This window comes from Microbacterium sp. 71-23 (assembly GCF_001897265.1).
GTDB classification, from domain to species: Bacteria; Actinomycetota; Actinomycetes; order Actinomycetales; family Microbacteriaceae; genus Microbacterium; species Microbacterium ginsengisoli.
The window spans coordinates 1-57,671 of sequence record NZ_MKSL01000016.1; the positions used below are offsets into that span (position 1 = coordinate 1).

52 protein-coding genes and 1 pseudogene (1 of these 53 running past the window's edge) are annotated in these 57,671 nt (G+C 69.3%); 33 read left to right on the plus strand and 20 right to left on the minus strand.

The window, feature by feature from the left end; genetic code table 11:
- From BGO15_RS06085 to BGO15_RS06110, 6 genes and pseudogenes are all read left to right on the plus strand, one after another.
- On the plus strand, positions 1-359 hold a 359-nt coding region (locus BGO15_RS06085; protein WP_502689157.1), incomplete at its 5' end, for an LGFP repeat-containing protein.
- Between the two features lie 207 nt (positions 360-566).
- The gene (locus tag BGO15_RS06090; RefSeq protein WP_056208463.1) at positions 567-833 is read left to right on the plus strand and encodes a hypothetical protein; all 267 of its coding nucleotides are present in this window, start codon (positions 567-569) and stop codon (positions 831-833) included.
- The gene (locus BGO15_RS06095; protein WP_056208459.1) at positions 830-1,954 is read left to right on the plus strand and encodes a glycosyltransferase family 2 protein; all 1,125 of its coding nucleotides are present in this window, start codon (positions 830-832) and stop codon (positions 1,952-1,954) included. The genes BGO15_RS06090 and BGO15_RS06095 overlap by 4 nt, the downstream gene beginning before the upstream one ends.
- 7 nt (positions 1,955-1,961) lie before the next feature.
- Complete coding sequence (locus BGO15_RS06100; protein ID WP_056208456.1) at positions 1,962-3,194, plus strand: acyltransferase family protein; 1,233 nt, start codon at positions 1,962-1,964, stop codon at positions 3,192-3,194.
- A complete protein-coding gene (locus BGO15_RS06105; RefSeq protein ID WP_056208451.1) occupies positions 3,191-4,072 on the plus strand; it encodes an NAD-dependent epimerase/dehydratase family protein in 882 nt (293 codons plus the stop codon). Before BGO15_RS06100 ends, BGO15_RS06105 begins: the two co-directional genes overlap by 4 nt.
- Positions 4,072-4,632, plus strand: a pseudogene (locus tag BGO15_RS06110) (dTDP-4-dehydrorhamnose 3,5-epimerase family protein); the annotation flags it as partial. The gene BGO15_RS06105 and the pseudogene BGO15_RS06110, both read left to right, overlap by 1 nt.
- A gap of 25 nt (positions 4,633-4,657) precedes the next feature.
- Here BGO15_RS06110 and BGO15_RS06115 read toward each other — a convergent pair.
- Positions 4,658-6,067 (minus strand): polysaccharide pyruvyl transferase family protein, encoded by a 1,410-nt coding sequence (locus BGO15_RS06115; RefSeq protein WP_273189677.1) that lies wholly within the window; start codon positions 6,065-6,067, stop codon positions 4,658-4,660.
- Positions 6,068-6,117: 50 nt separating this feature from the next.
- Positions 6,118-6,987 (minus strand): glucose-1-phosphate thymidylyltransferase RfbA, encoded by an 870-nt coding sequence (rfbA, locus tag BGO15_RS06120; protein WP_056518938.1) that lies wholly within the window; start codon positions 6,985-6,987, stop codon positions 6,118-6,120.
- A 69-nt stretch (positions 6,988-7,056) separates the two neighbouring features.
- Between rfbA and rfbB the strand changes: the two genes are divergently transcribed.
- Complete coding sequence (rfbB, locus tag BGO15_RS06125; protein ID WP_056206469.1) at positions 7,057-8,055, plus strand: dTDP-glucose 4,6-dehydratase; 999 nt, start codon at positions 7,057-7,059, stop codon at positions 8,053-8,055.
- 45 nt (positions 8,056-8,100) lie between these two features.
- On the opposite strand, the gene BGO15_RS06130 is transcribed toward rfbB, so the two are convergent.
- From BGO15_RS06130 to BGO15_RS06160, 7 genes are all read right to left on the minus strand, one after another.
- On the minus strand, positions 8,101-9,336 hold the full coding sequence (locus BGO15_RS06130) for an ABC transporter ATP-binding protein (protein ID WP_056206471.1): 1,236 nt from the start codon (positions 9,334-9,336) through the stop codon (positions 8,101-8,103).
- A 5-nt stretch (positions 9,337-9,341) separates the two neighbouring features.
- Positions 9,342-10,253 (minus strand): ABC transporter permease, encoded by a 912-nt coding sequence (locus BGO15_RS06135; RefSeq protein ID WP_056206474.1) that lies wholly within the window; start codon positions 10,251-10,253, stop codon positions 9,342-9,344.
- 75 nt (positions 10,254-10,328) lie between these two features.
- Positions 10,329-11,258: an NAD-dependent epimerase/dehydratase family protein gene (locus tag BGO15_RS06140; RefSeq protein ID WP_056206476.1), complete on the minus strand. Its 930-nt coding sequence runs from the start codon at positions 11,256-11,258 to the stop codon at positions 10,329-10,331.
- On the minus strand, positions 11,255-12,256 hold the full coding sequence (locus BGO15_RS06145; RefSeq protein ID WP_200930830.1) for a glycosyltransferase: 1,002 nt from the start codon (positions 12,254-12,256) through the stop codon (positions 11,255-11,257). The genes BGO15_RS06140 and BGO15_RS06145 overlap by 4 nt, the downstream gene beginning before the upstream one ends.
- On the minus strand, positions 12,253-13,089 hold the full coding sequence (locus BGO15_RS06150) for a glycosyltransferase family 2 protein (RefSeq protein ID WP_056206478.1): 837 nt from the start codon (positions 13,087-13,089) through the stop codon (positions 12,253-12,255). The genes BGO15_RS06145 and BGO15_RS06150 overlap by 4 nt, the downstream gene beginning before the upstream one ends.
- Entirely contained in the window at positions 13,086-13,544 is a 459-nt protein-coding gene (locus BGO15_RS06155; protein WP_235557391.1) for a GtrA family protein, read from the minus strand. The genes BGO15_RS06150 and BGO15_RS06155 overlap by 4 nt, the downstream gene beginning before the upstream one ends.
- Before the next feature lie 43 nt (positions 13,545-13,587).
- On the minus strand, positions 13,588-15,807 hold the full coding sequence (locus tag BGO15_RS06160) for a hypothetical protein (protein ID WP_056518936.1): 2,220 nt from the start codon (positions 15,805-15,807) through the stop codon (positions 13,588-13,590).
- A 117-nt stretch (positions 15,808-15,924) separates the two neighbouring features.
- On the opposite strand from BGO15_RS06160, the gene glf reads away from it, so the two are divergent.
- Positions 15,925-17,061 (plus strand): UDP-galactopyranose mutase, encoded by a 1,137-nt coding sequence (glf, locus tag BGO15_RS06165; protein ID WP_056518942.1) that lies wholly within the window; start codon positions 15,925-15,927, stop codon positions 17,059-17,061.
- Between the two features lie 16 nt (positions 17,062-17,077).
- Here the strand turns inward: glf and BGO15_RS06170 are convergent, their stop codons facing one another.
- The gene (locus BGO15_RS06170; protein ID WP_056518934.1) at positions 17,078-18,994 is read right to left on the minus strand and encodes a glycosyltransferase; all 1,917 of its coding nucleotides are present in this window, start codon (positions 18,992-18,994) and stop codon (positions 17,078-17,080) included.
- Between the two features lie 183 nt (positions 18,995-19,177).
- On the opposite strand from BGO15_RS06170, the gene BGO15_RS06175 reads away from it, so the two are divergent.
- Positions 19,178-21,253, plus strand: a complete 2,076-nt coding sequence (locus BGO15_RS06175) for a DUF6541 family protein (protein ID WP_056518932.1) — start codon at positions 19,178-19,180, stop codon at positions 21,251-21,253.
- A gap of 3 nt (positions 21,254-21,256) precedes the next feature.
- On the opposite strand, the gene BGO15_RS06180 is transcribed toward BGO15_RS06175, so the two are convergent.
- The 3 genes from BGO15_RS06180 to BGO15_RS06190 are packed head-to-tail and all read right to left on the minus strand — an operon-like array spanning position 21,257 to position 24,731.
- A complete protein-coding gene (locus BGO15_RS06180) occupies positions 21,257-22,243 on the minus strand; it encodes a glycosyltransferase (RefSeq protein WP_056206485.1) in 987 nt (328 codons plus the stop codon).
- A 5-nt stretch (positions 22,244-22,248) separates the two neighbouring features.
- Complete coding sequence (locus BGO15_RS06185) at positions 22,249-23,541, minus strand: O-antigen ligase family protein (RefSeq protein WP_056206571.1); 1,293 nt, start codon at positions 23,539-23,541, stop codon at positions 22,249-22,251.
- Positions 23,538-24,731, minus strand: coding sequence for a hypothetical protein (locus tag BGO15_RS06190; RefSeq protein WP_273189661.1), 1,194 nt, complete (start codon positions 24,729-24,731; stop codon positions 23,538-23,540). Before BGO15_RS06190 ends, BGO15_RS06185 begins: the two co-directional genes overlap by 4 nt.
- A 39-nt stretch (positions 24,732-24,770) precedes the next feature.
- Between BGO15_RS06190 and manA the strand changes: the two genes are divergently transcribed.
- From manA to BGO15_RS06210, 4 genes are all read left to right on the plus strand, one after another.
- Positions 24,771-25,937, plus strand: coding sequence for a mannose-6-phosphate isomerase, class I (gene manA, locus BGO15_RS06195; protein WP_056518930.1), 1,167 nt, complete (start codon positions 24,771-24,773; stop codon positions 25,935-25,937).
- Between the two features lie 133 nt (positions 25,938-26,070).
- A complete protein-coding gene (locus BGO15_RS06200) occupies positions 26,071-26,391 on the plus strand; it encodes a WhiB family transcriptional regulator (protein WP_048808915.1) in 321 nt (106 codons plus the stop codon).
- A 72-nt stretch (positions 26,392-26,463) separates the two neighbouring features.
- The gene (locus tag BGO15_RS06205; RefSeq protein ID WP_056206493.1) at positions 26,464-29,331 is read left to right on the plus strand and encodes a glycosyltransferase; all 2,868 of its coding nucleotides are present in this window, start codon (positions 26,464-26,466) and stop codon (positions 29,329-29,331) included.
- The gene (locus tag BGO15_RS06210; protein ID WP_056518928.1) at positions 29,328-30,734 is read left to right on the plus strand and encodes a DUF5719 family protein; all 1,407 of its coding nucleotides are present in this window, start codon (positions 29,328-29,330) and stop codon (positions 30,732-30,734) included. The genes BGO15_RS06205 and BGO15_RS06210 overlap by 4 nt, the downstream gene beginning before the upstream one ends.
- A 6-nt stretch (positions 30,735-30,740) precedes the next feature.
- Here the strand turns inward: BGO15_RS06210 and BGO15_RS06215 are convergent, their stop codons facing one another.
- Positions 30,741-31,175, minus strand: a complete 435-nt coding sequence (locus tag BGO15_RS06215) for a metallopeptidase family protein (RefSeq protein WP_416361461.1) — start codon at positions 31,173-31,175, stop codon at positions 30,741-30,743.
- A gap of 126 nt (positions 31,176-31,301) precedes the next feature.
- Between BGO15_RS06215 and BGO15_RS06220 the strand changes: the two genes are divergently transcribed.
- From BGO15_RS06220 to BGO15_RS06260, 9 genes are all read left to right on the plus strand, one after another.
- On the plus strand, positions 31,302-32,150 hold the full coding sequence (locus BGO15_RS06220) for a cutinase family protein (protein WP_048808917.1): 849 nt from the start codon (positions 31,302-31,304) through the stop codon (positions 32,148-32,150).
- A gap of 34 nt (positions 32,151-32,184) precedes the next feature.
- A complete protein-coding gene (locus BGO15_RS06225) occupies positions 32,185-32,493 on the plus strand; it encodes a hypothetical protein (RefSeq protein ID WP_137877478.1) in 309 nt (102 codons plus the stop codon).
- Between the two features lie 50 nt (positions 32,494-32,543).
- Positions 32,544-32,750: a DUF3499 family protein gene (locus BGO15_RS06230; RefSeq protein WP_048808919.1), complete on the plus strand. Its 207-nt coding sequence runs from the start codon at positions 32,544-32,546 to the stop codon at positions 32,748-32,750.
- 62 nt (positions 32,751-32,812) lie between these two features.
- Positions 32,813-33,277, plus strand: coding sequence for a Fur family transcriptional regulator (locus BGO15_RS06235; RefSeq protein ID WP_200930831.1), 465 nt, complete (start codon positions 32,813-32,815; stop codon positions 33,275-33,277).
- Entirely contained in the window at positions 33,274-35,526 is a 2,253-nt protein-coding gene (gene katG / locus BGO15_RS06240) for a catalase/peroxidase HPI (RefSeq protein ID WP_045248278.1), read from the plus strand. The genes BGO15_RS06235 and katG overlap by 4 nt, the downstream gene beginning before the upstream one ends.
- 120 nt (positions 35,527-35,646) lie before the next feature.
- The gene (mtrA, locus tag BGO15_RS06245) at positions 35,647-36,327 is read left to right on the plus strand and encodes an MtrAB system response regulator MtrA (RefSeq protein WP_056518926.1); all 681 of its coding nucleotides are present in this window, start codon (positions 35,647-35,649) and stop codon (positions 36,325-36,327) included.
- Between the two features lie 4 nt (positions 36,328-36,331).
- Positions 36,332-38,023: an MtrAB system histidine kinase MtrB gene (gene mtrB, locus BGO15_RS06250; protein WP_056518924.1), complete on the plus strand. Its 1,692-nt coding sequence runs from the start codon at positions 36,332-36,334 to the stop codon at positions 38,021-38,023.
- Positions 38,020-39,717 (plus strand): LpqB family beta-propeller domain-containing protein, encoded by a 1,698-nt coding sequence (locus tag BGO15_RS06255; RefSeq protein ID WP_273189641.1) that lies wholly within the window; start codon positions 38,020-38,022, stop codon positions 39,715-39,717. The genes mtrB and BGO15_RS06255 overlap by 4 nt, the downstream gene beginning before the upstream one ends.
- A gap of 88 nt (positions 39,718-39,805) precedes the next feature.
- Positions 39,806-40,468, plus strand: coding sequence for a phosphoribosyltransferase family protein (locus tag BGO15_RS06260; RefSeq protein WP_235557390.1), 663 nt, complete (start codon positions 39,806-39,808; stop codon positions 40,466-40,468).
- Here BGO15_RS06260 and BGO15_RS06265 read toward each other — a convergent pair whose 3' ends face one another.
- Complete coding sequence (locus tag BGO15_RS06265) at positions 40,469-40,927, minus strand: Lrp/AsnC family transcriptional regulator (protein WP_045248283.1); 459 nt, start codon at positions 40,925-40,927, stop codon at positions 40,469-40,471. It lies immediately after the preceding gene.
- Between the two features lie 184 nt (positions 40,928-41,111).
- On the opposite strand from BGO15_RS06265, the gene BGO15_RS06270 reads away from it, so the two are divergent.
- From BGO15_RS06270 to hpf, 5 genes are all read left to right on the plus strand, one after another.
- Positions 41,112-42,350, plus strand: coding sequence for an ABC transporter substrate-binding protein (locus tag BGO15_RS06270; protein ID WP_045248284.1), 1,239 nt, complete (start codon positions 41,112-41,114; stop codon positions 42,348-42,350).
- Between the two features lie 3 nt (positions 42,351-42,353).
- On the plus strand, positions 42,354-43,529 hold the full coding sequence (locus BGO15_RS06275; RefSeq protein WP_056518923.1) for an ABC transporter ATP-binding protein: 1,176 nt from the start codon (positions 42,354-42,356) through the stop codon (positions 43,527-43,529).
- Between the two features lies 1 nt (position 43,530).
- Entirely contained in the window at positions 43,531-44,451 is a 921-nt protein-coding gene (locus BGO15_RS06280) for an ABC transporter permease (RefSeq protein ID WP_045248286.1), read from the plus strand.
- A complete protein-coding gene (locus BGO15_RS06285; protein ID WP_056206502.1) occupies positions 44,448-45,263 on the plus strand; it encodes an ABC transporter permease in 816 nt (271 codons plus the stop codon). Before BGO15_RS06280 ends, BGO15_RS06285 begins: the two co-directional genes overlap by 4 nt.
- Before the next feature lie 184 nt (positions 45,264-45,447).
- On the plus strand, positions 45,448-46,113 hold the full coding sequence (hpf, locus tag BGO15_RS06290; RefSeq protein ID WP_056206505.1) for a ribosome hibernation-promoting factor, HPF/YfiA family: 666 nt from the start codon (positions 45,448-45,450) through the stop codon (positions 46,111-46,113).
- A gap of 96 nt (positions 46,114-46,209) precedes the next feature.
- On the opposite strand, the gene BGO15_RS06295 is transcribed toward hpf, so the two are convergent.
- Positions 46,210-47,526 (minus strand): hypothetical protein, encoded by a 1,317-nt coding sequence (locus BGO15_RS06295; protein ID WP_056206507.1) that lies wholly within the window; start codon positions 47,524-47,526, stop codon positions 46,210-46,212.
- A 55-nt stretch (positions 47,527-47,581) separates the two neighbouring features.
- Positions 47,582-48,190, minus strand: coding sequence for a PadR family transcriptional regulator (locus BGO15_RS06300; RefSeq protein WP_056206509.1), 609 nt, complete (start codon positions 48,188-48,190; stop codon positions 47,582-47,584).
- Between the two features lie 200 nt (positions 48,191-48,390).
- Between BGO15_RS06300 and secA the strand changes: the two genes are divergently transcribed.
- Both secA and BGO15_RS06310 read left to right on the plus strand, forming a co-directional pair.
- Positions 48,391-51,195 carry a preprotein translocase subunit SecA gene (gene secA, locus BGO15_RS06305; protein WP_056518921.1) on the plus strand — a complete coding sequence of 935 codons (2,805 nt, stop codon included), beginning with the start codon at positions 48,391-48,393 and terminating at the stop codon, positions 51,193-51,195.
- 83 nt (positions 51,196-51,278) lie between these two features.
- On the plus strand, positions 51,279-52,505 hold the full coding sequence (locus BGO15_RS06310; protein WP_056206511.1) for a pyridoxal phosphate-dependent aminotransferase: 1,227 nt from the start codon (positions 51,279-51,281) through the stop codon (positions 52,503-52,505).
- A gap of 72 nt (positions 52,506-52,577) precedes the next feature.
- Here the strand turns inward: BGO15_RS06310 and BGO15_RS06315 are convergent, their stop codons facing one another.
- Positions 52,578-53,015 (minus strand): Rv3235 family protein, encoded by a 438-nt coding sequence (locus BGO15_RS06315; RefSeq protein ID WP_045248346.1) that lies wholly within the window; start codon positions 53,013-53,015, stop codon positions 52,578-52,580.
- 223 nt (positions 53,016-53,238) lie between these two features.
- Here BGO15_RS06315 and BGO15_RS06320 point away from each other — a divergent pair, with 223 nt between their 5' ends.
- The gene (locus BGO15_RS06320; protein WP_056518918.1) at positions 53,239-53,817 is read left to right on the plus strand and encodes a hypothetical protein; all 579 of its coding nucleotides are present in this window, start codon (positions 53,239-53,241) and stop codon (positions 53,815-53,817) included.
- Between the two features lie 15 nt (positions 53,818-53,832).
- On the opposite strand, the gene BGO15_RS06325 is transcribed toward BGO15_RS06320, so the two are convergent.
- Entirely contained in the window at positions 53,833-54,114 is a 282-nt protein-coding gene (locus tag BGO15_RS06325; RefSeq protein WP_045248348.1) for a hypothetical protein, read from the minus strand.
- A 102-nt stretch (positions 54,115-54,216) separates the two neighbouring features.
- On the opposite strand from BGO15_RS06325, the gene BGO15_RS06330 reads away from it, so the two are divergent.
- Genes BGO15_RS06330 through BGO15_RS06340 form a run of 3 tightly spaced genes read left to right on the plus strand, consistent with a single transcriptional unit; the run spans position 54,217 to position 57,594 of the window.
- A complete protein-coding gene (locus BGO15_RS06330) occupies positions 54,217-54,846 on the plus strand; it encodes an SAF domain-containing protein (protein WP_156454723.1) in 630 nt (209 codons plus the stop codon).
- Positions 54,843-56,099, plus strand: a complete 1,257-nt coding sequence (locus BGO15_RS06335) for a CpaE/TadZ family protein (RefSeq protein ID WP_056206515.1) — start codon at positions 54,843-54,845, stop codon at positions 56,097-56,099. Before BGO15_RS06330 ends, BGO15_RS06335 begins: the two co-directional genes overlap by 4 nt.
- Position 56,100: 1 nt before the next feature.
- A complete protein-coding gene (locus BGO15_RS06340; protein ID WP_056206517.1) occupies positions 56,101-57,594 on the plus strand; it encodes a sensor histidine kinase in 1,494 nt (497 codons plus the stop codon).
- Between the two features lie 43 nt (positions 57,595-57,637).
- Here BGO15_RS06340 and BGO15_RS06345 read toward each other — a convergent pair whose 3' ends face one another.
- Positions 57,638-57,671, minus strand: partial view of a WhiB family transcriptional regulator gene (locus tag BGO15_RS06345; protein ID WP_019182239.1) — the 3' end only. Its footprint extends 215 nt past the window's final position; 34 of the gene's 249 nt are visible here — the last part of the coding sequence; its start codon lies beyond the right edge, outside the window; the stop codon is at positions 57,638-57,640.

Genomic DNA, 57,671 nt, shown 5'->3' on the forward strand with positions numbered 1-57,671 from the left:
CGTGCATGCAGTCGTTCGTGGGTGGCGCGCTGGTCGGAACGACCTCGGCGGGAATCGTGCCGGTGCTGGGGGCGTACCGCGACATCTGGGTCGCATCAGGTGGCGTGACCGGCGCACTGGGGCTGCCGACCGGCGTGACCCAGTGCAACGGGCGTTGGTGCGCTGCGCCCTTCGCCGGGGGGAGCATCCTGTGGTCTCCGGCGACGGGCGCCTACGCGGTTTCGGGGGCGGTCAACATCGCGTGGGTCGGCGCGGGCGGCGCGGCGGGTACGTACGGTCTGCCGATCGCGGCGGCGACGACGTCTAACGGGAAAGTCTCGCAACGGTTCCAGTTCGGCGTGATCTCGGTGAACGGGTGAGCGTCAGTCGTCTCAAAGGGACACGCAGTGCCGAGGTGATAGCGTGGCGGGGCGCCGCGGTCGGTCGGGAACATCGATCTTCGAGCGTGCTCGCGAGGCGGGTGCGAGATCACGGCGGCGATGGTGCCACGACGGAGTCTCGTTGCTGCGCGCCCGTCGCTACAGAGCCGGCTGATCGGGTCGGCGGAAAGAAGGAGGTGCAGCGCGATGTCCGGTGAGGATGAACTCTCGCCCGCGCTCGTCGGCGCGGTGTCCCTGGAGCGGGCGCTCGAAGACGCGGCGATCGCCAATCAACGCGCGATCGAGCTGGCGCAGAAGCTCCTGACCAGTGAAGAGCGCGTGGCCGCGCTGAGTGCGGAGGTCGCGGACCTGAAGCGACTCCTCGATCCGCGCCGCAAGCTGGAACACCTCATCCGTCAGAACCACTCCCTGCACGTAACGGCGCAGCGAGCGAAGCGGATTCTGGGGCGGTGACGGCCGCGCACACGCCGAGGGTCCTCCTCGCCGTCACGTTCTACAACGGGCGCTCATTCGCTGAGCGCACGTTGTCGTCGATCGCCTCCCTGGCACACGACGGATTCGACCTCGATGTCCTCGTCCTCGACGATGCGAGCCCGGAACCGGGATTCAGTGACTATCTCGCGTCTCTGAGCGCCGACGTCGGAGCGACGTACTATCGGTCGCCGCGAAACCTCGGTATCCCGCGCAATGTCAATCTCGGTCTCGCGACCGCCCTCCGTCTCGAATACGACTACGTCGTGATCTCCAACTCGGACGTCATCTACGCGGCGAACTCTCTCGAGGTGATGATGAAGGTGGCCGTCGCGGGCGACGACCTCGCGTCAGTGACGGCGTGGTCGACGAATGTCGACCCGTACTCGCTCCCGAACGCGACAGAGCTCTTCGCCGAGACGCAGGAGGTCTCGGATCGGATCGGGCGTGTCCTCGAGCAGACATTCGGCACGGAGACGCTTGATATCCCGGCGGGAATCTCGTTCGCCATGATCATCCCCACCCGAGTGCTGTCGGCGGTCGGGCTGATGGACCCCATCTTCGGTCGCGGCTACGGCGAGGAGTCGGACTGGTCGGCGCGGGCGACAAGCGCGGGCTTCCGTCATGTCCTTGCGACCGGCGCGTTCGTCTATCACGCCGGTCGAGGCTCCACTCTCGCTGCCGGGGTAGTGAGTGGCGACGAAATCGCCAACTGGGCGAATCAGCGCATCGTCAACCATCGGTCGCCGATGTTCCGATGGAATGTGGACGGGTTCCTTGCGTCCGGAGCGGTGGAAGTCGCCCAGTCCCGCGCGGTGACTGCCCTCGTCCGATCCGCCGCGGACGAGTCCGGGTATTCCCTGATCACCGCTGCGCGCGACTGGGTCGATCAGAGCCCCGAGATCGTGTCGGTTGCCATCCGTTCTGAGGTGAGCGAGATCTGCACCGCGCACTGGTACGGATTCGTGGCAGAGATCGACACCGTCTCCGCCGACGTCGAAGGCGACATCCGACGCTACTTCGGTGGACGGAATCCGGTGTACAGCAATATCAGACCGCCAGTCTGGGACGTGGCCGGCGCCGCGTACCCCCGCTCGATCTGAGGTTCGGATGACGACGCTTCACGCAGCTTTCAACCCGCGAAAGAACTCCATCGGATTCCTCCGGTGGCTCATGGCATTCATGGTGATCTTCTCGCACGCCGGCCCGGTCGCGGGGCTGTTCGGTGGAGTGGACATCGGCGAGCAGTGGCACGCGGAGACCTCCCTGGGTGGTGTGGCCGTCACAGGGTTCTTCTTTCTGTCGGGCATGCTCATCACGCGGAGCATGACCAATTCGAGCTCTCCCGTGAGGTTCCTGTGGCATCGCGTCGTCAGGATCTTCCCCGCCTGGTTTCTGATCCTCATCGTCACGGCGTTCGCGCTTGCGCCGCTGGCATGGATCGGTGAGAGGGGGACGATCCGGGGGTTCTTCTCGGTCGCGGTCGACTCGCCCTGGGACTACGTCGCGAAGAACTTCACCCTCATGCTCAACCAGTGGGCGATCTCGGGCACCGGCGCCAGCACGCCCGCCGTCGCGCACGGGTACAACACCTGGAACGGATCCGCCTGGACCCTCATGTACGAGTTCGCCTGCTATCTCGCAGTGCTCGTGCTCGGTCTCATCGGGGCTCTCGCAGGGAGGATCGTGGGCGGCGCGATCGCGGCCGGCGTGCTCATGCTGTCGACGTTCCAAGCGCTGCACGTGGGAGATCTGGCGTCGGTCAGCGGCATCCTTGCGAACCATCAGGTTCTTCAGCTCGCCGCACCGTTCGCGTTCGGCACGCTGGTTCAGCTATTCATCGAGAAAGTGCCGTTCAGCGATGCGCTCGGCATGGGGATGCTCATCATCGCCGCAGTGAGCTGGTGGAAGGGCGGGTGGTTCCTCTTCGGACAGTACGCGTTCGCCTATGGCCTCATCTGGTTCGGCACCCGTGTGACCGCGTTGTCCGGATGGGATCGTCGTGCGGACCTCTCGTACGGGATCTACATCGCCGGGTGGCCCGTGATGTTCCTCGCCGCGAGTCTCAATCTCCAGGGGATCAGCAGCGCTGTCTACCTCGCGGTCGTGATCGTCGCGGTGCATGTCTACGCCTACGTGAGCTGGACGCTCATCGAGAAGCCGGCACTCGATCTGAAGAACTGGCGGCCGCGCATCGTGGCGCGCATCGGCGGCCGGCAATCGGTGCCGCCGAAGGCAGGGGGCGTCGCCGGCCTGCGCCGGGTGAGGTTCGTCCCGCTGACTCTTCTGATCGTGGCCACCGCTGCACTGGTCGTGGTCGGCGTGGCTCGGAACGGCGTATGACGTCCGGCGAATCCCCGCGGCGTACCGTGGTCGTCACGGGCGCCGGCGGATACGTGGGCCGCCACGTCGTCGCTGCGGCGATCGACCTCGGCTACGACGTGCGGGCGGTCGTCCGAACCGCCCGTGCGGATGACGTCGACCCCCGCGCGACCATCCTGCAGGCGGACGTGCTGTCGCCCGAGTTCGACATCACCGCGATCGCATCACCCTCAGAGGTCGCCGCTGTCATCCACCTCGCGTGGCAGGACGGCTTCGTCCACAATGCGCGATCGCACATCGAGTCCGTCTCGGCACATTTCCGGTTCCTCGCCGGGCTCGTGGACGCCGGCATCGTGAGGATCGCCGCGCTGGGAACGATGCACGAGGTGGGCTACTGGGAGGGAGCGATCACCTCCACCACTCCGACCAATCCCGTGACGCTCTACGGGATCGCGAAGGATGCTCTGCGACGCTCGCTCTTCGCCGCACTCGAGGATCGCGCGGAGCTGCTCTGGATGAGGGCCTTCTACATCGTCGGTGATGACCGGCGAAGCAGGTCGATCTTCGGGAAGATCCTCGATGCGTCTGATCGGGGCGATCGGAGCTTCCCATTCACCACCGGACGGACGCTGTACGACTTCATCGACGTCGACGAGCTCGGTCGGCAGATCGCGCTGGCCTCGACGGCGGACGGGTTGGTCGGAGTGATCAACACGTCGAGCGGTGTTCCGGAGTCTCTCGCCGATCGTGTCGAGCGATTCATCGTCGAGAACGGCGTGGACATCTCGCTGCAGTACGGCGCGTTTCCGGATCGGCCGTATGATTCCCCCGGTGTCTGGGGCGATGCGTCCCGGATAAAGGCTCTGATCGCCGCGTCGCCGTTCGCGAAGGAGACATGATGGCGCTCGAATACGGGAAAGAACTCGCCGTTCGCACGACCCCGATCCCCGGTCTGTTGGTGGTCGATCTCCCCGTGCATGGGGACAATCGCGGGTGGTTCAAGGAGAACTGGCAACGCGAGAAGATGACGGCGCTGGGGCTTCCCGACTTTCAGCCCGTGCAGAACAACATCTCGTTCAACGACGCGATCGGAACGACGCGGGGGATCCACGCCGAACCGTGGGACAAGTTCATCTCGACCGCGACCGGCTCTGTGTTCGGCGCGTGGGTGGACCTGAGAGCCGGCGCGTCGTTCGGGACGGTCTTCACCACCGAGTTGGACCCGTCCACGGCGATCTTCGTTCCGAGCGGGGTGGGCAACTCCTACCAGACGCTCGAAACCAACACGGCTTACACATACCTCGTGAACGCGCACTGGAGTGCGGACCGCATGGACGAGTACGCATTCGTCAACCTCGCGGACCGCGCACTAGCGATCTCCTGGCCCATCTCGCTCGACCAGGCCGAGCTCTCCGACAAGGACCGCGGGCACCCGCCGCTCGCCGACATCACCCCTCTCACGACCGACTGACGAGGCGGTGGCGTCAGCTTCCGCCCAGACGGCTGCGGATCCGCTGCCCCCAGGACCGGCGAGCGGCGCGTGTCGCCTCCATGCTCGAGACCGCTTGTCGGGCGGCGTCGAGCTCGACAGCCATCTCCGCCTTCGAGGCCTCGACCTCGTCGAGCACGCGTCGGAGCTCGTCATTCGACGAACGTGCGGCGGTCAACTCGGCAGCGAAGGACGCAGCGTCGTGGATGAGTGACGAGACCACCTGCGGCGACACGACCTCGGGCGGAGCTCCCTCGCGGAATACGACGCGTCCGCCCTCGCCGTAGTCCACGGCTGTCAGGCCGTCGGGCACGCGGGTCCGCAGCAGATCCAGGTAGGCCTCGAACGTGGCGGCGCGATGCGCGATCAACTCGGTGTTCCTCGACGACGCAGCGCCCGCGAGTTCGCTGAATGCATCGGAGAGCGACGCGCCGCCAGCGAGGTCGACGCTCACACTGAGGAAGCCGTCGGTCGTGTCTGATCGGAAGTCGTGGCCGAGACTGATGGTCGGAATTCCCTGCGACGCAGAGATGCCGCATCCATGGACACGCGTGGAGATGACGAGATCGTAGGCGCCGAACAGATCGGCGTAGTCCGCGGAGTCGAACGAATAGCGCACGACGTGGTCCGGGAAGCGCTCACGGAGCACCGGGATCTCATCGATGTAATGGGCGACGAACTCGATGGCGACCTCGGAGCCGTAGGCGGCGATCAGATCGTCGATCGCGGCGCACACCTGCTCGTAGAACGCCGTATCGAGTCCGTTCGCCCACACGGCGTCCTCGTAGGGCACGCCGATCGCGATGCCGACGCGTGTCACCGAGGTGACCTCGCGCGTCGTCGGCGCCGACAGCAGCGCGGGGCAGGGCAGGTACTCGATGTCGAACCGACGCGCAAGCGGGGTCCGGGCGAGGCTCCGGCTGCGTGTGGTGAGCGCCACAGCCTTGCCGAGGGCGACATCCACGAACTCGGGCCGCTCCTCCGGCATGGAACCGAGCCCGAGGCCGATCACGGGGATGCGGTGGCGGAAGACATGGTCGTAGAAGCTCCAGCACCGATCCGACGCCCATTCCGGGCTGCCCGCCATGAGGGCGAGACTCACGGAGGAGAGGTCGGAATCGAACTTGACGGAGTTGCTCGAGAAGCCCAGCCGCAGGTGCGCGGAGAGCCGCTCGTAGAGCGCCCCCGCGGTCTCATCGAGCGGACGCCGGAGGTTTCGGGCGCCGATCGTCGTTCCATCCGCCGGTCGCACGTCCGGGTTGCGGTCGTAGAGCACCGGATCCAGCGGGCCGAATGCCGCGTCGATGATGCGTCGCGTCCCGGCGAGGATGAACTCGTCGCCGGGGTTCCACTGCCGGGTCGCCGAGTACATCGCGAATCGACCTGAGTGGAGCTGAACCGTCACGACAAACGACCGACTTTCGGGGGTGATGAACTACTTTTCCGGGGGGGGAGTCAGCGACCTCGCTCGAGCGCCTTCAACAGGTAGGTGCCGTACCCGCTCTTGACGAGCGGCTCCGCGCGCTCGCGCAGCTCCTCGTCGCTGAGGAAGCCGAGCCGCCACGCCACCTCTTCGGGGCATCCGATCGACAGTCCCTGACGCTTCTCGACAGTGCGGATGAACTCGGTCGCCTCGCTCAGCGAGTCGAACGTGCCGGTGTCGAGCCACGCCGTGCCGCGGGGGAGCACCTCGACGTGCAGGGTTCCGCGGCGCAGGTACTCGAGGTTCACGTCCGTGATCTCGAGTTCCCCGCGAGGTGACGGCGCGAGGTTCCGCGCGATCTCGACCACGTCGTTGTCGTAGAAGTAGAGACCCGGTACCGCATAGTTGCTCTTCGGGATCGTCGGCTTCTCTTCCAGCGACACCACGTGTCCGTCAGGGTCGAACTCGACGACGCCATAGGCGGTGGGATCGTCGACCCAGTAGCCGAACACCACGCCGCCGGTGAGTTCCGTGTAGTTGCGGAACCTCGTGCCCATACCCTGGCCGTAGAAGATGTTGTCCCCGAGAACGAGTGCGACCGAGTCGGATCCGATGTGGTCGGCACCGAGCACGAACGCCTGCGCGAGACCATCGGGAGATGGCTGCTGCGCGTAGGTGATCGACACGCCGAAACGCGAGCCGTCGCCCAGCAGTCGCTCGAACTGGTCGGCGTCGTGGGGAGTGGTGATGATCAGGATGTCGCGGATGCCGGCGAGGATCAGCGTCGACAGCGGGTAGTAGATCATCGGCTTGTCGTAGACCGGAACGAGCTGCTTCGACACGCCGAGAGTGATCGGATGAAGCCGCGATCCGGTTCCGCCGGCCAGGATGATTCCGCGCATTCGTCCATTCTCGCGTAGGTCGCCGCCGCACACCAATCACGCAGACCTGCTGGACTACTGTGGATGCCTATGAGCAGACTCCTCGTCACCGGCGGAGCCGGCTTCATCGGGTCGAATTTCGTTCGCTATGCCGTCGAGAACACCGACCACCACATCACCGTGCTGGACAAGCTCACCTACGCGGGGAATCGGGCCTCTCTCGACGGGCTTCCCGACGAACGTGTGACGTTCGTGCACGGCGACATCGCGGAAGCATCCACTGTGGATCCTCTCGTGCGCGACGCGGATGCCGTCGTGCACTACGCCGCGGAGTCCCACAACGACAATTCGCTCGCCAATCCGAGGCCCTTCCTCGACACGAACATCATCGGCACTTACGTGCTGCTGGAGGCGTCACGACGCTACGACACCCGCTTTCACCACATCTCCACGGATGAGGTCTACGGGGATCTCGAGCTCGACGATCCGGCGCGGTTCACCGAGTCGACCCCGTACAACCCGTCCTCGCCTTACTCCTCGACCAAGGCCGGAAGCGACCTGCTGGTGCGCGCGTGGGTGCGATCGTTCGGGGTCCGTGCGACCATCTCGAACTGCTCGAACAACTACGGCCCGTACCAGCACATCGAGAAGTTCATCCCGCGGCAGATCACGAACGTGCTGCGCGGCATCCGGCCCAAGCTCTATGGCGCGGGCGAGAATGTCCGGGACTGGATCCACGCCGACGACCATTCGTCGGCCGTTCTCGCCATTCTCGAGCAGGGGCGGCTCGGCGAAACCTATCTGATCGGCGCCGACGGCGAGAAGAACAACCGCGAGGTCGTCGAGCTCATCCTCGAGATCATGGGCCAGCCTCGCGATGCCTACGATCACGTGACGGACCGCGCCGGGCACGATCTGCGTTACGCGATCGATTCCACGAAACTGCGCACCGAGCTCGGCTGGCTCCCGACGTACGGGTCGTTCGATCACGGGATCGCGAAGACCATCGACTGGTACCGGGCGAACGAGTCGTGGTGGGCGCCGGCGAAAGAATCGACCGAGGCCTTCTACGCCGCACAGGGCCAGTAGTCGCACCCTACCCGCGCCAGGGTTCAGAGCTCGCGGCCGGAGGGGTCACACTCCTGAGGAGAAGTCGGCGTCGACGTCGATCCGCACGAAGCCGATGGCCCGCGGGTCGGGAACGACGTTGAAGGACGTCGCCTGCATCACGTTGTGGAGACTTTGGCCCGACTCGTCCAACAGTGTGGCGTTGACGAAGTACTTTCCGCCCCCGAGAGCCGGGCGCCTCAGGAGCAACGTGAGATCGCATGCCCCGGCGAATGCCGGCGGAGTGATTCCGAGCCAGTCGGTGCCCGTGACGAAGACCTTCTGCCCCATCGCATCGTCGATCTGGATGCGGCATGTCCACGAGGACAGAGCCTCCGCTGCAACGCGCACGGTGATGGAGAGGTCCTGGCCGGGTTCGAGGGAGTCGCCGACCGAGGATCCCGCAGGCACCGCGGTGACATCTTCGATCGCTCCCTGCGGGCGCGCGCGGGTGCCCTTGGCTGCGTCGCGTTCGGCGATGCGGCGCTCCTCCAGCAGGTCGCGGAACTTCGCCACCGCGAGCGACGGCTTGCCGTCGAAGACGACGTGACCCTTGTCGAGCAGAACGCACCGGCTGCACAGCTCGGAGACCTGGTCGAGCGAGTGGCTCACGAGGATGATGGTCCGACCCTGGCGCTGGAACTCGCGGATGCGATCCATGCACTTGCGCTGGAATGCCTCGTCACCGACCGCCAGTACTTCGTCGACGAGAAGCACATCGGGATCGGTGTGCACCGCGACCGCGAACGCGAGCCGGACGTACATGCCGGAGGAGTAGAACTTCACCTGGGTGTCGATGAAGTCGCCGATCGCTGCAAAGGCGACGATGTCGTCGAACTGCTCCTCGGTCTGCTCGCGGCTGAGCCCGAGCACGGCGGCGTTGAGGAAGATGTTCTCGCGCCCGGTCAGGTCGGGGTGGAAACCCGCACCGAGCTCCAGCAGCGCCGCGAGCCGACCGCGCTCCTCGACGGTACCCGTCGTCGGCTCGATGATCCCGCCGATCACCTTCAGAAGCGTGCTCTTGCCAGATCCGTTGTGCCCGATGAGACCGATCGTCTCGCCGGCGAAGATGTCGAGGGACACGTCGTTCAAGGCCCAGAAGTCCTGGCGGTGGCGGCGGCCGGCGCGACCGAAGGTGACGATGCGCTCCTTGATGGAGGAGTCCTTGCGGATCGTGAAGCGCTTCGAGACGTGCGCGATCTTGGCGACTTCGACCGAAGGCAGGTCGTCGGAGGGTGTCGCGATCGCGGGTGGGGGAGTCATCGGGCTCAGAGCTCCTGGGCGAAGTTGCCCTGCAGGCGCACGAACACGCGGTGGCAGAGGATGAGAAGCACGAGGCCGACCACGACCGAGATCCCGAGACGGAGGGCCAGCCCGCCCGGCGACTCGATATCGCCGCCGGCGACCCAGAAGGCTCGATGGAAGCCGAGCACGGCGAGAGTGAGCGGGTTGTTCGTGTAGGCCTCGAGAAGGATCGGGGACGCGATCAGGGTCTTCACCATCGCCCACGAATACACGATGGGACTCGCCCAGAAGAGGAGCATGGTAATCACCTCGACCAGGTACTGGGTGTCCCGCAGGTACACGTTCACCGCCGAGAACAGCAGTGCGAATGCGGTGCCGTAGATCACGATCACCAGCACCGACGGGACTGCGTAGACGAGCTCCCAGTGCAGAGGGGGCTTCCCGACCATGAGTGTCGCGAGGAGGAGCACGATCAGCTGGATGCTGAAGTTGAACAGCGCAGAGCCCACGCTCGACAACGGGAACACCTCGCGGGGGAGGTAGACCTTCTTCACGAGGCCTGCGTTGGAGAGGACCGAACTGGTGCCGCCGACGACGATCTCCGTGAAGAGGCCGACCGCGGACAGACCGGCGAAGATGTAGACCGCGAAGTCGGGGATGTTCTTGGCGGCGCCGAGGAACTGGCCCATCACGATGAAGTAGATGAGCAGCTGGATGAGCGGTCGGATGAGAGACCAGAGGAAACCCAGAGCGGAGTCCTTGTAGCGCGCTTTCAGATCGCGGCGGACGAGGAGTCCGAGCATCTCGCGGTGCGACAGGATGCTGCGCACCGCCGCCCACGAGGCGCCCCGCCCGGTCACGGCTCCGACCGGGCGAAGCGGGATGGCCTCCAGCCGGCGGGCGCGCGAAGCGGCCTCTCCATCTGAGGTCAACATTCCACCGATCCTATAGCGAAAGCATGGCGTTTTCCGTGGTTCTCGCGCAGCCCGAGAGCGCGGTGGGCGATCTCATCAGGGGCCGGTTGGAGTGCGCGCGGTGCCGCATGCGAAGTCACGGAGCATCCTGTCATACGTGCGCTGAATTCCCGCCGGAAGTGTGGTGGTCGCGAGCGCGTCGAGATCCGTCCAGATCGTGGAGCGAACCCTCAGATCGGGGGCCTGTCCTCCCTGCCCCCCGCCGGCGAGCACGATCGGAGCGCGGGTTCGACGCAGCCGGGCGATCTCACCCAGTACCGCCCCCACGGACACTGCGGTCCCGTACCCGAGGATCTTCAGTGTCGCGCAGCCGGCCTCGCCCGCCTCGGCGCGCCGCGTGGCGGCCACGGCGATCGCCGCACCGTCGTCGACGAACAGGTAATCGCGGAGGGTGTCCAGCGACACGAAGATCGTGGCGGGGGCGCCCGTGAGATAGCTCCGCAGGGCCACGGAGATCAGGCCCTGGGCCTTCGAGACATCCTGACCCGGACCGTAGAGGTTCGTGATGCGTCCGATGACCGCCCGCCCGCCGGTCGACTCCGTCCACGCCGACAGCGAGCGTTCCATATCGAGTTTCGCCTCGCCATAGGCGGAGGCGGCCCGCGCGGACGTTCGTTCCGTGAACGGGGGCGCGGTCGCTGCCGCGTAGGCGCCGCCGACCGAAGAAGCCAGGAACACCGTCGTGCGGGCGGCATCCTGGCCGCGGAGCGCATCGAGGAAAGCGTGGAATGTGGTGATCTCCCGCGCGAGTTCGGCCGCGGGCGTCGCCGTCACGCCCTTCCCTGCGCACCAGTAGATACGCAACGGTCCCGGCTGGGCGACGAACGTGTCGACCGCGTGTCGGAGATCTGCCTCCGCCGTGTCCGCGTCATCCCACCGGACGCGAGTCGCCCACGTGTGGGTGACCGCGCGCCGGATCGCGGAACCGAGCAGTCCGCCGCCGCCGATCACCCAGTCGGGATTCATCGCTGGTCGTCTGACCTCGGTGCACCGAGAGGCCCCGTCGCCGGGTCGCGGACGATCAGATACGACGGCCGTCCGAGAGCCATGTTCACGGCGACGCCCAGGTACTCGGCGATGATCCCGAGCGCGACGAGTACCGCGCCGGTGCCGATCGCGGTCAGCACCATCTGAGAGGTCCACCCATCCGGAACGTTGCCCCAGACGAAACGGGCGACGGTCAGATAGATCGCGAACAGCACGCCGCCTGCCGCGAAGATCACTCCCAGCCACGTGACCAGACGCAGGCCGCGAGTACCCGACGTGAGGATCATTCGCCAGAAGTGCGCGAGCAGCCGCCTGTAGGAGTACCCGGAGGAGCGGTCGCCCTCCTCGCGCAGGCGGACCGGCGCGGTCACGGTACGACGGGAGACCCACGACAGGGCAACATCGAGGTAGACCCCGGTGCCTGAGTACGCCGCGACGCTGCGTGCGATCTCGCCGAGTATCAGGCGGAAGCTGCTGTAATCGCTCGCGCCCGAGCCTCCGAACACCGACTCGAGGATGCGCTTTGCCGCCTTCGAGGCGGCATTGCGCACGGCGCCGTGGGGCGCCGGGTTGTCGCCGACCCCGTACACGACCGTCGCCCGTTCGCTCAGTGCAGCGTCGAGCAGCACGCTGATCTGGGCCGGGTCGTGCTGGCCGTCTTCATCGAGGGTGACGACCCACTCACCGCCCGAGGAGGCGATGCCGGCCAGCGTCGCAGCGTGCTGACCGAAATTGCGGCTCAACCAGACCGCTTTCGCGAACGGATACTCGGTGATGAGCTCGCGGATGACGTCGTCGGAACGATCCGGTCCGTTGTCCCATGCCAACACGACTTCCTCGACGCGCGCCGTCGCCCCGGCGGGTGTCGTGAAGTCTTCGGTGAGCGGGAGGATCTCGGCGAACAGGTCGCGCAGTGTGCGTTCCCCCTGGTAGACGGGAACGACGATGGAGACCCGGTGCACGTAGCGCGACGTCACGCCATCCTCCGTTTGAGAACCTCGAAGGTCACCCGTCGTAGCCGCGAGTTCATCCCGGCCCGGAAGTCACCGACCCGAACGTCGCCTGCGCTGATGACCTGAGGGTGCTCCGTGCGCATCCAGGCGTGGAAGCGACGAGCCTGCTCGGCCTGCGACGCCGACTGGGCCACGGAGCCCTGATCGGCGTTGAGGCGGAACGTCGCGCCCGTCACGAGATCCGGAACGAAATCGCCCTCCAGGAGCACTCGGGTATAGGTTGCCATGTCGATCAGGTAGGGGGAGAGATCTCCGAACCAGCCGCCGGCGCGTTCGAACGCGTCCCGGCGCATCGTCACGCAGCCCGGTTCGCCCAGGATGTTCCTCCCGGCGCGCACGAGTGCGCGTGCGGTGTCCGTGCCGGCCATTTTCGACTTGACGCCCTGCAGCCCCATCGAGCGGATGAGGACGTTACCCGAGGCATCGGTCACGTCGCGCGGGCACGCCGTGAGGACGGCACCCGGATTGGCCTCGAGCAGTGCGACCTGGCGGGCGAGGATGCCCGGGTAGACGACGTCGTCGGCGCAGACGAGCTTCACGTAGGTTCCGCGAGCCTCGGCCGATACGGCGTTCCAGGCCCGCTGCACGTAGCCCCCGGCAGGGATCTGCACGACCCGCACCCGCGGATCCGCCGCGTATCGTGCGATGACGTCGGCCGTGCGGTCGCTCGACGAATGATCGCCGACGATCACTTCCATGTCGGTGTCGGTATCGACCAGCACGGAGTCGAGAGCCTCGGCGATGTACTTCTCGCCGTTGTAGACGGGGAGGACGACCGAGAGGGTGGGGGAGGTCATGACGAGGTTTCCTTCCTCCGGAAGCTGAAGTAGCGGTGTCCGAAGTAGCTCAGGGTGACCGTGACGACCACGATGATCGCCTGGCTGACGATGGGAGTGAGCCCGACGGCCTCGACCAGAAGCGGCAGGGCGACGAGGTTGATGCCGAAGGCGACGAGCTGCACGACCTCGAAGCGGGCGAGGTCCCGCCATACGTGACCCCGCACTCGGAAGACGAACCGGCGGTGCATCCAGAACGCGCACAGGACACTCGCGATGTGTGAGAACACGAGGGTCGCCATGTAGCCCCACAGGCGTCCCACCGTCAGCTCGAACACCACGAACCAGAGGAACCCCACGACCGTGTTGATCCCACCGACGATCAGGAACGCGACGCGCCGATCCTTGATGAGCTTGAGGAGGAGACCGTCTGGCCCGGATCCCCCCGCGTCGTCGACCTTCGTGATGTCTGCCACCGGATTCGCTTCCTCCGACGCCGGGTCGGTTCGGTGGTCGAGTCTAATGGAGCGATTCCGCGTGCTCCCGTGGTGCTCGTGCACTACGACGGCGCGCGATGAAGACGCGCGAGATCGGCCACCAGATGCCGAGCACGACGGCGATCGCGAGCGAGGTGAGCTCGAGCGTCCACCCCGGCGGGCGGAAGCTGATGGTGACGATCTGCCCGACCGAGGCGTGCGACAGATCCACCGTCAGAAGGTAGCCGCGCACCGGCGCTGCCAGGGCTGCACCGCTGACGGAGTAGCCGGGATAGGCGAGCCGGCTCAGCGTGGCGCTCGGATCGGAGCCGAGCGCGTCGATGCGCAGCGTGACGTCTGTGTCCGACTCGCTCGTCACCGTGACCTGCGTGCCCGCGCTCGTCGCCACCACCCCGCCCGCCGTCGGGCCAGGAGTATCGCGTTCGTACACCCACACCGTCGAACCGCTGCGCATCAGATGCCACCCCGGTGCCGCGGGAGGTGCCGTGGGGTATGTCGCGCGCGTCGCGATGATCGTGTTCACGCCGAGCAGATCGGCGACGACTCTGCCGGTCGTCGGGTCAGTCGACAGGAGAGTGGCGTAGGCGGTCTCGCACGTCGAGCCGCGCAGGTCGATGCACAGATCGTTGGTGAAGGCCGTGTAGGGCAGCACCGTGTAGACGTTGCTCACCTCGGTCGGCGAAAAATACCAGAGGTTCCCGACGAGGAGCTCGTCGAAGGACGCGGGATCCCCAACACCCGAATAGACGTCACCGACGACGAACCCGTCGTTGACACCGTCGGTGAGCACCTTCTCCATGGGGTCTGCCGTTGTCGGCGTGGCGAAGGTCGGCAGCGGCGTAGTCCGGTACTCGTAAAGCTGCGGCACGGTGACCGAGATCGTTCCGGCCACCACGACGATCGCTGCGATCGCAGATCTGGTCCCGGGAGGCCAGTTCCATCGCCGTTGAGTGCCGATCAGATAGATCGCGACCAAGGCGATCGTCGTCGCGAGGAAGGTGCCGGCGAGGACCTTCGCGGTCGGGGTCTGCGTCCACGCGAGGTATCCCAGCGCGAGCGTCACGATCAGCATCGCCGTGAGTCCGCGGCGGCCGAGCTTCTGAGGGAATCCGCGCGTGAGCATGACAGCCCAGACGATGACGATCGCGACTGTCAGGTAGGGCAGGAAACGCACCGGCCAGCGAATGGGCCCGATCTGGTCGGGGCCGATGATGATCGCGACCGCGACCGCGGCGAGGACGAGGGGCACGACGAGGTCGCGCCAGCCCCGGCGGAGTACACCCCAGAAGGCGATGGCGAGAGGGAGGGCCCACGAGATCGACATCATCGGCGCGTGCGTCGCGGGGCCCCACCATGCGCCGATGGACATGGTGGCCGTTGGTGAGGCTATCCCGCCGAAATCGGACAGGTCGGCGTTGAGGAACCAGGTCTGGAGGATGCGCGTCGTGCCGCGCGCGGTCACGCCGGCCGTGAGCACACCGGGCAGGAAGACCGCGACGGACACCAGCGCGCCGAATACGGAGGCGTACGCCAGTCTGCGCACCGCCCGCCATTCGCGTCGGACGGCTGCGTCGGCGATGCTGATGACGAGCAGCAGCACCAGCATGATGACACCGAAGACGTAGCCGAACGTGATCAGGAGATAGGCGCTGATCAGATAAGGAAGCGGTCCACCGCCGACCCGGATGCGGCGCACCCCCCACCAGGTGAACGCGAACGCTGCCGCGTTGAACAGACCGGACACCCAGCTTGGCGCGTCCATGTAGACGGTGAAACCCGCGGTCGGGATGATGACGGCGGCAGCGGCCGACCACCAGGCGGATGCCCCGTACGACCGGGCGACCAGGAACGATCCTGCGGAAAAGCAGCCCAATGCCGCGATCTTCACGACGGTCACATACCCGAGGATGTTCGTCGTCGCGACGCTCCCGATGCCGATGACCCAGGCGAGCGGGTTGAACAGCCCCCACTGCCCCTCGGCGAAGTAGTTGCCACCCTGCCAGGCATGCGGATTGAGGATCGGGAACGTTCCCGACTGCGCCAAGACCCCGAGCTCGTGCCAGATGCCGACTGAACCGAGCTGAGTGTCGTCCGCGAAGTAGAACGACGGGGACACGAGGAGTCGTGCGGTCGCGATCGCGATCGTCACGATCACCGCTGCCGCAGCGAGGCCGACCTCGGCCAGCCGGGGGTGTGCGAGCCCGCGCCGGTGGGCTGGGCGTGTCGGGGTGGCGTCGGTCACGAGATGATCCTAGGTCGCGCGCGTCGTGCACCCCGCGGCGGGGAGCGGGGTGGTTTTCGGGCGACGGTACACTTCAGTGTTCGTGCGCGGACCCGGCGCACAATGAAGGGAGCCCTCGTGGATCTGCTCGTCGTCGGTTCCGGATTCTTCGGACTAACGATCGCCGAACGGGCCGCCGCGTCCGGTCGCAAGGTGACCGTGATCGACCGGCGGCATCACATCGGAGGGAACGCCTTCAGCGAGGACGAGGCGAGCACCGGCATCGAGGTCCATCGCTACGGCGCTCATCTCTTCCATACCTCCAACGCGACCGTGTGGGAGTACGTCAATCGGTTCACGACGTTCACGGACTACGTGCATCGGGTCTACACGACGCACCGAGGCACGGTGTTCCCTCTCCCGATCAACCTCGGAACAATCAACCAGTTCTTCCATGCGGCGTTCTCGCCGGACGAGGCCCGCCGCAAGGTGACGGAGCTCGCGGGCGAATTCGACGCCGCCTCCGCCGGCAATCTGGAGGAGCGTGCCATCGGCCTCATCGGGCGCCCGCTGTACGAGGCGTTCATTCGCGATTACACGGCGAAGCAGTGGCAGACCGATCCGAAGGACCTCCCCGCCGAGATCATCAGCCGTCTCCCCGTTCGCTACACATACGACAATCGCTACTTCAACGACACGTGGGAGGGGCTCCCCACCGACGGGTACACCGCCTGGCTCGAGCGCATGGCAGATCACCGCAACATCGAGGTGAAGCTCCACACCGACTTCTTCGACGAATCGCAAGGGCTGAACAAGGCGGCGACCGTGGGGCAGGTCCCGATCGTCTACACCGGTCCGGTCGACCGGTACTTCGACTTCAGCGAGGGGGAACTCTCCTGGCGCACGCTCGACTTCGATGAGGAGGTGCTGGAGGTCGGCGACTTCCAGGGAACCCCCGTGATGAACTACGCGGACGCTGACGTCCCCTACACGCGCATCCACGAGTTCAAGCATTTCCACCCCGAGCGTGCCGACCGCTACCCGCGCGAGCGCACCGTGATCATGCGGGAGTTCTCCCGCTTCGCGACGCGCGACGACGAGCCGTACTACCCCGTCAACACCCCGACCGACCGAGCGGGTCTGCTCGCGTATCGCGAGCTCGCGAAGGGCGAGGTCGACGTGCACTTCGGCGGCCGACTGGGCACGTATCAGTACCTCGACATGCACATGGCCATCGGCGCGGCACTCTCGATGTGGAACAACACACTGGCGTGAGCGTCCGCGCTGCCCGCTAGTCGGACTCGCTCGGCCGAAGACCCAGGTGCACGCGCCACGCGGTCGGACTCGTGAGATCGGGGAGGGCGGCCCGATATGCCGCCGCGAGGGGCGCCCATTCCGCCTCGAGTCGACGATGCAGCGTCATGCTCTCGCGCAGGAGCGTTCGGAATGCACGGCGGTCGTGACGGTAGACGTTCGTCGCCGCGCCGTCGGCGGTGCCGACCCTCGCATGGGGGATTCCGGGCAGACGCCACCAGGTGGCATCCGATTTCGCGAAATCCGTCGCGGGGGCGTCGGCAGGCGCGCTGGGTTCGAACCAGCGCCGCAGCACCCCCGCCGCGGTCGCGCCGACGCGGGCCAGACCGGAGGGGCCGGAGCGCTCGACGCCGATCTCATCGACGGGGAGGTGAAGCTGTCGTGCCGGCCGGCTCACCGCCGGCGACGAGGAGAGGTGGCGCTCGGTCTCGGGGAACGACGTCGCCGCGGCACGTGCCTCGGGCATCGCCTCCGAGAGCGTTCGCCACATGTGGTCCGGCCCGGTGAGGATGTCCCGGATCGCCTGGTGGCGCAGCGTGACCGGGTAGTACTGCATCATCATCAGGTGCTTGAGGTCTGCCCGACGGCTGTGACGCGTGAGCCGGCCGCCCCGAGGGTGCGGCGAGTGCAGCAGCGCGGTCACGATTCGGTTGCGCGCGTGGAAGTAGGCCTGCCAGTCGATCGAGTCGTCCTTGCCGACCCAGGACACGTGCCACAAGGCTGCACCGGGGAGCGATACCGTCCGGATGCCGGCGGTCGCCGCGCGCAGGCAGAACTCCGCGTCATCCCACTTGATGAATGCGGGCAGCGCTGCGCCGACCTCTCGGATGGCTTCCACGGGAAGCAGGCACATCCACCAGCCGTTGTAATCGGCGTCCAGGCGCCGGTGAAGGAGCGGGGTCTGCCGCAGATTCGCGCGACTGAAGTCGTGCGGGAACTGTTCCTGATACAGATTGCGCCACATGAACGGGGCTGACTCGACGACCTCGGCCCAGGCGTGAAGGACGGGGCGGTTCAGAAGGTCGAACATGTGCCCGCCGACGATCGTCGGTCGTGAGGCGAACCGCGCGAACATGATCGATCGGCGCACGGACTCCGGCTCGATGAGGACGTCGTCGTCGAGCAGCTGGACGAAAGCGGTTTCCGGGCGCGACAGCGACTCGATCATCGTGCGGGCAAAGCCGCCAGACCCACCGAGATTGGGCTGCGTGATGACCACCAGCTGATCAGACAGCGCGGTGGCCACCTCGTCGAACCCGGTGGCATCAGTCACCGCGTCGGTGCCCTGGTCGACGAGGAAGATTCTGTCGACCAGGTCACGCAGATCCGGCGCATCGGCGATCTGGCGCAGGGTCTTCACACAGTAGGCCGGCTTGTTGTACGTGGTCACGCCGATCGATGCGCGTCCGTCGCGCGGCGGCTCGATGTCGCTCGTCCATTCAGCGCCGTCGATCTCCATCTCGGACTGGGCGATGACGTCGAACCAGATCCAGCCGCCGTCGCGGTAGGCGTCGAGGGGGATGTCGAAGGAGGTCTCGGTCGTGTCGGCCACCCCCGCGGAGTCGACCTCGCGCCGCACTCCGACGTCGGTCGACCGATAGACGACCAGGGTGCCTTCACCTTTCGTGCGCACCGTCAGGCGCACCTCGTCGACGCTGGTCCACTCCTGCCAGTACGACGCCGGGAACGCATTGAAGTACGTGCCCAGCGACGTGCGCTGACGCGCCGGTATCCGCAGCCGCGTGCGGGAGAGCACGTCGGCGACGTGTGTGTGCTCCTTGAGCTTGCGCACCTGGCCGTCCGTCCGGGCCCATTCGTCCGCGTCGACGTACAGCGGGAGCACGTCAGGGTCGTGGTCGGTCGGCAGGACAAACTTCTGCAGAACGTGCCTCATTGGCGGGATGGTCCCTCGTGTCGATCTGTTCGGGTGCCCGGGCGTAGCCCGTCGCGGGCGCGGTAACGGCGGATCGCTTCCCGGGAGTCGGCCCGGCGCCGGCGCGGTGGTACGCGAGCGCGCCGCCCCGTCGAGCCACGAGTCTATGCGACCCCCCGCTTCAGGAGATGTGAGGAGCCCGCGGTGGTCGGCCGCTCCGGGACGGGTGTCGAGCGTCAGAACTTCGGCAAGGATGGTCGGGTGTTCATCGCGTGGCTCCCGGTCGTGCCCGTCGTCGTCGGCGCGCTCGCCGTCGTGCTGATCCCGGGGATCGCGGCCACCCTGCCGGTGCGCATGGGGCTGCTCTCGCGCGTCGCGCTCGCCGGGCCTATCGGGGTGACGGCGATCGGCGTCGCGGGCATCGTGTCGCAGCCGCTGCACCTGCCGTTCAGCGCCGTGTCGCCGATCATCGTCGCGCTCGTCGTCGCCATCGTGCTGTTCGTGACGACCCGCCTCCTTCCAGGGATCCGGGTGCGCCCCGACGGTGTGCGGGTCGTGTGGCTGCTCCCCGTCTGGATCGTCACGGCGCTCGCCGTCGCGGTGATCGCGTTCTGGCAGGTTCCGTCGCCCGATCTGTTCAGTCAGACCTACGACAACAACTTCCACCTGGCCGCGATCGCGCACATCCTCTCCACGGGCGACGCCTCCTCGCTGACGCTGCGCTCGATCATCGAGACCGGCAAGACGTTCGCGTTCTACCCGTCGGGGTGGCACTCGATCGTCGCCGCGACCGTGCAGGTCACCGGAGCGACCGTGCCCGTCGCGGTGAACGCGGCGTGGATCGCCGTCGTCGCCGGCATCTGGCTGCCCGGGGCGGCCTGGCTCGCGCAGGCGCTCGTGCCGCGGCATCCGCGCGGTATCGTCGCGCTCGTCGCGTTTCCCCTCGGCGCCGCCTTCGGCGCGATGCCTTACGCCCTGCTGAGCTGGGGCACGCTCTACCCGACCTTCCTCGGCACGGCGCTACTGCCCGCGGGCGTCGCGGTCGTGGTGCTCGCGGTGCGAGCGGTCGTCGCGGAGCGCGGCCCTCGCCGTGTCGCCGCGCTGCTCTGGGGCGGGGGGATGTCGCTGACCGCCGCCGCCGCGATCGGCTTCGGCCAGCCACGGGTGCTGGTGAGCTGGGCGGTGCTGCTGCTGCCGTTCGTGCTCGCGACCGCGGGTTCGCTCGTGCGCGCCGGATGGCGTCGCGGCGGGCGCTCCCGTCGCGCGGTGACGTGGAGCCTCATCGGAGTGGTGATCGCCCTCGTCGTGGTCGCGGCGGTCGGCTTCTGGTACCTCGTCGCGCGCCTCGGCCTGTTCACCCGCCCCCTCGACGACCGTCTCGGCGGTCCGCAGGCGAAGGCCACTCAGAGCGTGCTGGACGGCCTCGGGCAGGTTCTGCTGCAAGCGTGGCCGACGGGCTCCACCGTCACCTTCCCGGCGGTGCTGCTCGCCGCGGCGGTGGCCGGCGGTATCCTCGTCGCGCTCCGATCCCGCGGGCTGCGGTGGATCGTGGTGTCCTACGCCGTGCTCGCGCTGCTGTTCGCGGCCGCCGCCGGCTCCGACGACGTCGTCACGAAGCTCGCGACCGCGCTCTGGTACAAGGACCGCTACCGCATCGACTCGGTGCTGCCCGTCATCGGTGTGACCCTCGCGACCCTCGGCGTGCTCGCCGCGACCGCGTGGCTGCGCCGCGCCGGTGCGCGCAGCGGCGGCGCGCTCGCCCTCGCCGGGGTCGTCACCGCGACCTCCGCCGTGTCCCTGGTCGCCGGCGGCGCGTCCGCCTCGATCGGGCGCGTGTTCGCGATGCCGGCCTCGCACGCCACCGAGGCGATCGTCTCCGCCGCGCAGATCGAGTTCATGAGCTCGCGTCTGCCGATGATCGTTCCCGTCGGCCAGCGCGTCATCGGCGACCCGTGGGACGGGTCGGGGCTGTCGCTGCTGTTCGGCGACCGCGAGCCGGGCTTCCCTCACGTCAACGGACAGTGGGATCCGCAGCGGCTGCTGCTCGCCTTCCACCTGCAGGACATCCGCACCGACCCGGCCGTGTGCCAGGCCCTCGACGACCTGCGCGTGCGGTACGTGCTCTACAACCCCCACGCCTTCGGCGGCGGCGACCCCTCGGGGAACCACTTCTCCGGCGTGCACGCCGCCGTCGAGGCGGGCCTGTTCACCCCGGTCGCGACCGACGGCGACACGTCACTGCTCGAGATCACGCAGTGCGGGCCTCTGCCCGCCGGGTAGGGCTCAGTCCCCGAGCGGCGGCATGACCGCCCACGAGCGGTCGCGGGCGATGCGCAGGCCGTCGCGCATGCCGCGGAACAGATTGCTGGTGCCGCGCACCTTCCGCTCGACGATGAGCAGTCGGATGATCTCCTTGACGAACGTGAGCGCCGTGCCGAGCGCGAAACGCACCGGACGGTAGGCGCCGTGCTCGGCGAAGTAGTGCCGCATGATCCCGCGGTTGCGCATGATGTAGTAGCGGTACGCGTCGCTCGACGCGTTCAGGTGCCGGATGCCCATGTCCCACTGGCGGATCTCGCGCGTGCGGGTGAGGACGAACTCGTTGACGATGACCGCGGTCGTGCGCAGCGAGGCGAGCCAGCCGTAGACCGAGTCATCCCAGTAGATGAAGAAGCGCGGGTCGGGAAGGCCGATCTCGGCCACGATCGAGCGGTGGATGAACATGCCCTCGAAGCACCCCGAGTTCATCTCCCGGTAGCCGGCGCCATCGAACCCCGCGGGCGCGAACGGGATCGGGATGCCGAGGGGGATCGACAGGCGGTACTGCCAGTAGAACTCGCTGCCGTCGTAGTCGTAGCGGCGCCCCTGGATGCTCTTGAACCGCGGTGCCCACGCGCCCATGCGCGCGAGTCCGTCGGAGATGACCTCCACGTCGTCGTCCATGAGCCAGATCCACTCGCTGCCCAGCTCGTACGCCACCTGCATGCCGGCGCTGAATCCGCCGGATCCGCCGGTGTTCTCCTCGAGGCGCCGGTAGACGAGATCGGTGCCGAGTCTCGAGCGGTAGCCCTCGACGACCTCGGTGGTGTCGTCGCCCGACGCGTTGTCGACGATCACGACGTGGCCCGGTTTCGGATCCATCGCGATGATGCTGTCGAGGAGCTTCGACAGCAGCGCCGACCGGTTGTAGGTGACGATCGCGATCGTCGCCGACGCGGGGTCGAACGAGGTGGTGGCGGGCACGTCGAAGGCAGGGGATGCGGCGGCCATAGCCCTCACATCCTACCGAGCCTTCCTCGCCACTCCCACAGCGACTGGTGCTCGTAGGCGCGCGTCGCGCAGACGACGAGCAGCAGCCATCCGAATCCCGAGAGGGCGAAGCTCTCGAAGCAGGAGTAGACGATGAGGGCGACGAGCACGAGCGGCGTCCACGCGTAGACGACCGAGCGCCGGTTGGATGCGTCGAGCCATGAACGCACGAAGGCCGTCGCGCAGAGCGCGAAGAAGAGGACGAACCCGATCCAGCCGAGTTGCAGCAGCGCGTCGAAGAAGGCGTTCAGCGCCGACAGGTTGGTCGTGCCCAGGCTGGCGTTGATGGCCGAGAACGGCATGTCGCCGGGGATCCACGGTCCGAACCAGCCCCATCCTCGGAAGGGGTGGCTGCGCACGAATCGCAGCACCGTGAGCCACAGGTCGTAGCGTGCGTTGATGTCGTTGTCGGCGCCGATCAGGGTGATGAGGCGCTGGCGCAGCAGGTAGGCCAGCACGATGCTGGCGAGCACGGCGGCGCCGAGGGTCCACTGCACGGCGGACCGATACGGCGCCCGTGTGTGCCGAACCATCAGCAGAACGGATGTCGCCACCGCGCCGGCGATCGCGACGACCAGCACGATCGGCGATCCCGTGAGGAGGGCGAGCGCTCCGGCGAGCAGCACGGAGCCGAGCGAGAGCCACGGGGAGACCGTGTTCGCTCGCCACTCGATCACGAAGGTCACGATCGCCATCACCGCCGTGAACCCGAGGGCGTTGCGGGTGCCGAAGATGCCCTGGATGGGTCCGAGCGAGGCGATGTTGCCCTGGATGCCGAGGACGTCGATGGGATGGTCGAGGAAGACACCCGCGAGCAGTTCGAGGGCGAGCGAGAGCACGAGCACGATGCGCGCGACGTTGGCGAGCGCGTGCACGACCTCGAGCGTGTCGCGGGTGTTCGCGATCGCGACCCCGACGAGCGCGATCGCGACGATCGAGACCGCTGAGACGAGGCCGGCCTGAGGGTCGGTGTTCCACAGCAGGCTGAGGGCGGCCCACCCGACGAATCCGACGGCGAGCGGCGTGGTCAGCCGGGGGAGGGAGATGACGCGTCGGTGGGCGAGGAGGACGGCCACCGCGAGCACCGACAGCACCGCCACCATGGTGACGTAGGTCGCGATGCCCGCTGTCCGTTCGATGACCGTGCGGCAGCAGACCACCAGGAAAGCGGTCATCGTGAAGGCGTGCGCGAATCTGTCGGAGCCGAGGAGCGTGGTCAGGGGGTGTTCGGGCGGGCGGGCGGAGGCGGCATCCGTCATCGAGACCGCCATTGCTCAGAGACGGCGCCGCGCGCGGGCGCATCGCCGGTCACGCGCGGCGCGCGCTTGATCGCGAACGTCACGGCGACGACGAGTGCCCACGCCGAGGGCGGCAGCCCGGCCGGCGAGGTCGCCGAGTGGATGAGGGTCACCGTCAGAGCGAGGGTCGGCACGAGTGTGAGCGCCGAGTAGGGACGGTCGTCGCGGATGTCCCATCTCGGTCGGTCCACGCCGAAGAACCACGATCGCCACACGGCGCCGGCCAGTGCCGCGGCGCCGAGCACCGTCGCGACGGGGCCGGCGGTGAGCCAGAGGCCGCTCCACGCCGGAGCGATGGTCACCTCCCGCGGCCACAGCACGACCACGATGAGCGAGAGCACCACGGCGGCGGCCGTGTACGCGGCGTACAGCGGCGTGCGTCCGCCGAAACGCCGCACGGTCCGCATGAGGAGCTGGGTGGTGAGCACGAGCCCGACCGCGAGTGCGGCCGCCGCGCCCGCGGGCGACCAGGCGTGCACGAACATCACAAGCTGCAGCGCCAGGACGATCCCGCGCACCCCGCGCCGTGATGCCCGAGCACGCAGCAGGGCGCCGGTCGCGATGAGGCCGGTGAGGGCCGTCGCCGCGAGGACGTCGGGGGATCCGAGGCCACCGGTGATCGAGCCGAGACGCCAGAGCGATCCGTCGCTCACGAGGAGCCCGGTCGCGCCCTCGAGAGGTCCGCGCAGCACGGTCGCCGCCCACGCCTCCAGCGCGAGTCCGGCCCCGAGCACCCATGACGCCGCCGACGAAAGCGCGATCACGAGCTCGACCCACGTCAGCACACTCGCCAGGAAGAGGCCGTGCACCGCGGCGGACGCGAGAGCGAGTGCCGCGGGCCAGAGCGTCGCCCGATCGGGGGAGAGGGCGATGGTCGTCGCCGCGACGACGACGAACGCGAGCGCCGCCCACGGCAGCCGGCGCCAGGCGAGGCGCCCGCGGCCGAAGAGCCAGATCGCGAGCGTGGCCACGAGCGAGGCGGCGAGCAGCAGCTCGGCGACGTCGGGGCCGAGCAGCGATGCCCAGAGAGGGAGACCCACCAGGATGACGAGCGCGACGAGGCACCACGCGCGCAGCAGCAGGTGCGGGGTCGTCTCGCGGAGCGGGGCGGCGGGCGGCGCGGCGATCGGGTGTCTCGAGTGCACGGCCATCGTGATCTCAGCGTAGTCGCGCCCGCCTAGGCTGACAGGGTGATCGTGACGCTGACCAATGCTCCGCGCGACTACGCCTGGGGTTCGAGTACTCTCATCGCCGACCTCGAGGGCCGTGCGCCGTCGGGCCGGCCCGAGGCCGAGACCTGGTTCGGCGACCATCCGGCGTCTCCGGCGCTCGTCGGCGCACCGGGGTCCCCGACGCTCGACGCGTGGCTGACGGCGCGCGGCGAACGCCCCCTCCCGTATCTGCTGAAGCTCCTCGCCGCCGCGGCGCCCCTCTCGATCCAGGTGCACCCGTCGAAGGCCGAGGCCGAGGCCGGGTTCGCCGCGGAGGAGGCGTCGGGGCTCGCGCGCGATGACGCGGCGCGCAACTACCGCGACGACAATCACAAGCCCGAGATCCTGGTGGCGCTGAGCGCCCGATTCGACGCGCTGGCAGGGCTGCGGCCGGTCGCGGCATCCCGGGCTCTCGTCGAGGCGCTCGGTGTCTCCGCTCTCGCCGACCGGCTCGCCGGGAAGGACGATGCCGACGTGCTCGCCGCCGTGCTCGCGTGGGTGCTGGGCGAGGGTGACGAGGTCGCCGCCGCGGTCGGTGCGGCGCTGCAGTCCCCGGATGCCGCGGCCCGCGCGGCGTTCGCCGCCGAGCCCACCGCGAGCCTCGAGGCCCTCACCCGCGTCGCGGCGATGAATCCGGGCGACCCCGGCGTCGTGGTCGCGCTGCTCATGAACCACGTGTCTCTCGGCACCGGCGAGGCCGTCTACCTGCCGGCCGGCATCCTGCACGCCTACCTGTCGGGCCTCGGGGTGGAACTGATGGCCGCGAGCGACAATGTGCTGCGGGGCGGGTTGACGCCGAAGCACATCGACGTCGCCGAACTGCTGCGCATCGTCGACACCCGTCCGTCGGCGCCACCGTTGCTGGCGCCTGTCGTGTCCGGCGCGGTGCGACGCTACGCGCCGGCGATCCCCGACTTCGCGCTCACCCGGGTGAGCCTCGAGGGCGGTGCGGTCGAGGTGCCGATCTCGGGGCCGGCGATCGTGCTGGCGACGGCCGGGACCCCGTCGGTCGCGGGCGGTGAGGCCGCGACCTCCATCGCTCTCGTCCCCGGGGGCGCGGTGTTCCTGACAGCCGATGAGTCCGTCGTCCGGCTGTCGGGCGTGGGTGAGGCGTTTGTGGCTGAGCCGGGTGGGAACGCGGGCTGAAACCTCTGCCAGACCGGCGCGTCGCAAACCTTCGACTCATGGTTGAGTGTTTATGATCCGCGACTTGACCAATCCGAATGACACCGCTGTAATTTACATACGCGCTTCGGGTGGACGCGGAGGGGAGAACGAGATGTCGGCATCGCAGTACCGATCGAGTGTTCCCGGCAACTGGTTCGTCGATCCGGTGTTCCTGGGCGTCCCGGGCGTACGCCGCCCCGAGGTCGACGACGACAATCCGCTCTCGTGGCAGACGGACGCTCTCTGCTCGCAGACGGACCCCGAGGCGTTCTTCCCCGAGAAGGGCGGATCGACCCGCGACGCCAAGCGCATCTGCTCCACCTGCGACGTCCGCGGCGAATGCCTCGACTACGCGCTCGAGAACGACGAACGCTTCGGCATCTGGGGCGGGCTGAGCGAGCGGGAGCGCCGCAAGCTCAAGCGTCGCGCCTGACCTCCACCCAATGCGGCGCCGCTCGGCGCGGCGCGGGGGAGTGCGTCGACGCTCACCTAGGCTGACCACGTCATGCCCGACCGTGTCCACGCTCTCCTCGTCGTCCGCCCCGACGGGCGCGTCCCGGCCGCGGCGCATCTTCGCGCCACGCTCGACGCGCTCTCCCGGCAGACCCGTCAGATCGACGCGCTGACCATCGTCGTGTGCGGTGGAACCGGCGAAGTGCTCGACATCGCCGGGACCTCCGGTGCCGAAGGCGTCATCACGGCGGGGTCGGCCGTCTCGTTCGCGGAGGCCCTGCGGCTCGCGACTGCGCGCCTCTCGGGCGACGCGGTGTGGCTTCTCGCGCAGGACACCGCCCCCGCCCCCGATGCTCTCGCGCGCCTGGTCGGCGCGTTGGAGATCTCCCAGACGGTCGCGGCCGTCGCCCCGAAGGTCGTGAGCGCCGACGACACCGCGCTCATCGTCTCGCTCGGAGAGACCCTCACCCACGGTGGGCGCCGTATCGGCCTGGCGGACGACGAACTCGACCAGGGCCAGCATGACCACGTGGAAGACGTGCTCGGCGCCGACGTGCGCGGCATCCTCGTGCGCACCTCGGTGTGGCGGGCGCTCGACGGTCTCGACGACGCGCTCGCCGGTGCCGACGAGGGGCTGGACCTCGGCATCCGGGCCCGACTCGCCGGGCATCGCGTGACCGTGCAGCCCCGCGCCGTGGTCGCGGTGGCGGGTGATGGTGTCGCCGGTCTGCCGAGCCCCGACACCCGTCGTCGCCGTCGGCTTCGGGCGTTCGCGACCCGCACGGCCCAACTGCATCGGCGCCTCGCGTACGCCCCCGCGGGGGCCGTCCCGCTCCACTGGCTGACCCTGCTCCCGATCACTCTGTGGCGCACGGTGATGCACCTGGTGGCCAAGAGCCCGGCGCTCGTGCTCCCCGAATGGGGTGCGGGTCTCGTCGCCGCCTGGCGGCCCGCCGCGCTCGCCCGGTCGCGTTCACGCATCCGCCGCGCGCGGGTGGCTGCGTGGTCGTCTCTGTCGTTGCTGCGCATCTCCCGCTCGGACCTGCGAACGCGGGTCGAGGCCGACGGTGATCCGGATGCCGCGGCCCGCCCGACGCGCGAGGAGCTGCGCTTCTTCGCGGGTGGCGGAGCCTGGGTCGTGCTGGCCGCGCTCGTGGTCTCCATCGCGGCATTCCCGGCTCTGCTGGCCTGGCCCACGCTCGGCGGAGGAGCACTGGCTCCGCTGTCATCGACGCTCTCGCAGCTCTGGGCGAACGCGTTGTACGGCGCCCATTCGGTCGGATTGGACGCCGCGATCCCCTCCGATCCGTTCTCCGCCCTGCTCGCGCTGATCGGAACCCTCTCTCCCGGGGCACCGTCGCGCGCGCTGGTCGTGCTCTGGATCGCCGCGCTGCCGCTCGCTGCTCTCGGCGGCTGGTTCGCCGCCACCCGGATCACCTCCCGCGACTCGCTGCGCATCCTCGGTGCGGTGCTGTGGGCGCTCGCACCCACCTTCCTGGTGGCGCTCGTCGATGGTCGGCCGGCGGCATTGATCGCGCACCTCGCCCTCCCGTGGCTGCTCTACGCCGGCGCGGTGGCGCATCGGTCGTGGGCCTCCGCCGGCACGGCCTCCCTCGTGATGGTGGTGGTCTGGGCGGCGTCGCCGTCCCTCGCTCCTGCGCTCGTGGCGCTGTGGGTGCTGGCCGTCATCTCCACAGTGGTCGCGCGCGGGGGGCGGGGTGTCGCGCAGGTCGTGTGGACGATCATCCCGGCCGTCGTCGTCTTCCTGCCCCTCGCCTGGGCACAGATCAACGCCGGCACTCCGTGGGGCCTCCTGGCCGACCCGGGCATCACCGTCTCCGGTGGGGCGAGCGCGGATGCCGCGGGTCGCCTGGCGCTCGTGGCCGGATTCCCCGTGGATGGACTCGGGGGGTGGGAGCAGCTCGTCTCCGCTCACCTGCCCGGGCTCCCCACGTGGGCGCCGGCGCTGCTCCTGGCCCCGCTCGCGATCGTGGCGCTGGCCTCGCTGCTCACGCCGCGCTGGTTCGTGGGGGCCGCGGCCCTCATCCTCGTGGTCCTCGGTCTCGGCACGGCGTTCCTCGCCGTCGGGGTGAGCGTCGCGTTCGCCGCCGACGGCACGCCCGTCGCGCTGTGGCCGGGCGCGGCTCTCAGTCTGGCGTGGGCGGGGGTCGTCGGCGCTGCGCTCGTCACGCTCGATGCCGGGCTGCCGGTCCGGGCCGCGGCGGCACGCGGCGTCACGATCGCCGTCCTGGTCGTGCTCGGCGCGGCAGCCGTCCTGCCGCTGCTCGCGTCCGAGCGGCGTGGCGCGCTCGAGATCACCAACGGCCCCGACTCGACGGTGCCCGCCTTCGTCGACGCGCAGACCCGTACCACGCCGAACGTCGCGACCGCCGTCGTCACTCCGCTCTCCTCGGGAGCGATCTCTCTCGACGTCGTCTGGAACGGCGGCGCCACCCTCGACGGCCAGTCGACCCTGCTCGCCACGCGTACGTCGGCGTCCGGGGCGTCCGTCCAGTTCGCCGGTCTGGTCGTCGACACACTCTCCTCCGGCGCCGACGCTCCGCTCGCGGCGCTCGCCTCCGCCGGTGTGGGATACATCCTCATCCCGACGCTGCCGGGCTCTGAGACCGACGCGGCTCGCGCGACCCGTCTCGCCGCAGCCGCCGCCCTGAACCAGAACGCGCAGCTCGCGGATGTCGGCCTCACTCCCAAGGGGGAGCTCTGGGCCGTGCGCGCCGGGGTCGTGCCCCGAGCGGATGCCGCGGCATCCGTCACCGCCACTGCCACGCTGGTCGGGGTGGGGCAGCTCGCCATCGTCGTCATCGCGCTGCTGCTCTCGCTGCCGACCGCCGCGTCTCGGCGACTCGCCCGCCAGACCCCGCGTGTCGTGGGTCCGCGCGCTCGGGAGGACGACCGATGACCCGCGAACGCGTCGTGTTCTGGGCGGCCACGTCCACGCGTCTGATCGTGGGCGCCGCCGTCGCCGTGGCGCTCGTCCTCGCCGTGGGTGTCGCCGCGGCTGCGCCCTGGCCGATCGTCGCCGCGGACAAGTCGGCCGTCACGGCGGCCCCGGCCGCATCCTCGACGACGCTCGCGTGCACCGGCCCGCTCATCGGGGTGGGGCGCAGCTCCACCGACATCGCGGCCTTCGACAACGCGGGTCCGGTCGCGGTGACGACGGCGTCGGCCTCGGGCGGCGACCCGGTCCTCGGACGGGTCTCCAGTCCGGCGGTGCCCGGCTCCGCGCCGGCCACGATCACTCAGGCGCCGGCCAACGGCGCTCGCGTCGGCGTGGCCGCCGCACAGTCCGGCTCGGTGAGCGCCGACGATCTGCGCGGATTCGCCGCCAGCGCCTGCACCTCGTCTCGCTCCCAGCAGTGGCTCGTGGGCGGTGCCGCGACGACCGGATACGCCGATGTCGTGGTGCTCACCAACCCCGAGGACGTACCGGCCACGGTCGACATCACGGCCTACGGCTCGCAGGGCGCGCTGAGCCCGACCGGCGGTCAGAACCTCGTCGTCCCGGCGCGATCCCAGCGCGTGCTGCCGCTTGCCGGCCTCGTGCCCGGCGAAGAGGCTCCGGTGCTGCGCGTGAGCGCCACGGGCGCCGCCATCGTCGCCGCCCTGCAGTCGAGTCTCACCCGCACCCTGCTCCCTGGTGGGATCGACCAGATCACCGCGACAGCGGAGGCAGCGACACGGGTCGTGATCCCCGGAGTGACGATGCCGTCATCGGCCGTCGGCGCCCAGGGCTCGTCGCCGGTGACGGTGCTGCGCGCCCTCTCAGCCGACGTCGCGACGACGGCGACCGTGACGGTCGCGGCGGTCGGCGGCGGCCAGCTCTCGACACGGCAGATCCCGCTCGCGGCCGGGATCCCCACCGAGCTGGAGCTTCCGGGCCTCGCGGCCGGAAGCGTCACTGTGACCGTCACCGCGTCCGCCCCGGTCGTCGCCGCCGTGTGGCAGGCCACCGGACTCGGTGAGGGTTCGGATTTCGCGTGGTACTCCGCGGCGCCGAGCCTCACCGACGATGCGATCGTCGCCGTCGCGGCAGGCCCGTCACCGGTGCTCACCATCGCAGCGGGCGAGGCCGCGGCATCCGTCACGCTCACTCCGACATCGGGCGGCTCGGCGACCACCGTGTCCGTTCCCGCGTCCGGGTCCGTCGCCGTCCCGGTGGTCAGCGGCGCCGGTTACGTGCTGTCGGCGAGCGCGCCCGTGAGCGCGAGCGTAGGCTACAGCGCCACCGGGCAGCTGGCGTCCTACCCGGTGGCGGCGTCGGCCAGCCAGACCGCGCAGGTCACGGTCATCGTCGATCGCTGAGACAGCTCAGAGGAAACGGAACCGCTCGGGCCCGAGATCCCACGGATCGCGATCGAGGTACTCTGCGGCCGCACGGAACACGCAGCTCTCGACGATCATGCGCCGGTGGTGCTCGTCGTTTCGATGGAGCCTGCTCATCCGCTCGATGGGAAGCCGATAGAGCACGATGCGCTTCTGCGTCGCATCGACGCTCCACCGCGGCACTCCGGTCGGCGTCTCGGCGGACGGCAGGTCCGCGATCTCGAACCGCACCTCCCGCAGCTCCTCCCATGCGCCGCGCAGGAATTCCGCGGTGCTCCCGACAGCGAGGTCGAAGCGGTCGACACGCGTCTCGAGCGGGGGAAGCGGCGGGCGGACGACGGCGCTGCGGCCCTCGCGGCCGTGTCGTCCGTGCCGGCTGGGCAGCGCACGGGCACTGCGGCGGGAACGTCGACGCATCATTCGGCTAGCCTAACGAGCCGTCGGCCGCACCGATTTGTCCCCCGATCTACCTACAGACAGGTCACAGGGTCGCCCGTAACCTACGGTCGGGGCGTACTTTGACCATGCTCGGGGATAAGGGGTGGCGTGGGCTCGCTCAGGCAACGAGTCGTTGCCGCCGTCCTCGCGGTGTCGGTGATCGGAATGGGACTGGTGGCGCTGATAAGCGCGCCCGCCACCGCCTCCTCACGCGCCGCAACGACGGTTTCCGCGAAGTGTGACGCCGACGTCGTCTTCATCGGCGTGCGCGGCACGGGAGCGCCGGCCGGCACCGATTCGGGCGACGGTGGGCGCACGTGGAACGACGGCGGATTCGGCCAGGTCGCGGGGCTCGCGGCGCGGTTCACGATGGATGCCTCGGCCTCCGGGACGACCGCCTGGGTCGAGAGCCTCGACTACCCGGCGTCGCTGGACGGCTTCTACCTCGGCAGCATGAACGAAGGCGCGCGGGCGCTGAAGGCCGAGCTGGACGAACTCGCCGGCTGCGCCACTCCGCCCAAGGTCGTGCTCGCCGGTCACTCCCAGGGTGCGCACGTCATCCTGCAGACCCTTGCGCCGCAGAACGAGTTCGGCGCGGCCAGCGGATTCAGTCTCACCGCGCAGGAGCGCGCGATGATCACGGGTGTCGTGCTGTTCGGCGATCCGAGCTACGTGCCCGGCGAGCCGTGGAATGCTCCCGGTTCCGGCACCGGATGGGGTATCTTCCCTCGCAGGGCCGAAAGCCTCGCGATGCTCGCTCAATACACCTGGGAAGACACCCCTGCGGGAGCGAGCCAGCCGCAGACGACCTCCAAGATCCGCTCGTACTGCGTCGCGGGAGATGCATTCTGCCAGAGCGGTCTTGCCCCCAACGCGATCGAGCTCCACAACGAGTACATGGTGGATTTCACGAATGACGCTTATGCCTTCCTCCAACGCACGCTCCGCGCGCACTGACGGCTCGGTACCGTCCCTCGCGACGCACCTGCGTGTGGCGCGGGCCACCGGCATCCTTCTCGTCGTGCAGCTGCTGGTCGCCGCGGCGGGCTCGTTCTTCGCCTGGTCGACCTGGTGGCTGTCGCCGTCGTGCGCCCCGGGCTGCAGCACGGCGCCGGTCTACTGGAACACCGTGGTCTACACGATCGTCGCGGTCGTGCTGTGGCTCGTCGCCGCGGCGGGAGCGGTGGCGTTCAAGGCGCACGGTGCGCGCACCGTGTGGTTTCCGATCGCAGGCTCTGCGATCACGGCGGTGCTCGCGCTCGCCGTGTATCTCTGGAACGTCGCGGCCTTCGGCGGCTGAGCCCGGCGCGGCAGCGTCGGGCGATGCGCGACCGCGCGTAGGGTCGAGCCGTGCGAGGGCGACTGTGTTCGAAGATCGGGTGCGCCCGGGAAGCCGTCGCGACGCTGACCTACGACTACGGCGACCGGATGGCCGCTCTCGGCCCGCTGGGACGCGCGGGTGATCCGCACGCGCACGACCTGTGCGCGGCGCACACCGAACGCCTGTCGGTGCCGCAGGGGTGGGTCGTGCTGACCCACGACGCGCTGGCCCGCTGACACCGACTCGTCACGTCGCGTTCTTTTTTGATTCACTCAAAAACAGCGCTAGCGTTGGGGGTGTGCCCCACATACACGACAGCGACGCGGATGCCGCCATCCGGCGAGCGGGGCTGCGGGTCACCGAGACACGGCGCGCGGTGCTCGCCGCCGTGCGCCCGGACGAGCACCTCGGCGCCGACGACGTGTTCGCGCGCGTGCGCGACGCACTGCCCGGCACGAGTCTGCAGTCGGTCTACAACGCGCTCGGCGACCTCAGCGGCGCGGGACTCCTGCGACGCATCGAGCCCGCCGGCCACCCCGGGCGCTACGAACGGCGGGTGGCCGACAACCACCACCATCTCGTCTGCCGCTCGTGCGGGCGCATCGAGGACGTCGACTGTGTGATCGGCGAGGCGCCCTGCCTCCAGCCCGACGACACGCGCGGCTTCGTGCTCGACACCGCCGACGTGACCTTCTGGGGCTTGTGCGCCGCGTGCGCCGCCCCCGCAGACATCCCCCAGACCCCCACGAAAGGAACGAGATGACCGACATCACGACCGGCTGCCCGGTGCCCCACGACGGCGCCGATGAGACGCGCCTTCCCGTCGGATCCGCCCCCGGCGACAGCGCACCCGAGGGGCGCCTTCCCTCGCCGACCGCGGGCGACGCGAACCGCGTGTGGTGGCCCGAGCGCCTGAACCTGCGCATCCTCGCGAAGAACCCCGCGGTCGCGAACCCGGTGGGCGAGGAGTTCGACTACAAGGCGGCGTTCGAGGCGCTCGACCTCGCCGCTGTGAAGGCCGACATCGCGAAGGTGCTCACCACCTCCCAGGACTGGTGGCCGGCCGACTTCGGCAACTACGGTCCGCTCATCATCCGCATGGCATGGCACAGCGCCGGCACCTACCGCATCTTCGACGGCCGCGGCGGCGCCGGGGCCGGGCAGCAGCGCTTCGCGCCCCTGAACAGCTGGCCCGACAACGTCAATCTCGACAAGGCGCGGCGCCTGCTGTGGCCGGTCAAGAAGACCTACGGCCAGTCGATCTCCTGGGCCGACCTCCTGATCCTCGCCGGCAACGTCGCGCTCGAGGAGATGGGCTTCCGCACGTTCGGCTACGCCGGCGGGCGCGTCGACGTCTGGGAGCCCGACGACGACGTCTACTGGGGGCCCGAGACCACCTGGCTCGGTGACGAGCGCTATTCGGGCGACCGCGACCTGGAGAAGCCCCTCGCCGCCGTGCAGATGGGTCTCATCTACGTCAACCCCGAAGGTCCCAACGGCGAGCCCGACCCGCTGAAGTCGGCCCGCGACATCCGCGAGACGTTCCGCCGCATGGCGATGAACGACGAGGAGACGGTGGCCCTCATCGCCGGCGGCCACACCTTCGGCAAGACGCACGGGGCAGCCCCCGACACGACCGTCGGGGAGAACCCCGAGGGTGCGCCGCTCGAGCAGCAGGGCCTCGGTTGGAAGAACACGCACGGCACCGGCACGGGCGACGATACGATCTCCAGCGGGCTCGAGGTCACTTGGACCTATCACCCGACGCGCTGGGACAACGAGTTCTTCCACATCCTCTACGGCTACGAGTGGGAGCTCTTCAAGAGCCCCGCGGGTGCGTGGCAGTGGCGTCCGAAGGACGGCGCCGGAAGCGACCTCGTACCGCTCGCGCACTCCGACGGCCGTCGCGAGCCCCGCATGCTCACCAGCGACCTGGCGCTGCGCTTCGATCCTGAGTACGACAAGATCTCGCGTCGCTTCGCCGCCGACCAGGACGCCTTCTCCGACGCCTTCGCGCGCGCCTGGTTCAAGCTCACCCACCGCGACATGGGTCCCAAGGTGCGCTACCTCGGCCCCGAGGTGCCCGCCGAGGAGCTCATCTGGCAGGACCCGGTGCCCGCCGTCGATCACGAACTGATCGACGGGGCGGACGCGGCATCCCTCAAGGAGAAGATCCTCGCCTCCGGGCTCACCGTGTCCGAGCTCGTCTCCACCACGTGGGCGGCGGCGTCGACCTTCCGTGGCGGCGACAAGCGCGGCGGCGTGAACGGTGCGCGCATCCGCCTCGCGCCTCAGAAGGACTGGGAGATCAACAACCCCGCCCAGCTGCAGAAGGTGCTCGCCGTTCTCGAGGGCATCAAGGCGGCGTTCGACGCCGATGCGCCCGCGGGCAAGCGCGTCTCGCTCGCCGATCTGATCGTGCTCGCCGGCAATGCCGGTGTCGAGAAGGCCGCGCGCGAGGGCGGCGTCGAGGTCGAGGTGCCGTTCCACCCGGGACGCACGGACGCGAGCGTCGAGCAGACCGACGCCGAGTCGTTCGAGTACCTCGAGCCCGCGGCCGACGGTTTCCGCAACTACCAGCGCCGCGGACTGACGCTGCGCGGCGAGTATCTGCTGATCGACAAGGCGAACCTGCTCACCCTCAGCGCGCCGGAGACCACCGTGCTGGTGGGCGGTCTGCGTGTGCTCGGTGCCAACTGGGACGGCTCGGCGCACGGCGTGCTGACCGACCGGGTCGGCGTGCTCACGAACGACTACTTCGTGAACCTGCTCGACCTCGGCACCACGTGGGCTCCGATCGATCCCGGCTCGCACGCCTTCCAGGCGACGTCGGATGGCTCGGGCGAGGCCCTCTGGACGGCGACCCGCGCCGACCTGGTGTTCGGCTCGAACTCGGAGCTGCGTGCGGTCGCAGAGGTCTACGCGAGCGACGACGCGACCGAGAAGTTCGTGCGCGACTTCGTCGCGGCCTGGACGAAGGTCACCGAGCTCGACAGGTTCGACCTCGTCTGAGCCACGACGCGCGGCGGCCCGCTCCCTTCGGAGCGGGCCGCCGTTCGACTACTCTGGGGTGATGATCCCGCCCTCCGGCCTCACCGCCGCCGGCGACGGAGAACAAGGACGACACCTCGCATGACTTCCCGCATCCTCGTGGTCGATGACGACACCGCGCTCGCCGAGATGATCGGCATCGTGCTGAACACCGAGGGATTCGACGCGGAGTTCTGCGCCGACGGCGGTGCGGCCGTCGCCGCCTGGCGGTCGGTGCAGCCTGATCTGGTGCTGCTCGACCTGATGCTGCCGGGCATGGACGGCATCGAGATCTGCACGCGCATCCGCGAGGAGAGCGGGGTGCCGATCATCATGCTCACCGCACGCACCGACACCGCCGACGTCGTGCGCGGACTCGAGTCGGGCGCCGACGACTACATCGTGAAGCCCTTCAACCCGAAGGAGCTCGTCGCCCGTATCCGCACCCGGCTCCGGCCGACTCCCGCCGCTCCGAGCGAATCGTTGCGCATCGGCGATCTGACCATCGACGTCGCCGCGCACGAGGTGCGCCGCGGTGACGCTCCGATCGCGCTCACCCCGTTGGAGTTCGAACTGCTGACGGCGCTCGCCGGCAAGCCGCAGTTGGTCTGGTCGAGGGAGATGCTCCTCGAGCAGGTGTGGGGATACCACTACAAGGCCGATACGCGGCTCGTCAACGTCCACGTGCAGCGTCTGCGCGCCAAGGTCGAGCGCGACCCCGACAACCCGCGCATCGTGACCACGGTGCGCGGTGTGGGCTACCGCGCCGGCGCGATCGTGTGACGACATGAGCGGGTCCGCGCAGCGTTCGCCGGTCGATCGTCTGCTGGTCGCGTTGCGCGGGTGGCGGGAATGGCCGCGTCAGCTCGCCGGCGTGTGGCGCCACTCGCTTCGGGTGCGCACCGTCGTCGCGACCGTCGCCCTCACCGCGCTCGCCGTGATCGCGGCGTGCGTCGGGCTCGCCCTCGCCATCCAGAACGACCTGTTCCAGTCCCGGTTGCAGCAGGCGCTCGGTGACGCGAGCCGCGCGCGCATCGAGGCGCAGCGCACGCTCGACTCGTCAGAGACGCAGGGCGACAGCGTGAACGTGCGCAACCTGATGAACAGCGTGCTCGTCACGCTGTCGCGTCAGTCCTCGAGCGATCTGATCGCCGCGTTCCGCACCGACACCGCGCCCTCCTCGATCGCGCCCCTCGACTTCACCTCCACCGGCTTCCCGACGAGCGCCCCGTCCCCCGAGCTGCGGTCGCAGGTGCAGAGCAGCTCCAGCGCGCAGTTCTGGCAGTCGGTTCCGGTGACGCTGGCCAACGGCTCGACGGTTCCCGGCATCGTGGTGGGCCAGCAGCTGACGGTGCCCGGGGTCGGCGCATACGAGTTCTACATCGCCTACGACCTGAGCGCCGCCGCGCAGACCCTCGCGTTCGTGCAGGGCATCCTCTGGATCGTCGGCTTCGCGCTCGTCGCCATCATCGCGGGCATCTCCTGGCTCGTGCTGCGCTCGATCACCGTGCCGGTCGCGCAGGCCGCGGAGACCAGCGCCAAACTTGCCTCCGGCGACCTCGACGTGCGCCTGAACGTGCGGGGAGCCGATGAGCTCGCGACGCTCGGTCGGTCGTTCAACGCGATGGCCGACAGCATCCAGTCGCAGATCAAGGAACTCGCCGACCTCTCCCTCGTGCAGCAGCGCTTCGTGTCGGATGTGTCGCACGAGCTGCGAACACCGCTGACGACCATCCGGCTCGCCTCCGATGTGCTCGCCGACCGGCGCGACGACTTCGAGCCGGCGGCCGCGCGTGCCGCCGAGCTGCTCTCGACCCAGGTCCAGCGATTCCAGGTCCTCCTCGACGACCTGCTCGAGATCAGCCGGTATGACGCCGGTTCGGTGCAGCTGGAACGCGAGCCCACGAGCATCGCCCAGCTCGCCGAGGACGTGATCGGCTCGATGCAGCAGCTCGCCGACCAGCGGGGGAGCGAGGTGCGGCTCGTCGCGCCCGGCGGCTACTCCCTCGTCGATCTCGATCCTCGACGGGTGCGTCGCATCGTGCGCAATCTGCTCGGCAACGCCATCGAACACGGTGAGGGGCGTCTGATCGTCGTCACGGTCGACAGCAATCAGGATGCTGTCGCCCTCGGTGTGCGCGACTACGGTCTCGGCATGCGGCCCGAGGACGTCGAGCGCGTGTTCGACCGGTTCTGGCGTGCGGATCCGTCCCGGCGGCGCACGATCGGCGGCACCGGCCTCGGCCTGTCGATCTCCCTCGGCGACGCGCGGCTGCACGGCGGCACTCTCGCCGTGTGGTCGGACCTCGGACGCGGGAGCAACTTCGTCCTCACCCTCCCTCGCCGCGACATCGACGGGGAGCTCGTGTCGCCGGTCGTCGTGGACGTGTCCGACGAGACCTCCGTGCTCGACAGTCTCGGTCTCACCGAGCCGATCGCGGTGCTCGCCCCCGAGCGTGACGCGAAGGAGAAGCGATGAGGCGCGGCATCCACTCACTCGTGCTCGTCGGCGCGCTGACTCTCGCGCTCGTCGGGTGCGCGGGACTGCCCATGACGGGAGCCGTGCACGAGGGGCTCTCGAGCACCGCCGAGCCCGATGTGCCCGACGTGCAGTTCAAGCCGAACGGTCCGCAGGTCGGCGCGACCCCCGAGCAGATCGTGGACGGCTTCCTCAACGCCGGCTCCGGACCCGCCGGCGGGTGGGCCACGGCGCGGGAGTTCCTCACGGGCACGGCAGTGGACAGCTGGCGCCCGGATGCGGGGGCGACCGTCGACGTGCTCTCCGCACGCTCGATCGCCGTCGCGTCGTCGGATCAGAGCTCGGCGACCGTCACCGTCTCGCTCTCGCCGACCGCGACGGTCGACGGCGAGGGCGCCTACACGGCGGTCGCCGAGGCCGCTGCTCCGCCGCTCACGTTCACTCTCACCAAGCTGCCGGCGGGGTGGCGCATCACCTCGGCCCCGAACGGCATCGTGCTCGATCAGGACCTCTTCAAGAGCGTCTTCCGCGCTTACTCGCTCATGTACTACGACCCGACCTGGACGTTCCTCGTGCCGGACGTGCGCTGGTTCCCGACCCTCAACGCGTCGACGCGCATCGCCGCGGCCCTCATCAACGGACAGCCGAGCCCCTGGCTCGCCAAGAGCGTCGTCTCGGCGTTCCCGGAGACGGTGTCGCTGGGGAGCCCCTCGGTGCCGGTCGTGAACGGTGTCGCGCAGGTGGACCTCAAGGAGTCGGCTCTCACGTCGGATCAGACCACGCTGTCGCGCATGCAGGCACAGCTCACCGACAGTCTCGCCTCGACCGGGCAGGTGACGTCGGTGACACTCTCGATCGCCGGTTCGGCCCTCGACGTGACTCCGGCGCCCTCGCGTGACACCCGCGTCGACTCCCGCACTCTCGCCCTCACCGCCAAGGGCTTCGGCTTCATCGCCGCCGGGCAGGTCGACGAGCTGCCCGGCGTCTCGGCGGCGGTGGCCGCTCTCTCCCCGCGTTCGGTGGAGCTGAGCGACGACCGGACGACGGCGGCGGTGCTGGCGGGCAACGGCGCGGTGACCCGGGTGGATGCCGCCGGCCCCGCAGCCCTCGACCAGCGCGCCGGACTCATCGCGCCGTCGATCGATCCGTTCGGCTACATCTGGAGTGTCCCGCAGACGTCGCCGTCCGCGCTCGTCGCGGCGGGGACGGGGGCGACGCGCATCGCGATCTCATCGCCGTGGGGAGGTGCGAGCCGCGTGGACGCGCTCCAGGTCTCGCGCGACGGCACACGCATCGCTGCGCTCGTCATCTCGGGGGGCCGGTCGGTCCTCATGGTCGCCGGCGTCGTGCGCGACGCGCAGGGGGTTCCGAAGTCGCTGGGTGACGCCGTCACACTGCTGAGCTTCCCGGCGGGCGCGAGCGACGTCGCCTGGCTCGACGAATCGACGCTCGGAGTGATCTCGGGCAGCGGCTCGACGGCGCAGTTCGCCACCGTGCAGATCGGCGGCGTCGCCACGACCGTCGACGCCCCGCCGGGAGCCGTGGCCATCGCCGGCGTGAACGTGCCGACCATCGCCCGTGTGCTCGATTCCAACGGCACCGTGTTCATCCGATCCGGTACGACCTGGCAGCAGGACAGCACGGGCGTCTCGGTGCTGGGCACCCAGCAGGGGTCGCCGCTGACGAGCCCCTGATTCCTCCCCCGCACGGATCTGGAGCGCGGTGTCCTCCGTCTCGCCGGACCCGCACGCGCGCCCGGCGGGTGTCTCGGAGGATCGTCGCATGACGATGAGCGGATGGGCGGAAGCGCGCTGGCTGGTGCGTGAGGCGTTCGCGGATGCCGCGGCCCTCGCCTTTCCCGTGCGGTGCGCCGGGTGCGGCGCAGACGGCCGGGTTCTGTGCGCCGCGTGTCGGGTCGCGCTCGTGCCGCGCGTCTCTCGACGCACTCTCGAGGGCGGTCTGAGCGTGTGGAGCGGGGGAGAGTTCGACGGGATGCCCGCGCGGGTGCTGCGGGCGGCGAAACAGACCGGGCAGGGTGCTCTCGCGGCGGGCCTTGCGCCTCTGCTTCGCGCATCCGCCGAGGCTGCGGCGTCTTCGGCTGCGGTCGATGTGATCGTCCGCGTCCCGAGCTCTCGCGCCGCTGTGCGCCGGCGCGGCTTCGTTCCGCTCGAGCAGATCGCGGCGCGCGCCCGGCTGTGCACGACGGGAGGGCTGCGTGTCGTGCGCCCGGTAGCCGATCAACGCGGTCTCGACGAGGCATCCCGTCATCGCAACGCCGAGGGGAGCATGCGCGTGCGGCGCGTGGTGGCCGGGCTGCGCGTGCTCGTCGTCGATGACGTCGTCACGACCGGAGCGACGCTGCACGAGGCCGCCGCGGCCCTGCGGGCTGCGGGTGCGGTCAGCGTCGTCGCGGCGACCGTGCTGCAGACCCCGCGGCGGCGCTGATCAGCGTGTGCCCCAGTTGTAGGACTGCTTGCGCAGCTCGAGATAGACGAAGGTCTCCGAGCTGAGCACACCGGGGAGGGTGCGGATGCGGGAGTTCAGCAGCTCGCTGAGTTCGGCGTCGGACTCGCAGACGACCTCGATGACGATGTCGAAGCTGCCCGCGGTGAGGACCACGTAGTCGACGGCTTCGAGCTTCTCGAGCGCGGCCGCGACGATGCGGGTGTCTCCGCTGACCCGCAGGCCGACGAGAGCCTGACGCGGGAACCCGACCTGCAGCGGGTTGGTGACGGCGACGATCTGCATGACGTCGCTGTCGATCAGCTTCTGCACGCGCTGGCGCACTGCCGCCTCGCTGAGCCCCACCGCGGCGCCGATGCGCGCGTAGGAGCGCCGGCCGTCCTCCTGCAGCTGCTCGATGATCAGCTTGGATGTCTCGTCGAGCGCGTCGCGTCCGGCCATGCTCCTCCTCCGCGGTCGAGGTCGTGGACTCCACGCTACTGCGGATTCCGACGCTCGGAAGGGTACCGGAATCGCGATACATGTGAAATCTATGTTTCAGCCGACGATATCCGTAGTCTTTCGCCATAGTTGCTGACAGGATCGGGAGTCCCGAGAGAGTTCCGCACCGCACAGAGGAGTCATCATGCCCCGAGGTCCGCTGCCCGAAGATCCCACCGTTCGCGCGCTCATCGCGCAGGCGCGTGCGTCCCAACTCACCCGCCGTGGCTTCGTCGCCGGCGTCGGCGGGCTCTCGCTCGCCGCCTTCCTCGCCGCCTGCACCGGGCGCGTCGGCGGCGGCACCGGCGGTGCGTCGCCCAGCCTGACGCCCGCCACCGACATGTCCGACACCGTCAAGCAGCTCACCTGGGCGAACTGGGCCTTCTATCTCGACGAGGACGACAAGGGCGGCTACCCGACCCTCGAGGCCTTCCAGAAGGACACCGGCATCACCGTCAACTACGACGTCGCCGTCGACGACAACAACACGTACTTCGCCAAGGTTCGCGACCAGCTCGCGCTCGGCCAGGGGATCGGCGCGGACACCGTCTGCCTCACCGACTGGATGGCCGGCATCTGGATCCAGTCCGGGTTCACCCAGGCGCTCGACAAGTCGAAGCTCCCGAACGTCAGCGCCAACCTCGCGGCGAGTCTGCAGAACCCCGGATTCGATCCCGGTCGCGCGAACTCCGTGCCGTGGCAGACCGGCTTCGCGGGCGTCGCATGGAACAAGGAGAAGGTGCCCAACGGCATCAAGACCCTCGACGATCTGTGGGACCCGGCGTTGAAGGGGCGCGTCGGCGTGCTCAGTGAGATGCGCGACACGATCGGCCTGATCATGCTCAGCCAGGGCGTCGATCCGTCGAGCTCGAGCTGGGGCGATGACCAGTTCAACAACGCGCTCGACGCCTTCCAGAAGCAGGTGACCGACGGTCAGATCCGCAACATCAAGGGCAACTCCTACGCGGACGACCTGAAGAACGAGGACACCCTCGCCGCCATCGTGTGGTCGGGCGACATCTCGTCGATCAACGCGGAGGTGGGGGACAAGTTCGAGTTCGCTCTGCCCGAGTCGGGCGGCACCCTGTGGGCCGACAACTTCCTCATCCCGATCGGCTCGACTCAGAAGTCGAACGTCGAGAAGCTGATCGACTACTACTACCAGCCCGAGGTCGCCGCCCAGGTCGCCGCCTACGTGCAGTACGTCACCCCGGTGCAGGGCGCCCAGGAGGCCATGGCGCAGGTCGATGCGTCTCTCGTCGACGACCAGCTGATCTTCCCCGACGCGGCCACGCTCTCGAAGGCGCACATCTTCCGTCAGCTCACCAACGCCGAGCAGCAGAAGTACAACGCGGCCTTCGAAGCCGTCGGGCTCGGGGCCTGACCCGTGGCGGCGACGTCCTTCGGCGAGGCCGGGGCCGACCTCGAACTGGTCGGGATCCGCAAGGAGTTCCCCGGGTTCACCGCGATCGAGGAGCTCGACCTCACGATCCCCGCGGGGTCGTTCTTCGCGCTCCTCGGACCTTCGGGGTGCGGCAAGACGACGACCCTTCGGCTCGTGGCCGGGCTCGAGGACCCGAGTGCCGGGCGGATCCTCATCGGCGGCGCCGACGTGACCGCGGTGAAGCCGCACAAGCGTCCCGTCAACACGGTGTTCCAGAGCTACGCGCTCTTCCCGCACATGACCGTGCTCGAGAACGTCGCGTTCGGCCTGCGCCGTCGTCGGGTCTCCGATGCGCTCGCCAAGGCGCACGAGGCACTGCGCCTTGTGGAGCTCGACCACGTCGCCGAGCGCAAGCCGAGCCAGCTCTCCGGCGGCCAGCAGCAGCGCGTGGCGCTCGCGCGTGCGGTGGTGAACCGGCCCGCCCTCCTGCTGCTCGATGAGCCGCTCGGCGCGCTCGACCTGAAGCTGCGCCGACAGATGCAGCTCGAGCTGAAGTCGATCCAGGCCGAGGTGGGGCTCACGTTCCTGCACGTGACCCACGATCAGGAGGAGGCCATGACCATGGCCGACACGGTCGCGGTCATGAACAAGGGGCGCATCGAGCAGCTCGGCAGCCCGACCGAGCTCTACGAGCTGCCGCGCACGGGATTCGTGGCCGGCTTCCTCGGCCAGTCGAACCTCATCACCGGCGACGTCGAGTCGACGGCCGGAGGCATCGTGACGGTGCGCACCGCCGGGGGCGTGCTCGCGGTGCCGGCCTCGCGCGCTGTGTCGACCGGCGGGCGCATCACGCTCGGCGTGCGTCCCGAGAAGCTCCTGCTGCACGCGACGGCGCCCGCCGCCGACGCGGATCAGAACGTGCTCGGTCCCGGTCGCATCACGGATGTCTCGTTCACCGGCGTCAGCACCCAGTACCTCGTCGAGGTGCCGGGTGCCGGCACGGTGACCGTCTTCGCGCAGAACCTCGTGTTCGGTGCGGTGTATCCGGTGGGCGTCGAGGTGTGGGTCGCCTGGCACCGGGAGCACACGTTCGGGCTCGACAGCGATGCCCGCGCCGACGCCGCCGAGGGCGACGAGCTGGCGGCCGCGGCATCCGTCTCGTCGGACGAGGCCGCCTGAGATGGCACTGTCCGCACTCGCCCCGGCGGGGGGTGCGACCGCGAAGCCGGTCTCCGCGGCGCGCCGCGGCGGGGTCGTCGCGCTCGCGCTGCTGATCCCCGGGCTCGCCTACCTCGCCCTGTTCTTCCTGGTTCCGTTCGTCTCGCTCGTGATGACCTCGTTCGGTGTGAACGACCCGAACGAGTACGGCGTGTTCTCCTACGGCTTCCAGTGGCAGAACTACGTCGACGCGATCAGTTCGTACTGGCCGCAGTTCCTGCGCTCATTCTGGTTCGCGCTGCTCGCGACGGTGTTCGCGCTGCTCATCAGCTACCCGATCGCCTATTTCATCGGAGTGCGGCTGCGCGAGCGCGTGCTGCTTCGCAACCTGCTTCTCGTGTTGGTGATCGCGCCGTTCTTCATCTCGTTCCTCCTGCGCACGCTCGCGTGGAAGCAGATCCTCTCGGACGAGGGCCCGGTCGTGAGCTCTCTTCAGTTCCTCGGCCTCATGGGTTCGCAGGATCACCTCACCGGCACCGCCTTCTCGGTCGTGTTCGGCCTCACCTACAACTTCGTGCCGTTCATGACGCTGCCGCTGTTCGCCTCGCTCGAGCGGCTCGACAAGCGGCTCCTCGAGGCGGGCAGCGATCTGTATGCGAGTCCGGCGACGACGTTCTGGCGGGTCACGTTCCCGCTCACCCTTCCGGGCGTCGTGTCGGGCACCCTGCTGACATTCATCCCGGCTGCCGGCGACTATGTGAACGCAAGCCAGTCGTTCCTCGGCAGCGCGTCGACCTCGATGATCGGAAACGTCATCCAGTCGAACTTCCTCATCACCGTGAACTACCCGCAGGCGGCGGCGCTCAGCATCCTGCTGATGCTCGTGATCGTGGTGATCGTCGGCATCTACGTGCGCCGTTCGGGAACGGAGGACCTGCTGTGAGTGCGTCTGCTCCCACCCGCCGCCGGTTCGGACTCGGCCGTTGGCTGCTGCCGACCTACGTGACCGTCGCGTTCGTCCTGCTCCTGATCCCGATCGTCTACACGTTCGTGTTCTCGTTCAACGACGCGAACCGCTCGAACATCTCGTGGAACGGTTTCACGTTCCGCAACTGGCTGACCGTGTGCGACCAGCCCGACGTCTGCGTCGCGTTCGGCAACAGCATCGTGGTGGGTCTGACGGCGACGGTCATCGCGACCATCCTCGGCACGATGATCGCGATCGCCCTGGTGCGCTACCGGTTCCGTGCCCGTTCGGCGATCACGCTGCTGCTGTTCCTGCCGATGGCGACGCCTGAGGTCGTCATGGGTGCAGGACTCGCCGCCCAGTTCCTCACCGCCGGGGTGCCGAAGGGGCTCGGCACCATCATCATCGCCCACGCGATGTTCTGCCTCAGCTTCGTGGTCGTCACGGTGAGGGCGCGCGTGCTCTCGCTCGACCCGGCTCTCGAGGAAGCCGGTCGCGACCTGTACGGATCGCCCAACCAGGTCTTCTGGCGGGTCACCTTCCCACTTCTGCTCCCGGGCATCGTGGCGGCGGCGCTGCTGAGCTTCAGCCTCAGCTTCGACGACTTCATCATCACGTACTTCACCTCGGGCAGCACCCAGACGTTCCCGATCTTCATCTACGTCGCCGCCCAGCGCGGGTTGCCGCCGCAGGCGAACGTGATCGCGTCCTCGGTGTTCCTGCTGGCGATCGCGGCGGTCTTCATCTACCAGGCCATCGCCTGGCGCAGAGCGAAGAAGAGCGCGTGAGAATCGGATGCCGCGGGGCTGGGGCCGCGGCATCCGACAACCTTTCCTCGCCCTGGGCGTCGCATTCTGAACACATGCGAAACGCGGGGTGACAAGTCCGCGACCTCGGACTACCGTGGGGGCACCAAGAAGGTGACGGCCGGTCCGCCCCTTTCCGGGCGGGCCCGGAACTAGGAGGTCAAAGATGGACACCAGCATCGTCGGCGTGGGCGTGGGAATCACGGACCGCTTCCGTACTGTCGTCGACGACAAGGCCCCCCGCATCGAGAATCTCGCGCCCCGCGCGCAGCGGCTCGACGTCAAGGTCACCAACCGTCCCTCGCACGGCGGGCGCGGCGAGCACTCCACGGTGGAACTCACCCTCACCGGCAAGGGACCGATCGTGCGGGCGGAGGCGGTCGACGACGACAAGTTCGCGGCGCTCGAGGTCGCTGTCGACAAGCTGTGCGAACAGGTGCGGCGTGCCAAGCAGAAGCGGGTCGACTCGCGAAATCATCCGCGGGGCGCGACGTTCGACAAGGGAACTGGCGCGCTTGAGGGCATCGATGTCGAGCCGGCGTCCGTCGAGGTGCTGCGCGCCGTCGCGACGGGGGAGATCCCGGTGGTGGGCGAGGACGCGGCCGATGACGAGTATTCGCCCGTGGTCATCCGCACGAAGCTGTTCGATGCCGAATGGATGACCGTCGAGGAGGCCGTCGACCGCATGGAGCTCGTCGGGCATGACTTCTTCCTGTTCGTCGATGCCCGCACCGACCACCCGAGCGTCGTCTACCGCCGCAAGGGCTGGGACTACGGTGTCATCTCGCTCGGCACGCAGGCTGCTCCCGGCGCGGAGCAGCTCGCATCCTGAGCGCCTATCCGACGACGATGCCCGGGCCGTGAGGTCCGGGCATCGTCGCGTGCGGGGTCCGGCGCGAGGCGAGCGCCGAGCGGGCGCGGTGAGATGTCAGTCGAAGATGTCGCCGATGAGTCCGCCGATGACGAGTCCGCCGAGGATGCCGCCGACCGCGTCGCCCATGCCGCCGCCGCGTCCGCCGCGGCCTCCCCAGCCGCCTCCCCAGTCGTTGCCTCGCGAGTTGTCGATGTCGCGCTGCGCGAGGGCGAGCGCCTCGCTCGCGAGCTGCGCGGTGCGGCGCGCGTGCCGCAGCGCCGGCTCACGCGACTCCTCGCCCGAGGGGAGCGCATCGATCTCGGCACGGGTGCGCTCGGCCTCGGCGAGGCGCGTGCGGGCGTCGGGGCCGATGTAGCCGCGGTGCGAGGAGATGACGTTCGCGGCGATCGCGAGCTGCCGATCGGCGTCGTCGATCGCGTGGCGCACGAGGTCGGGCGACGGGAGAGGGTTCGCGGCGCGGGCCTGCGCTTTCGCGATGACGTCGTCGAGCGCCGTGTTCGCCTCGCGGAGTCGGGTGAGCTCGCGGAACGGGTCGGTCTTCGTCCCGGTCGGCGGGAGCGCCGAGAGCGCGGCTTCGAGCGCCGAGGTCGCCGCGGCCACCTCAGGGGTCGCGGGTGCGTTCCGGGCGCGCACGATGTCGCCGCGCGAGTCGGCGATCACGTCGGCGAGCGTCGACTCGGCGCGCAGCGCCTCGATCTCGAAATCGTCCACGCCGTCGAGCAGCGACTGCGCGCGGCGCACCGACTCGGTCGCGGCCTCGAGCGCGAGGTTCGCCTCCTCGGCGTTGCCCGCGGCGCGGCGGCGGGAGGAGACATCCGCGCTGTGCAGGGCGAAGTCGAGCACCTGGGATGCCTCGTCGGGGGCGCCCTGCACCTGTGCGAGCGCGCTCGGGGCGTACCGCGCCGCGAGGCGTTCGACGCTCTCGCGCGCGCCGGGGATGCGGGAGCGCAGAGTCTCGGCCGAGGTTCGCACTCCCGCGAGCACCTCGGGGGCGCGCCGTACCCGTTCGACCGCGTCGCTGAGGGCGGCGGTGCGCTCGTCGAGCAGGTCGTCGGCCCACGCGCACAGCTGCACGATGCGCGCATTGCGCGTGCGCAGTTCTTCGACGGTGTCGGGGATCTCGTCGTGGTTGAGCTGGTTCAGGTGGAACGCCTCGCCGAGATGCGTCCGCACGGCGCCGAGCGCGTCGCGCAGCCCCTGGGTCGCGGCCGGTCCCAACTCGGCCTCCGCGAACTCCAGTTCCTCGGTCGTCACGCGGATGCGCTCGTCGACATCGACGAGCGCGCGGCCCGCCTGATGCGACAGTTCGGCGTCCTGGGCGGCAGTCGCCGCATCCTGCTCGCGCTTGCGTCGTCCCCAGAAGCCTGCCATTCCTCGATCCTATGGGCGGGTGCGCGGCGCCCCTCTGGGTGTTCGCCGAGGGCGGTCAGGCGATCGCTGTGGCCTTCGGCGGCCGTCCGCGTCGCGGCGGTTCGGTCTCGAGGGCGAGTTCGAGCGCGCGGGGAGGATGCTGCGTGAGTCGGCCTTCCACGTGGTCGAGCCAGCGCACCTCGGCCTCGGCCTGGAAGATGAGCGCATCCGCGACGAGCAGCCACGCGAGCTCTTCACCGCTCGGGTCGCCGTCGCTGCGCTCGCCGCTGCGCTGTGCGCGTCGCAGCTCCTGCAGGTGGGCCAGCGACGCCCGGCGTTGCGTCTGCACGATGGCGGTGACGTCGACGCCGGGGAGGGTCGCGGCGAGTGCGAGTTTGATGGGCAGCTCGTCGCGCGTGCCGGTGGCGCGGGCGACGGGTGCGGCCAGCCAGTCGCGCGCTTCCGTGCGGCCGGCGTCGGTGATCGCGTAGAACACGTGCCCGTGTGCGTCGGTGTCGCCCTTGGCGACGAGGCTGTCGCGTTCCAGGCGTTCGAGCGTGTTGTAGATCTGACCGACGTTCAGGGGGGATGTCCCGCCGGTGCGGCGGTCGAACTCCGCGCGCAGCTGGTAGCCGTAGCAGGCTCCCTGGTCGAGGATCGCGAGCAGACTCTGACGCACCGACATCCGGGCCACCTTTCTGATTTCCGCGTATGTAATTGCTGAGTATATACATGCCGGGAATGCAAAGATCGGATGCCGCGCCCCCGAGTGCCCTCACCCAGCCCCCTTCAAAGTCACGGGTCTATAACATGGGGACGTATGCCCGGGCGCGGTGAGCGTTCGGGCCGGCGCGTGCGCCGCACCCGACCAGATGGAGATGTTCCGTGGCCAATCCTCTTGAGAAGCTGCTCCGCGCCGGCGAAGGCCGTGTGCTGCGGAGACTCCAGCAGGTGGCGAAAGCCGTGAACGCGCTCGAAGACGAGTACGCGCAGCTCACCGACGACGAGCTGCGCGAGGAGACCGCCGACTTCCGCGGACGCTATGCGCAGGGCGAGACGCTCGACAAGCTCATGCCGGAGGCGTTCGCCGCCGTGCGCGAAGCCGCCCGGCGCACCCTCGGTCAGCGTCCCTACGACGTGCAGATCATGGGCGGCGCGGCACTCCATCTCGGCAACATCGCCGAGATGAAGACCGGTGAGGGCAAGACTCTGACGGCGACCTTCGCTGCGTACCTCAACGCGATCGCCGGTGAGGGTGTCCATGTCGTGACCGTCAACGACTTCCTCGCGTCGTATCAGTCCGAGCTCATGGGTCGCGTCTACCGCGCGCTCGGCATGACCACCGGCACGATCGTCTCGGGTCAGACGCCGGAGGTGCGCCGCCAGCAGTACGAGGCGGACATCACCTACGGAACGAACAACGAGTTCGGCTTCGACTACCTGCGTGACAACATGGCGTGGCAGAAGGAGGATCTCGTGCAGCGAGGTCACTTCTTCGCGGTCGTCGACGAGGTCGACTCGATCCTCATCGACGAGGCGCGAACCCCGCTCATCATCTCGGGCCCTTCGTCGGGCGAGGCGAACCGATGGTTCGGCGAGTTCGCGAAGGTCGTGCGCACCCTCGAGTCGGGCGTCGACTACGAAGTCGATGAGAAGAAGCGCACCGTGGGTGTGCTCGAGCCCGGCATCGAGAAGGTCGAGGACTATCTCGGCATCGACAACCTCTACGAGTCGGCGAACACCCCCCTCATCTCGTTCCTCAACAACGCGATCAAGGCGCTCGCCCTCTTCAAGCGTGATGCGGACTACGTCGTCATGAACGACGAGGTCATGATCGTCGACGAGCACACCGGCCGCATCCTCGTGGGACGTCGCTACAACGAGGGCATCCACCAGGCCATCGAGGCGAAGGAGGGCGTGCCGGTCAAGGCCGAGAACCAGACCCTCGCGACCGTCACCCTGCAGAACTACTTCCGCCTCTACGCCAAGCTCGCGGGTATGACCGGTACCGCCGAGACCGAAGCGGCCGAGTTCATGTCGACCTACGACCTCGGCGTCGTCCCGATCCCCACGAACAAGCCGATGATCCGTCAGGACAAGCCCGACCTCGTCTACAAGAACGAGCAGGCCAAGTTCGCCCAGGTCGTCGAAGACATCGCTGAGCGGCACGCCGCAGGGCAGCCGGTTCTCGTGGGCACCGTGAGCGTCGAGAAGAGTGAGTACCTGTCGCGCCTCCTCGCCAAGAAGGGCGTGCGCCACGAGGTGCTCAACGCGAAGAATCACGCTCGCGAGGCCGAGATCGTGGCCCGCGCCGGTCGCCTCGGGGCGGTCACTGTCGCCACCAACATGGCCGGCCGCGGCACCGACATCATGCTGGGCGGGAACGCGGAGTTCCTCGCCGTGCAGCAGATGAAGGAGAAGGGCCTCGACCCGGTCGAGACCCCAGAGGCCTACGAGGCCGAGTGGGAGGGCGTCTACACCGCGGTGCGCGACGTCGTCGCCGGCGAGGGCGAGAAGGTCATCGAGGCGGGCGGACTGTACGTCCTCGGCACCGAGCGGCACGAGTCCCGTCGCATCGACAACCAGCTGCGCGGTCGCTCGGGTCGTCAGGGTGACCCGGGCGAGAGCCGCTTCTACCTCTCGCTCACCGACGACCTGATGCGTCTGTTCCAGTCCGGCGCGGCCGAGGCGATCCTCGCGCGCACGAACTTCCCCGACGATGTCGCGATCGAGTCGGGCATGGTGTCGCGCGCGATCAAGAGCGCCCAGGCACAGGTCGAGGCCCGTAACGCCGAGATGCGCAAGAACGTGCTCAAGTACGACGACGTTCTCAACCGCCAGCGCGAGGCCATCTACGCCGACCGCCGGCACATGCTCGAGGGCGACAACATCGCCGACCGGGTGCAGAAGTTCCTCGACGACGCAGTCGGCGCGATCGTCGACGACCACACGTCGAGTGGGCACACGGAGGCATGGGACTTCGATGCGCTGTGGACCGAACTCAAGACCATCTACCCCGTGAGCGTCACGATCGACGAGGTCGTCGCAGAGGCAGGGGAGAAGGGACGCATCACGGCGGAGGGGCTCAAGCGCGAGCTGCGCAGTGACGCGGTCATCGCCTACCAGAAGCGCGAGGGCACTCTCGGCTCGTCGGCGATGCGGGAGCTCGAGCGTCGAGTCGTGCTGCAGGTGCTCGACCGCCGCTGGCGCGACCACCTCTACGAGATGGACTACCTCAAGGAGGGCATCGGACTGCGCGCGATGGCGCAGCGGGACCCGCTCATCGAGTACCAGCGCGAGGGCTTCGAGATGTTCCAGTCGATGATGGGACAGATCAAGGAGGAGTCGATCGGGTTCCTCTTCAACCTCGAGGTCGAGGTGCGACGCCAGGACGAGCAGACCGAGGTCGCGGCGAAGGGTCTTGACACCCCGGCGCTCGAGGGCCAGCGTCTCGAGTACTCCGCTCCCACCGAGGACGGCGACATTGAGGTGCGCAACGACCGCGGTCAGGTGCAGAAGGCGGCGACCGGGCGCGCGCGCGACCGGGCCGCGGCATCCGCTCCGGCACAGGCCCCCGCACCCGCCGCCGAGGCGCCGCGCGGTGCGTTCGGTCAGCGGGTCGCCCCCGAGCAGCAGACGCCGGCGCCGCAGAACCGCGCCCAGCGTCGCGCGGCCGATCGCAACAAGTAGCCCGTCGCCCCCGACGCGATCGACCCCCGGTGCAGGCCACCGGGGGTCGATTGGCTTGTCGGGGTCGGGTCTATCCTGAACCGGTGAGCCCGCTTCGCCCCCTCGATCAGTCCCGCAAACTCAAGGATGTCCTCTACGAGATCCGTGGTCAGGCCCTCGTCGAGGCCGACCGGCTCGAGGCCGACGGCCACCGCATCCTGAAGCTGAACACGGGCAACCCGGCCACGTTCGGGTTCGAGGCGCCGTACCAGATCGTGCGCGACATGATCGAGGCCGTACCGCACGCGCACGGCTACTCCGAGAGCCGCGGCATCCTGTCCGCCCGCCGCGCCATCGTCTCGCGCTACGAGCAGGTGCCGGGGTTCCCGCACGTCGATCCCGACGACGTCTATCTCGGCAACGGGGTCTCCGAGCTGATCACCATGACGATGCAGGCGCTGCTCGACGAGGGCGACGAGGTGCTCATCCCGAGCCCCGACTACCCGCTGTGGACGGCGATGACGAGCCTCGGCGGCGGCTCACCCGTGCACTACCGCTGCGACGAGCAGAACGGCTGGCAGCCCGACATCGACGACATCCGCGCGAAGGTCACGCCGCGCACGAAGGCGATCGTCGTCATCAATCCGAACAACCCCACGGGTGCGGTCTACTCGCCCGAGCTGCTCTCCCAGATCGTCGAGGTCGCCCGGGAGCACTCCCTCCTGCTGCTGGCCGACGAGATCTACGACCGCATCCTTTTCGACGATGCGGTGCACACGCCGCTCGCGACTCTTGCCCCCGACCTGCTCTGCCTGACGTTCAACGGCCTCTCCAAGACCTACCGTGTCGCCGGTTATCGCTCGGGCTGGCTCGTGATCACCGGTCCCAAGTCTCACGCAGCGGGCTTCCTCGAGGGCATCACGCTGCTCGCGTCCACCCGGCTGTGCCCGAACGTCCCCGCGCAGTATGCCGTGCAGGCGGCGTTGTCCGGAGTGCAGTCGATCGACGCGCTGATCGCCCCGGCGGGGCGACTCCACGAGCAGAGGGATGCCGCGTGGCAGGCGCTCGAGTCGATCCCCGGCGTGAGCTGCGTGAAGCCGGCCGGTGCGCTCTACGCGTTCCCGCGCCTCGATCCCGAGGTGCACGAGATCCACGACGATGCGAAGTTCGTCTACGACTTCCTCGTCGCCGAGCACGTGCTGCTCGTGCAGGGCACGGGATTCAACTGGCCCGACCCTGATCACTTCCGCATTGTGACGCTTCCGGAGACACGCGTGCTGGTCGAGGCGATCGAGCGGCTCGGCAACTTCCTCTCGTCGTACCGCCAGTGACGGCGCGGCGCCCTCGGGGCCGGCGATGGCCGAGCCGGGGCGCCGCGGAAGAGCGACGGGGGTGATCGTCGTTCAGAGGAGCGCGAGCGAAGTCGCACGCCAGCGGTGGTCGACGCCTTCGAGTCGAAGGGCGATCGCCCGGGTGCGGGCGGGGCCTCGCACGATCACGACGCCCTCGACGACGCCGTCGGCAGGGCTCGACTGGTGCACGCGGATGATGTTGTGCACGGGGCGGCTCGGCGCGACGCCGCGGGCGCTGCGGGCGCGGGCCGCCAGGTTGGCGCGGGTCAGCAGCTTGCGGTAGGCGTCTTCGGTGAGCCAGCGCGCGAGTTGCTCGACGTCGCGCACTCCCGCGAACACTTCGAGCACTCCGACCGACAGGTTGTGCAGGATCGGCTCCGGCGCCGGCAGCTCGGCGGCGCTCGTGGGGCGTGGGGCGAAGTCGTCGCCCGCGTCGACGCGGCCTGCCGGGGGAGCGGCGCGTCGTGCGCCGGTGAAGGTGATCGCCATCTCGACCTCGCTCATGAAACGGGGGTAACTGCTGGTCGTTTTCAGTTGAGCACAGGCGATTCATAGAGTGGATGAGAGTGCTCTCATGTGGCGCCTTTGTCGATGAGAGTCCTCTCATAGAGGCCGTCGTGGGCGCGTCCGGCGCTGCTGCGCGCACGTGTCGGGGCGGCTCGACTGTGGATGCCGCGGCCTTCCCGGCGCCCGCGGCCGCTAGCGTGCGCGGGTGACCTGGGACCCGTTCCTCTCCGAGCTCGAGCTGCAGTTCGCCGCGCAGGCGCAGGCCGAGCGCCGTCTCGCGGCCACGGAGACCGAGCGCGTCCGCATCGCCGAGCTCGCCCTCACCGACCGACTCTCCGCTCTCGCGGAGGTGCGCGCCGCGGTAGCGCTGTGGCTGGCGGGTGCGGCGCCGGTGCGAGGCCGCCTCGTGCTCGCCGGCCCCGACTGGGCGGCGATCGAGGACGAGTCATCCGCTCTCTCGCTCGTCGCGGTCGGGGCGATCGTCCGCATCGACCTGCCGGCTGTGACCATCGCCGACAGCGTGCGCGAGATCAGCGCCCCCCGACCCCTCCGCGCCCGGATGGGCCTTGCATGGATGCTGCGTGAGCTCGGCCGCCGCCGGGTGGGGGTGCGGGTCTGGGATCTCGACGGGAACATCGTCACCGGAACGATCGATCGCGTCGGCACGGACCATCTCGACCTCGCCGTGCACGACGCCGGTCAGTCTCGCCGCGAGGCGGTGGGCGACATCCGTGTCGTCCCTCTGGTGCGACTCGCGCGGGTCGTCGGCGACCTCGACCTCTGACGATGGCCGACCGACTCAGTCGGGGTTGCGTACCCGCCCGCTGCCCCACAGCTCCGGGAAGCTCGCCGCGTTCGACTCCCGCCACAGCGCCATGCGGCGGGACTCCTCGGCGCGGTCGTCGAGGTAATCGGTGACGCTGTCCTCCTCCACACGCCACTGCGCCGGAACCCCGACGCGCGTGCCCCGCAGTTGCCCGTCGATGACCAGAGCGATCACCTCGTCGACGCTGAGTGACAGCGCCGACGCGACCTGTGCGGGGGCGATCAGACGCGCCCCAGGTCGGGCAGACTCGGGCATGAGCACCATTATCCGCGTCGCCGGCGCCGGCCGGGCCGTCCGCTCGCGCGCACTGTGGAAAACGGATGTCGCACCCCGCCGGCCTGCGTGACCATGGTGCGCATGCCGTCCGACCGATCAGCCAGAGGCCCCCGCCGCACAGCGCGCATCGACCTTCGCCTCGTGCTCGGCATCGCTCTCGTGCTCGCCTCGGTGGCCGGCGTCTGGGGAGTCATCGCCGCGGCGCGGCAGTCGACGACCGTGCTCGTCGCGGCCCGGACGATCCTCCCGGGCGAGGCTGTCGGCGCCGACGCCACGACGACGGCGGAGGTCGTGCTCGGAAGCGGTGTCGATGCCTACGTCCTCGCCGACACCCTCGCCGCCGACGCTGTCGCGACGCGCACGATCGAGGTCGGCGAGCTCGTGCATCGCACCGCCGTCGGCGCACCCGAGCGCGCCACAGCGACGACGGTCGTGCTGCGCGCCGCGGGAGACCTGCCGGGCGAGGTGCGCGTGGGATCGACGGTGGATGTCTGGGCCGCACCCGCGATCGAGGGCGGCGGCTACGACACTCCGCGCATCCTGGTCGCGGGAGCGATCGTGGTGGCGCTGCCCGCTTCCGACGCGGTGGTATCCCGCCAGGGGTCGGCCGTCGAGGTCTCGGTGCCACGGGCGGATCTCGTCGACGTGCTCGCCGCGACAGCCAACGACGCGCGGGTCACGGTGGTTCCGGCGTCGGGCGGTGCGCCGTGAACGTCGTTCTCGCGCTCTCCGAGCCCCGGGCGCAGTCTCTGGCCGCCGACCTCCGCCGGGAGGGGGTGACGGTGATCGCCATCGTCGCTCCCGGTGCGCTCGACCACACGGCGCGCCGGCTCGGTCAGGGCGTCGGCGATGATCCCGTCGCCGAGCTGCTCGGGGTCGCCGACGCGCTCGTGCTCGACGGCGACCGTCGAACGCTCACCCGGCCCGCGGTCGACCTCGCCGATCGGTTCGGCGTGCGCATCCTTCCCCTCGGCCGCGGGGTCGCCCTCGCGCGACTGTGCGCTTCGTACGGGCTGAGAGAGCCGCTGCCCGCGGACGCCGACGCGGAGGAGGTCGTCGCCGCGCTCGCCGCAACGCCTGCTCTTCCCGCGGCTGCGAGCGCGATACATCCCGTGATCGCCGTCTGGGGGCCCGCGGGAGCCCCCGGTCGCACCACAGTGGCCATCGAGGTGGCCGCCGAGCTCGCGCGGGGCCACCGTCGGGTCGCGCTCGTCGACGCCGATGCGCACGCGCCGAGTGTCGCCGTTGCGCTGGGGCTCCCTGTCGACGGCCCGGGTCTCGCCGCCGCGTGCCGTCAGCACGACCAAGGCGGCGTCGACGCGGCCGAGCTCGAACGGGTCGCAATCGCCGTCGATGTCCCCGACGGCGAGGTCGACGTGCTCGTGGGCATCAACCGTGTCGCACGCTGGCCCGAGCTCGCCGCGCCCCGCGTCACCGGGGTGCTCGCCGCGTGCCGCACCTGGGCCGACGCGACCGTCGTCGACATCGCGGCGCCACTCGAGCGTGACGAGGAGATCGTCAGCGACGTCATCGACGGACCGAGACGCAACCAGGCCGCCCTCGCCGTGCTCGCCGGCGCCGACGCCGTCGTGGCGGTCTGCGCAGCAGACCCGGTCGGCGTCTCGCGGTTCGTCGCCGCCTACGATCAGCTGCACGAGAGTGTGGGCGCCGCACCCATCGTGGTGGTCGCGAACCGCGTCCGCAGCGGCGTGATCGGCGTCGACGCCCGGGGGCAGGTGCGCTCCACGCTCGAGCGCTATCTCGGCATCCGTGACCTCGCCTTCCTGCCCGACGACCGCCGCGCCGCCGATCGGGCGCTGCTGCTCGCGCGGCCGGTCGCCGCGACATCGCCCCGTTCGGCCCTCGTCCAGGCCGTGCGACGCGCTGTCGGTGCGCGCCTCGCGCCGTGGGTCGCCCTCCACGCACCCCACCGGGAGGAGGCGGCCGGGGCCGTAGGCTGGTGAGGTGTCGACCCTCAGCGATCTGGTCACGGCCCATGGCGTCCACGACGCCGCCGATATCGAGTGGCTTCATCGCCTCGCCGGAGACGGGCAGCTGCTCGCCGACCTGGCATTCGCCGACATCGTGATCTGGGTGCCGACGGAAGACGAATCCTTCATCGCGGTCGCCCACACCCGGCCGAGCTCGGCAGCGACGCTCTTCTACCGTGACATCGTCGGCGACCGGGTGCGGCCGCAGTGGCGCACGCAGATCCGCGACGCGTTCGCCGAGGCCCGGATCGTCGACTCCGCGTCACCGGACTGGTTCGAGGAGACTCCCACGCGCGTGCGTGCGGTGCCGATCGTGCGCGGCACAACGGCCGCCGGTGCCGCGCCGCGCGTGATCGGCGTGCTCACCCGGCACACCAACCTCGGCGAGGCCCGTACGCCCTCGCGTCAGCAGATCACCTTCAACGACTGTGCGGACGATCTGTTCGGGATGGTCGCGTGGGGGGAGTTCCCCGACCTCAGCGCCCCCACCTCGCCGCGTCGAGGCGCACCGCGCGCTCCCGACGGGCTCATCCGGATCGACGTCGACGGCGTCACGACCTTTGCGAGCCCCAACGCCCTCTCCGCGTTCAACCGCATGGGCTTCGACGACGAGCTCGAAGGCGAGTCGCTCGTCGAAGTCGTCACGCAGATCCTGCCGGCGAAGCGGCAGTTCGACGAGAGCCTGCCCGTCGTCGTGACGGGTCGGGCGCCGTGGCGCACCGACATCGAGGCGCGAGGGGTGACGGTCTCACTCCGTGCGATCCCGCTCCGTGACCACGGCGTGCGCATCGGCGCGATCGTGCTGTGCCGCGACGTCACCGAGATGCGTCACCAGGAGCAGGAGCTCATCACGAAGGATGCGACCATCCGCGAGATCCATCACCGGGTGAAGAACAACCTGCAGACGGTCGCCTCACTGCTGCGCATCCAGGCGCGACGCACGTACTCCGACGAGGCACGAGAGGCGCTCAGCCACGCGACTCGCCGCGTCGCCGCCATCGCGGTCGTGCACGACACGCTGTCGGAGGGTCTCGCGCAGAACGTCGACTTCGACGATGTCTTCCACCGTGTGCTCAAGCTCGTCGCCGAAGTGGCAGCGGCCCCCAACACCCGCGCGCGCACGAAGACGACAGGATCCTTCGGGCGCCTGCCGAGCGAGTACGCGACGCCGCTCGCTCTGGCGCTCACCGAACTCGTCACGAACGCCGTCGAGCACGGTCTCGCCGACCGTGAGGAGGGCGAGGTGGAGATCCGCGCGGATCGCACCGACGAGCGACTCGAAGTGCGCGTCCGCGACACCGGAGTCGGTCTGCCCGAGGGTCAGGTCGGACGCGGGCTCGGCACGCAGATCGTGCGCACCCTCATCCAGGGCGAGCTCGGCGGCACGATCGACTGGCACACCCTCATGGGCAGCGGCACCGAGGTGACCATCGACATCCCGCTGCGCTACATCGAACGGGACGTCTGAGCAGAGCGGATGCCGCGGCATCCGCTCTGTCGCGAGCGCGCGGTCAGGAAGCGCGACGGGCGCGGGCGGCGCGGCGC

Coding starts and splice junctions, on each gene's coding strand:
- BGO15_RS06135 (WP_056206474.1), bottom strand. CDS start 10,253: ATGTTGACCTCAGATGGAGAGGCCGCTTCGCGCGCCCGCCGGCTGGAG.
- katG (WP_045248278.1), top strand. CDS start 33,274: ATGACCGACATCACGACCGGCTGCCCGGTGCCCCACGACGGCGCCGAT.
- BGO15_RS06140 (WP_056206476.1), bottom strand. CDS start 11,258: ATGAATCCCGACTGGGTGATCGGCGGCGGCGGACTGCTCGGTTCCGCG.
- hpf (WP_056206505.1), top strand. CDS start 45,448: ATGGACACCAGCATCGTCGGCGTGGGCGTGGGAATCACGGACCGCTTC.
- BGO15_RS06190 (WP_273189661.1), bottom strand. CDS start 24,731: ATGGCCGTGCACTCGAGACACCCGATCGCCGCGCCGCCCGCCGCCCCG.
- BGO15_RS06255 (WP_273189641.1), top strand. CDS start 38,020: ATGAGGCGCGGCATCCACTCACTCGTGCTCGTCGGCGCGCTGACTCTC.
- BGO15_RS06150 (WP_056206478.1), bottom strand. CDS start 13,089: ATGACCTCCCCCACCCTCTCGGTCGTCCTCCCCGTCTACAACGGCGAG.
- BGO15_RS06330 (WP_156454723.1), top strand. CDS start 54,217: ATGCCGTCCGACCGATCAGCCAGAGGCCCCCGCCGCACAGCGCGCATC.
- mtrA (WP_056518926.1), top strand. CDS start 35,647: ATGACTTCCCGCATCCTCGTGGTCGATGACGACACCGCGCTCGCCGAG.
- BGO15_RS06300 (WP_056206509.1), bottom strand. CDS start 48,190: ATGTCGGTGCGTCAGAGTCTGCTCGCGATCCTCGACCAGGGAGCCTGC.
- BGO15_RS06100 (WP_056208456.1), top strand. CDS start 1,962: ATGACGACGCTTCACGCAGCTTTCAACCCGCGAAAGAACTCCATCGGA.
- BGO15_RS06260 (WP_235557390.1), top strand. CDS start 39,806: ATGACGATGAGCGGATGGGCGGAAGCGCGCTGGCTGGTGCGTGAGGCG.
- BGO15_RS06130 (WP_056206471.1), bottom strand. CDS start 9,336: ATGACTCCCCCACCCGCGATCGCGACACCCTCCGACGACCTGCCTTCG.
- BGO15_RS06205 (WP_056206493.1), top strand. CDS start 26,464: ATGCCCGACCGTGTCCACGCTCTCCTCGTCGTCCGCCCCGACGGGCGC.
- BGO15_RS06180 (WP_056206485.1), bottom strand. CDS start 22,243: ATGGCCGCCGCATCCCCTGCCTTCGACGTGCCCGCCACCACCTCGTTC.
- BGO15_RS06295 (WP_056206507.1), bottom strand. CDS start 47,526: ATGGCAGGCTTCTGGGGACGACGCAAGCGCGAGCAGGATGCGGCGACT.
- BGO15_RS06265 (WP_045248283.1), bottom strand. CDS start 40,927: ATGGCCGGACGCGACGCGCTCGACGAGACATCCAAGCTGATCATCGAG.
- rfbA (WP_056518938.1), bottom strand. CDS start 6,987: ATGCGCGGAATCATCCTGGCCGGCGGAACCGGATCGCGGCTTCATCCG.
- BGO15_RS06200 (WP_048808915.1), top strand. CDS start 26,071: ATGTCGGCATCGCAGTACCGATCGAGTGTTCCCGGCAACTGGTTCGTC.
- BGO15_RS06215 (WP_416361461.1), bottom strand. CDS start 31,175: ATGATGCGTCGACGTTCCCGCCGCAGTGCCCGTGCGCTGCCCAGCCGG.
- rfbB (WP_056206469.1), top strand. CDS start 7,057: ATGAGCAGACTCCTCGTCACCGGCGGAGCCGGCTTCATCGGGTCGAAT.
- BGO15_RS06270 (WP_045248284.1), top strand. CDS start 41,112: ATGCCCCGAGGTCCGCTGCCCGAAGATCCCACCGTTCGCGCGCTCATC.
- BGO15_RS06170 (WP_056518934.1), bottom strand. CDS start 18,994: ATGAGGCACGTTCTGCAGAAGTTTGTCCTGCCGACCGACCACGACCCT.
- BGO15_RS06325 (WP_045248348.1), bottom strand. CDS start 54,114: ATGCCCGAGTCTGCCCGACCTGGGGCGCGTCTGATCGCCCCCGCACAG.
- BGO15_RS06315 (WP_045248346.1), bottom strand. CDS start 53,015: ATGGCGATCACCTTCACCGGCGCACGACGCGCCGCTCCCCCGGCAGGC.
- BGO15_RS06090 (WP_056208463.1), top strand. CDS start 567: ATGTCCGGTGAGGATGAACTCTCGCCCGCGCTCGTCGGCGCGGTGTCC.
- BGO15_RS06280 (WP_045248286.1), top strand. CDS start 43,531: ATGGCACTGTCCGCACTCGCCCCGGCGGGGGGTGCGACCGCGAAGCCG.
- BGO15_RS06210 (WP_056518928.1), top strand. CDS start 29,328: ATGACCCGCGAACGCGTCGTGTTCTGGGCGGCCACGTCCACGCGTCTG.
- mtrB (WP_056518924.1), top strand. CDS start 36,332: ATGAGCGGGTCCGCGCAGCGTTCGCCGGTCGATCGTCTGCTGGTCGCG.
- BGO15_RS06105 (WP_056208451.1), top strand. CDS start 3,191: ATGACGTCCGGCGAATCCCCGCGGCGTACCGTGGTCGTCACGGGCGCC.
- BGO15_RS06185 (WP_056206571.1), bottom strand. CDS start 23,541: ATGACGGATGCCGCCTCCGCCCGCCCGCCCGAACACCCCCTGACCACG.